The organism is Streptomyces mauvecolor, from assembly GCF_039532965.1.
Lineage (GTDB): Bacteria > Actinomycetota > Actinomycetes > Streptomycetales > Streptomycetaceae > Streptomyces > Streptomyces violascens.
The window spans coordinates 114,713-156,540 of the sequence record NZ_BAAASQ010000030.1 but is presented as its reverse complement, the minus strand read 5'-3'; the positions used below and the strand labels follow the sequence as shown (position 1 = coordinate 156,540).

27 protein-coding genes and 1 pseudogene are annotated in these 41,828 nt (G+C 71.4%); 8 read left to right on the top strand and 20 right to left on the bottom strand.

Annotated features, from left to right (window positions below):
• Window positions 1–15: 15 nt before the first annotated feature.
• Genes ABD346_RS32560 through ABD346_RS32550 form a run of 3 tightly spaced genes read right to left on the bottom strand, consistent with a single transcriptional unit; the run spans window position 16 to window position 3,988 of the window.
• Complete coding sequence (locus ABD346_RS32560; protein WP_344379813.1) at window positions 16–2,115, bottom strand: dipeptide ABC transporter ATP-binding protein; 2,100 nt, start codon at window positions 2,113–2,115, stop codon at window positions 16–18.
• Window positions 2,112–3,008, bottom strand: a complete 897-nt coding sequence (locus ABD346_RS32555; protein WP_344379811.1) for an ABC transporter permease — start codon at window positions 3,006–3,008, stop codon at window positions 2,112–2,114. Before ABD346_RS32555 ends, ABD346_RS32560 begins: the two co-directional genes overlap by 4 nt.
• The gene (locus tag ABD346_RS32550) at window positions 3,005–3,988 is read right to left on the bottom strand and encodes an ABC transporter permease (protein WP_344379809.1); all 984 of its coding nucleotides are present in this window, start codon (window positions 3,986–3,988) and stop codon (window positions 3,005–3,007) included. The genes ABD346_RS32555 and ABD346_RS32550 overlap by 4 nt, the downstream gene beginning before the upstream one ends.
• Before the next feature lie 127 nt (window positions 3,989–4,115).
• Here ABD346_RS32550 and ABD346_RS32545 point away from each other — a divergent pair, with 127 nt between their 5' ends.
• On the top strand, window positions 4,116–5,813 hold the full coding sequence (locus ABD346_RS32545; RefSeq protein ID WP_344379808.1) for an ABC transporter family substrate-binding protein: 1,698 nt from the start codon (window positions 4,116–4,118) through the stop codon (window positions 5,811–5,813).
• A gap of 66 nt (window positions 5,814–5,879) precedes the next feature.
• Here the strand turns inward: ABD346_RS32545 and ABD346_RS32540 are convergent, their stop codons facing one another.
• The 6 genes from ABD346_RS32540 to ABD346_RS32515 form a co-directional block, all read right to left on the bottom strand.
• Window positions 5,880–7,079: an IS701 family transposase gene (locus ABD346_RS32540; protein ID WP_344379806.1), complete on the bottom strand. Its 1,200-nt coding sequence runs from the start codon at window positions 7,077–7,079 to the stop codon at window positions 5,880–5,882.
• A gap of 60 nt (window positions 7,080–7,139) precedes the next feature.
• The gene (locus tag ABD346_RS32535) at window positions 7,140–9,299 is read right to left on the bottom strand and encodes an AGE family epimerase/isomerase (RefSeq protein ID WP_344379804.1); all 2,160 of its coding nucleotides are present in this window, start codon (window positions 9,297–9,299) and stop codon (window positions 7,140–7,142) included.
• Window positions 9,296–11,401 carry a glycogen debranching protein GlgX gene (gene glgX, locus ABD346_RS32530; RefSeq protein ID WP_344379802.1) on the bottom strand — a complete coding sequence of 702 codons (2,106 nt, stop codon included), beginning with the start codon at window positions 11,399–11,401 and terminating at the stop codon, window positions 9,296–9,298. The genes ABD346_RS32535 and glgX overlap by 4 nt, the downstream gene beginning before the upstream one ends.
• 50 nt (window positions 11,402–11,451) lie before the next feature.
• Window positions 11,452–12,186, bottom strand: coding sequence for an SDR family oxidoreductase (locus tag ABD346_RS32525; RefSeq protein ID WP_344379800.1), 735 nt, complete (start codon window positions 12,184–12,186; stop codon window positions 11,452–11,454).
• Between the two features lie 64 nt (window positions 12,187–12,250).
• On the bottom strand, window positions 12,251–13,591 hold the full coding sequence (locus tag ABD346_RS32520; RefSeq protein WP_344379799.1) for a sugar phosphate nucleotidyltransferase: 1,341 nt from the start codon (window positions 13,589–13,591) through the stop codon (window positions 12,251–12,253).
• A 199-nt stretch (window positions 13,592–13,790) separates the two neighbouring features.
• Window positions 13,791–14,918 (bottom strand): polyprenyl synthetase family protein, encoded by a 1,128-nt coding sequence (locus ABD346_RS32515; RefSeq protein WP_344379797.1) that lies wholly within the window; start codon window positions 14,916–14,918, stop codon window positions 13,791–13,793.
• 279 nt (window positions 14,919–15,197) lie between these two features.
• On the opposite strand from ABD346_RS32515, the gene qcrB reads away from it, so the two are divergent.
• Window positions 15,198–16,841, top strand: a complete 1,644-nt coding sequence (qcrB, locus tag ABD346_RS32510; RefSeq protein WP_344379795.1) for a cytochrome bc1 complex cytochrome b subunit — start codon at window positions 15,198–15,200, stop codon at window positions 16,839–16,841.
• A 33-nt stretch (window positions 16,842–16,874) separates the two neighbouring features.
• Here qcrB and ABD346_RS32505 read toward each other — a convergent pair whose 3' ends face one another.
• Complete coding sequence (locus ABD346_RS32505) at window positions 16,875–18,134, bottom strand: ROK family transcriptional regulator (RefSeq protein WP_344379793.1); 1,260 nt, start codon at window positions 18,132–18,134, stop codon at window positions 16,875–16,877.
• 517 nt (window positions 18,135–18,651) lie between these two features.
• Between ABD346_RS32505 and ABD346_RS32500 the strand changes: the two genes are divergently transcribed.
• Together ABD346_RS32500 and ABD346_RS32495 are read left to right on the top strand one after the other, a co-directional pair.
• Window positions 18,652–19,323 carry a DUF6445 family protein gene (locus ABD346_RS32500; protein WP_344379791.1) on the top strand — a complete coding sequence of 224 codons (672 nt, stop codon included), beginning with the start codon at window positions 18,652–18,654 and terminating at the stop codon, window positions 19,321–19,323.
• Window positions 19,324–19,521: 198 nt separating this feature from the next.
• Window positions 19,522–21,585, top strand: a complete 2,064-nt coding sequence (locus ABD346_RS32495; protein ID WP_344379789.1) for a phosphocholine-specific phospholipase C — start codon at window positions 19,522–19,524, stop codon at window positions 21,583–21,585.
• 72 nt (window positions 21,586–21,657) lie between these two features.
• Here the strand turns inward: ABD346_RS32495 and metG are convergent, their stop codons facing one another.
• The 8 genes and pseudogenes from metG to ABD346_RS32455 form a co-directional block, all read right to left on the bottom strand.
• Complete coding sequence (gene metG, locus ABD346_RS32490) at window positions 21,658–23,382, bottom strand: methionine--tRNA ligase (RefSeq protein ID WP_344379787.1); 1,725 nt, start codon at window positions 23,380–23,382, stop codon at window positions 21,658–21,660.
• A 225-nt stretch (window positions 23,383–23,607) separates the two neighbouring features.
• Window positions 23,608–24,516: pseudogene (locus ABD346_RS32485) on the bottom strand (NAD(P)-dependent oxidoreductase); the annotation flags it as partial.
• Between the two features lie 127 nt (window positions 24,517–24,643).
• Window positions 24,644–25,414: a hypothetical protein gene (locus tag ABD346_RS32480; protein ID WP_344379785.1), complete on the bottom strand. Its 771-nt coding sequence runs from the start codon at window positions 25,412–25,414 to the stop codon at window positions 24,644–24,646.
• Between the two features lie 35 nt (window positions 25,415–25,449).
• Window positions 25,450–26,733 (bottom strand): VWA domain-containing protein, encoded by a 1,284-nt coding sequence (locus ABD346_RS32475; RefSeq protein ID WP_344379783.1) that lies wholly within the window; start codon window positions 26,731–26,733, stop codon window positions 25,450–25,452.
• Between the two features lie 94 nt (window positions 26,734–26,827).
• Entirely contained in the window at window positions 26,828–28,252 is a 1,425-nt protein-coding gene (locus ABD346_RS32470) for an FAD-dependent oxidoreductase (protein WP_344379781.1), read from the bottom strand.
• Window positions 28,236–29,438 carry an MAB_1171c family putative transporter gene (locus ABD346_RS32465; RefSeq protein WP_344379779.1) on the bottom strand — a complete coding sequence of 401 codons (1,203 nt, stop codon included), beginning with the start codon at window positions 29,436–29,438 and terminating at the stop codon, window positions 28,236–28,238. The genes ABD346_RS32470 and ABD346_RS32465 overlap by 17 nt, the downstream gene beginning before the upstream one ends.
• Before the next feature lie 3 nt (window positions 29,439–29,441).
• The gene (locus tag ABD346_RS32460) at window positions 29,442–29,972 is read right to left on the bottom strand and encodes a toxin-antitoxin system, toxin component (protein WP_344379828.1); all 531 of its coding nucleotides are present in this window, start codon (window positions 29,970–29,972) and stop codon (window positions 29,442–29,444) included.
• 228 nt (window positions 29,973–30,200) lie between these two features.
• Window positions 30,201–30,866, bottom strand: a complete 666-nt coding sequence (locus tag ABD346_RS32455) for a helix-turn-helix domain-containing protein (protein WP_344379777.1) — start codon at window positions 30,864–30,866, stop codon at window positions 30,201–30,203.
• A gap of 263 nt (window positions 30,867–31,129) precedes the next feature.
• On the opposite strand from ABD346_RS32455, the gene ABD346_RS32450 reads away from it, so the two are divergent.
• Both ABD346_RS32450 and ABD346_RS32445 read left to right on the top strand, forming a co-directional pair.
• Entirely contained in the window at window positions 31,130–31,906 is a 777-nt protein-coding gene (locus tag ABD346_RS32450; protein WP_344379775.1) for an MmyB family transcriptional regulator, read from the top strand.
• 98 nt (window positions 31,907–32,004) lie between these two features.
• Complete coding sequence (locus ABD346_RS32445; protein ID WP_344379773.1) at window positions 32,005–34,146, top strand: tetratricopeptide repeat protein; 2,142 nt, start codon at window positions 32,005–32,007, stop codon at window positions 34,144–34,146.
• 13 nt (window positions 34,147–34,159) lie between these two features.
• Here ABD346_RS32445 and ABD346_RS32440 read toward each other — a convergent pair whose 3' ends face one another.
• Window positions 34,160–34,753, bottom strand: coding sequence for a TetR/AcrR family transcriptional regulator (locus ABD346_RS32440; protein WP_344379772.1), 594 nt, complete (start codon window positions 34,751–34,753; stop codon window positions 34,160–34,162).
• A 251-nt stretch (window positions 34,754–35,004) separates the two neighbouring features.
• On the opposite strand from ABD346_RS32440, the gene ABD346_RS32435 reads away from it, so the two are divergent.
• Window positions 35,005–35,973: an alpha/beta hydrolase family protein gene (locus tag ABD346_RS32435; protein WP_344379770.1), complete on the top strand. Its 969-nt coding sequence runs from the start codon at window positions 35,005–35,007 to the stop codon at window positions 35,971–35,973.
• Window positions 35,974–35,986: 13 nt separating this feature from the next.
• On the opposite strand, the gene ABD346_RS32430 is transcribed toward ABD346_RS32435, so the two are convergent.
• Window positions 35,987–37,318, bottom strand: coding sequence for a hypothetical protein (locus tag ABD346_RS32430; protein WP_344379768.1), 1,332 nt, complete (start codon window positions 37,316–37,318; stop codon window positions 35,987–35,989).
• Window positions 37,319–37,972: 654 nt separating this feature from the next.
• Here ABD346_RS32430 and ABD346_RS32425 point away from each other — a divergent pair.
• Window positions 37,973–41,596, top strand: a complete 3,624-nt coding sequence (locus ABD346_RS32425) for an AfsR/SARP family transcriptional regulator (RefSeq protein ID WP_344379826.1) — start codon at window positions 37,973–37,975, stop codon at window positions 41,594–41,596.
• The last annotated feature ends 232 nt before the right edge of the window (window positions 41,597–41,828 follow it).

Genomic DNA, 41,828 nt, shown 5'->3' with positions numbered 1-41,828 from the left:
GAACCAAACGCTCAGTCAGCGCACCGGGGGGTGTTCCTCCGGCTCCGGTCGGAGCCGGCCGGGCACCCCCTTCGCGTCGTACGGGAAATGACAGGCCGAGGTGTGTTCCCCCAGCGGGTCCGCACCCGTCGTCGCCGGGGTCTCGCGCTCGCACAGCCGCCGCTCCTCGCCGAGGGCGTCGTACACCGGGCAGCGGCCACGGAAGCGGCAGCCCGTCGAGCGTTCCCCGGCGCCCGGGGGTTCGCCGGGCAGCGCGATCCTGGCGCGGGCCCGCTCCGCCGCCGGGTCGGGCAGCGGCACGGCGGACAGCAGGGCGCGCGTATAGGGGTGGCGCGGACTCCCGAACACCTCGTTGACCGGGCCGCTCTCCACGGTCCGGCCCCCGTACATCACCACCACCCGGTCGGCGATCTGCCGCACCACCGCCAGGTCGTGCGTGACGAACAGGCAGGCCGGGCCCCGCTCGTCGTGCAGCCGCCGCAGCAGATCGAGGATGCCCGCCTGCACGGACACGTCGAGCGCGGAGACCGGCTCGTCCAGGAGCAGCAGTTCGGGGCGTACGGCGAGGGCCCTGGCGAGCGCGATGCGCTGGCGCTGGCCACCGGAGAACTGGTGCGGGCGGCGCTCCGCGTCCGCGATGTCGAGGCCGACCCGGCGCAGGAGTTCGGGCACCCGAGCCGCGATGGTCTCCTTCGGGGCGTGCTGGGCGCGCAGCGGCTCGGCGACGATGTCGGCCACCCGCATCCTCGGGTCCAGGCTGGCCATCGGGTCCTGCACCAGGATCTGCACCGAACCCCGCAGCCGGCGGACATCGGCACGGCTCAGCGCGGACGTGTCGTACCCGGCGATCTCTACGGTCCCGGACTCGGGGGCGCCCAGCGCGATGATCTCCATCAGGGTGCTGGTCTTGCCGGACCCCGACTCGCCGACCAGCGCCACCGTCTCGCCCCGGCGGACCTCCAGGTCCACCCGTTCCAGCGCGAGCCGGACCTCCGCCGGCCTCCTGCGCAGCCGGAAGCCCGAACCGCCGGGCAGCGGGAACGACTTGGTGAGGCCCGCGACACGCAGCAGGGGCGCGCCGCCCGGGGCAGTGCGGCGCAACGGGGCAGAGGCGGGGAAGAGATCGGCGGCGGCCCGCCCCGCGAGGGCGTCCGGGCGGACGCATGCCGCCAAGTGGCCCTCGGATCCTGCCAGTTCGGGCTCCTCGGTATGGCAGACCTCCGCCGTGAGCGGGCAGCGCGGTGCGAACGAACAGCCGGGCCCGGCGCTGCCCGGCGCGGGCGGGCCGCCCGGTACCGGAGTCAGCGGCACGGCCGCGTCGAGTCGCGGCACCGACCCGATCAGGCCCAGCGTGTACGGCATGCGGGGCCGCGCGAACAGGGCGTCCACCGGCGCTGTTTCGACGATCCGGCCCGCATACATGACGGCTACCCGGTCGGCGGCGCCCGCGATCACCCCCAGGTCGTGGCTGACCAGGAGCAGAGCCGCGCCGGTGGCCCGGCGGGCGTTCTCCAGGGCGTCCAGAACCTGCGCCTGGACCGTGGCGTCGAGCGCGCTGGTGGGCTCGTCGGCCACGATGACGTCGGGGTCGTTGGCGATCGCCATGGCGATCATGGCGCGCTGGCGCAGTCCGCCGGAAAGCTCATGGGGGTACGAGCGCGCGACACGGGACGGATCCGGGACACCCACGCTCTCCAGGAGCTCCCGAGCGCGGATGCGCGCCAACTCCCTTTCAGGGCGGGGACATTGATGGATGCGGAGAGCCTCGGCGATCTGGTCGCCGATGTGCTGGGCCGGGTTGAACGCGGCCAGTGGATCCTGGAACACCATCGCGATCCGGCGCCCGCGCAGCCGGGCGAGATCGCGCACCGGCAGGCCGACCAGCTCGGTGCCGAGCAGCCGCACCGAGCCGGTCACCCGCGCACCCGGCGGAAGCAGCCCGAGCAGTGCGAGCGCGGTCGCGGTCTTGCCGGCCCCGGACTCGCCGACCAGGCCGAGGACTTCGCCGCGCCGCAGCGAGAACCCCACCCCGCGCACGACCGGCAGCGGCGTACGGGACGAGCCCGCGTACGACACGTGCAGGTTCTCGACGTCGAGCACCGTGGCGGCCGTCATCGCAGGGCCCGGGCCCGGTCGGACCCGAGGTCGAGAACGTCCCGCAGCGCGTCGCCCACCAGGTGCACGGCCAGGACGAAGAGCAGCAGCAGGCCGGCCGGGAAGAAGAACATCCACGGGCAGGTCAGCGCCACATCGCTGCCGGACGCTATGAGCGTGCCCAGGGACACGTCCGGCGGCTGCACCCCGAACCCGAAGTAGGACAGCCCCGTCTCGCTGATCACGGCGGCGGCGACCGCCACGGTCGCGTCCGTGATCAGGAACGACGCCAGGTGCGGCAGGACGTGCCGCACGATGATCCGGAACGGCCCGACGCCCATGTGGTGCGCGGCGGCGACGAAGGGCCGCTCCCGCAGCGAGAGCGTCATGATCCGTACCGCCCGTGCCGTGATCATCCAGCCGAGCGCGGCCAGGAGCCCCGCGAACGCCGGCCAGCCGAGCCCGCGCAGCCGCGGCGCGAGCAGCACCAGGAGCAGAAACCCCGGGATCACCAGCATCAGGTCGACCACGAACATGAGCACCCGGTCCACCCAGCCGCCGAAGTACCCCGCGCAGGTCCCGAAGGCCGCGCCGAGGGCCGTACTGGCCAGGGCCACCAGGGCTCCGACGAGCAGCGACTTCTGCAGCCCGCGCACCGTCTGCGCGAACACGTCCTGGCCGATCCGGCTGGTGCCCATCCAGTGCTGGGCGCTCGGGGCGCTGCGCAGGGCTGTGTAGTCGATGTCGGTGTAGCTCCAGTTGGTCAGGTACGGGCCCGCGTACGCGAGAAGGAACAGGCCCGCGATCAGCGCGAGGCCGGTCAGGGCCGTGGGGGAGCGGAGCAGGGCCCGCCCGGTCGTGGCGCCGCGCCCGTGCAGCACGATCGCCTCCGTGTTCACCGCGTCCGTACTCATCGCGTGCGCACTCTCGGGTCGAGCACCGCATGCAGCACGTCCGCGACGAAGCCGGCGAGCAGCACGGTCACCGCCGCGAACAGATTGACCGCGACCACCGAGTTGATGTCGCCCTTCTGCGCCGAGTCCATGAACCAGCTGCCCATGCCGGGCCAGCCGAAGATCTCCTCGGTGAACACGGCCCCCGTGAACAGGGTCAGGAAGCCGAACGAGAAGAACGTGGTTAGCGGGATCAGCGACGTGCGGAGCCCGTGCCGCAGCAGGGCCCGGCCCGGTGTGAGCCCCTTGGCCTGCGCGGTCCGCAGATGGTCGGAGCCGAGCACGTCGAGCGTGGCGCCGCGCTGATAGCGGCTGTACGAGGCGACCGCGCCGAGCGCGACTGTGGCGGCGGGGAGCGCGAGATGGACGGCCCGGTCCAAGAGGCGGGTGGCGAGCGGGCCGGTGAGGCCGGGGGTGCGCTCGCCGGTGTAGCGGATCACCGTGTGGCCCGCGCTCTGGTTGAACCACAGGGCGCCCTCCTTGAAGAGCAGCGCAAGCACGAACGTGGGCACCGACAGGACCAGGAACGAGAACGCGGTCAGCGCCCGGTCGGGCAGGCGGTGGCGGCGGATCGCGGCCCAGAGCCCGGCGAGCACGCCGAGCCCGGTACCGACCAGCGTGCCGACGAGCAGCAGCCGGGTGGACACGCCGATGCGGCGGCCGAACTCCGCGTCCACCGAGCCCCCGTCGACCGTGCGGCCCAGATCGCCGTGGACGGCCCGCCACGACCAGTGCCCGAAGCGCTCCAGGACCGGTGTCCGGTCGTCGGTGCCGAGCAGCGCGAGCTCGTGGTCGACCGTGGCGGCCGACGGGCGCGGCTGGCGGTCCTCGAAGTAGGCGCGCGGACTGAGCGCGGCGGAGGAGATGACGTACGACAGGAAGACCGAGAACAGAAGCAGGAGCGCGCCGTGGGCGAGGCGCTTGGACAGGCGGCCGACCAAGAGTGTCTCCTCAAGAAGGCGGGCTGCGTGGACAGTTCACCGGTCTGACATGCCGCAATGTTAAGGTCCCAGCGGTAAATCGCAGATCAGTTCGGCTAATTGACGCATCGTCAGAACGGAGGCTGGGGTGGCTCGGTTACGGGGTGCGCGGGCATGGGCGGCGCTGGTTGCGGCGGCACTGGCGCTCGCGGGCTGTACGACCTCGGCGGCGCCACAGCACGGCGCGTCCCCCCGTACCGTGAAGGCCCCCGCCTACGGGACCGAGGACATCGGCCGCCGGCCTCCGCAGAGCCTCCGTCAGGGCGGCACCCTCACCCTCGCGACTTCCCAGTGGATCACGCAGTACAACGTGAACCAGGCCGCCGGGACGATCGGGGAGGCCGCTGAGATCGACAGCCTGGTCGAGCCCAAGCTGTTCCGCCGCGACGCCAAGGGCGTCCCGCACGCCAACCCCGACTACCTGCTCTCCGCGTCCGTCACCGCGACCTCGCCGCAGACGGTCACCTACCGGCTCAACCCGCACGCCCGGTGGTCCGACGGAAAGCCGCTCGGCGTCGCCGACTTCGAGGCCGAGTGGAAGGCCCTCGGCCGGGGCGACGACCGCTATCTGGTGGCCGATCCGTCCGGCTACGACCAGATATCCGAAGTGCGCCAGGGCGGCGACCCGAGCGAGGTGCAGGTCGTCTTCCGCTCTCCGTACGCCGACTGGCAGCGCCTGTTCGACCCGCTCTTCCCGGCGTCCGCGACCAGCACGCCGGAGCAGTTCAACAACGGCTGGTCCGGGCGGATCCCGGTCACCGCGGGCCCGTTCAGGATCGCCTCGATGGACCGTACGACCCAGTCCGTCACGGCCGTGCCCGACCCCGCCTGGTGGGGCACCAGACCCCGCCTGGACAAGGTGGTCTTCCGCGCGCTGCTGCCGGCCGCCGCGCTCCAGGCCTACCTCAACGGCGAGATCGACGCCGTGAACGCGGCCACGGCCGAGGCGTACCAACAGCTCAAGTCGGCCCGCGACAGCACGGTGCGCACGGGTTCGGCCTGGGACGAGGTGCATGTCAGCCTCAACGGCGCGGGCGGCCCGCTCCAGGACGTCGACGTACGCCACGCCCTCCAGCAGGCCGTCGACCGGCAGGCGCTGGCGAACGTCGCGGCCGAGGGGCTGCCCGTCGGGGTGCCCCTGCTCGGCAACCACATCTTCATGACCAACCAGCCCGGATACGCCGACAACTCGGGCGAGTTGGGCAGGTTCGACCCCCAGGCCGCGCAGGCGCTCCTCGACAAGGCGGGGTGGAAGTCGCCCGGCCAGGGCAAGCCGCGCGTCAAGGGCGGTCAGACCCTCAAGCTGCGGTTCGTGATCGCGGAGTCCACCAACCGGCTCGGCCTCGATCTCGCCCAGCTGCTCCAGCAGATGCTCGCCCAGGTCGGCATCGGGGTGGAGATCCAGAAGGTGCCGGCCGACGACTACGGGCCGAAATACCTGGACGTCGGCAACTTCGACCTGGCGATCTTCCGCTTCACCGACCTCACCTACCCCAGCCAGTCGCAGGCCGTCTACCGTATGCCGCGCGGCGCCCAGAGCTTCCAGAACTACGGCCGGATCTCGGACGCCACGCTGGACAGCCTCCTCAAGCAGGCCTCCGGCACCCTCGACCCGGTGCGCGCCGCCCAGCTGTACAACCAGGCCGACGCGGAGATCTGGAAGCTCGGCCACGACGTCGAGCTCTACCAGCGCCCCCAGATGATGGCGGTCCGCAAGGGCCTCGCCAACTACGGGATCCCGGGCCTCGGCGACATCGACTTCGCCGCGGTGGGCTGGACCACATAGCCGATGACCGTCCGCCGGGCCCCAAATGGGCGCTGCGGACGGCCAGTTGACTCACAGCTCAGAACATCAGGCGCCCTGTCCGCTCAGCCATTCCTCCTCGGTGTGCCTGCTCAGCGCGTCGAAGGCGAGCGCCGCCGACGCGAGCGTGACGTGATGGTGCCAGCCGCGGAACGAGCGCCCCTCGAAGTCGCCGAGACCGAAGTCCTCCTGCAGCCTGCGTAACCCGTCCGCGGACAGGCTCCGCAGCTGCGCCAGCGGAATCGCCTCGGCGAGCCGGCGGGCCGGCAGATTGGTCAGCCAGTAGGAGCGCGGCGCGGGCCGGCCGTACGGCCAGTCCGTGACCAGGTGCCGGAGCCGCTGCCGGTGCACCGCGTGCTGCGGCCCGTCCGAGCAGAGCAGCGCCGGAGCGGACAGGAACTGCGAGCGCCGCATCCGCTCCGTCGTACGGTCGTGCCAGGCGATCGGGGTGCGCTCGTCCCGCCGCGCCACGTGCTCGGCGAGCTCCGTCACCGTGCCCCGCGTCGCGGGCGATGCGGCATGCGGGCGCGGCAGGGTGACGCCGGTGCTGGGCGACACCTCGATCAAGTAGCCGTGGCCGCGCGCCTCCAGACCCCGAAGGAGCGGTTCCACATCGCTCTCGGAGCGCCAGTCGGCGAGCACCGGCTGCGGCTCCAGGAACCACTCCTCGGTCATCTCGTCGAGGGCCTCCAGGACGTAGCTCCAGCGCGGCCGGCAGTGCTCCTCGTCGGGCAGATGGGCCTGGCCGCGCAGCCGCTCGTCCCGGTCCCAGCGCTGGGGGAGCAGCAGCCGCCAGTTCACCGGCAGGCCGCCGCCCGTCCCCACCAGTGAAGTGGCGTACGCCAGCTGGCAGTTGACGGTGCGCTGCTGCGACGGGGCGTACTGGCGGGCCACGCCGACCGAGCGGTCGCCGTTCTTCGCGAACACCACCTCGTCGACGGCCCACGCCTCGGTGCGGAACACCTCGCCCGCCCGCTCGGCGATCCGCCGGCGGACCGGCCCCGAGTCCCACGGGCTCTGGTGGACGAACTGCTGGAGCTGCTGCACGGCCCGGTGCCCGAGAACGTGCTCGGAGATCCTGGTGGGCGTCTTGCGGCCCGGCACGTCGAGCAGCCCACGCAGATACACCTCGCCCCAGCGCCGCTGGTCGGAGCGCGTCAGCGCGACGAACAGGTCCTGGCAGTAGCCGGTGAAGTCCGCCGTGGCAGGAGCCCTGCGGGCGTCGGAGAGTTGGAGGATGGAAGACACGGTGCCCCCGGGAGTGTCCGAATCGATCGGTGTGCGCTGGAGCCCAGCGGACGAGAGAGGTCATTCATGGGCGCACTCGTCACCGCCCTCGAGCAGGAAGGCATCGGTGGAGAGCAGGGCGTCGGCGACGTCGGGCAGCGTGCACCCCACGATGACGAAGTCCGCGTCGAGACCGGCCTTGGTGCGCTGGAAGAGGAGCTCGTTGATGGCGGGCCGGCACATCTCGGTGACCTGGCACAGGTGGAACTCCACCCGTTGCGGCTCCGCGGCCATGACCTCGCCCAGAATGCGGCGGAACTTCTCCAGCTCGGCCGCGTCGATGACCCCGTCGCAGCGTACGTGCGCGGTGTCGCCGTCGAACTCGGTGCGCATCCGCAGCCGCATCTGCGCCGGCTCCAGCTCGACGCGCACCCGCACCGGCTCGTCCCCCTCGGGCAGCCGGACGGTCAGCTCCTTGTTGTCGAAGCGGTGGTACGGCTCGCCGTCCACCCACACCCGGGTCAGCTCCACCGAACCCGCCGGCAGCAGATCGGGCGCGACCCGCAGCGTGCGGTCCGGCAGATCCGACGGGCGCGGCCGGAAGTGAAGCGTGAGCGGGTCGTTGCTGATCAGGAGGCCGGTGTAGACGGCCGCGAGATAGCAGAGCTCCAGTGCGTGGTAGCCGGCCATGGCGTGGCTGCCCTTGAGCCGCTCGGTGCCGAGCAGATACGGGATGCCGTTGGCCAGGACGTTGAAGTAGACGCCGCCGTCGTCGTAGTCGAGGAAGAAGGCGTTGTAGAACGAGGCGGCCTCGCGTGCGAGACGCAGCTGCTCGGGGTCGCCCGAGGTGCCGGCCAGGATGAGATAGGCGAGGATCGCCTGCTCCTGCTGCCACCACGCCTTGCGGTCGTGCCACACCATGCGGTGGATGCCGCTGTCCGGGTCGGGCCGCCGCTCGACCACGTCGTACCAGCCGCCGCGCAGCTGGTCGCTGCCCACCGCCGGCATGATCTCGCCGATCCGGTCGGCGGTCGTGCCGTACTCCGCCTTGTCGTGCAGCGCCTTGATCCGGGTCAGGTTCCAGGCGATCTTCAGGTTGTGGCCGACCACGGCCCGGTCCTGCTGCCAGCCCCAGGTGCGGTCGGGGCTCCAGTCGGCGTGGAAGCGCTCCTGCACGAACGGGCTGGTCTCCTCGTCGGGGAAGCGCTCGACGATGGTGTCCGCCGTCTCTTCGAGCAGCGCCGCGAAGTCCTCGCGGCCGGTGGCGAGATAGGCGTTGATCAGGTACGCGGGGGCGTGGTCGCCGACCGAGTTCCAGTTCTTGCGGGACCGGTTGCGGCCGAGCGAGTCCGCGTTCGGGTCGAGCGTGATCGGGTCCAGGTGCGAGAAGAACCCGCCGAGGCTCCGGTCCCTGAAGTACCGCTCGAACAGGGCGACCGTGCCGTCGATGTCGTTCAGGATCCGCGGGTCACCGGTGATGCGGTACGTCTGGGTGGGCCCGGCAAGCGCGTAGATCTGCTCGTACATCGGGATGGCGTCGAAGTCGTCGCCGAACTCCGAGGCGAACACCTTGCGCTGGCCCGTCCGGGTCACGTCGATGCCGTGGTACCAGTAGATGATCCCGTCCTGCGCGTCGGTCACCCGCATGTGCTCGCGCAGATACTCGGTGCCGCTCTCGGCGGCCTGCAGGAAGCGGTCCTCGCCGGTCAGCAGGTACGCGGTGGACAGGCCGTACACGAGCCGCGAGATGGTGTCCGTCTCCTGGCGCACGTCCGCGCCGTCGAAGTCGGGCAGATGGGTGCCGCTGAGGGTCAGATGGGTGCGGAAGTTGCGCCAGTCGTACGTGCCGTCGGGGAAGTGCCCGCGCAGATAGAAGTCGGCGACGGCGGCGGCCTGCTGGACCCACCACGCCGGGTGCTCGAAGACGTAGGAACCGCGGCTCTCCTCGGGGAAGGTGATCTCCTTCGCCTCGAACCGCTCACCGCCCTCCCACTGGTAGGTGATTCCGTACGCGAACAGGTAACGGCCCTCGGCGAGCATGTCCTGGGTGCTCGCGGTGGTGTCGCGGTAGTCGTCGCCGAGGTTGCGCACGATGCGCGAGGAGACATTGCGGGGCAGATGGACGGTGAATTCCCGGTCGTCGGAGGTGCGCAGACCGAAACGGTGCTGGGTGGGGCTGTAGTACGTGACATAGCCCGCCAGGGTGTCGGAGAACGTACGGCGTTCGGCAGATCCACTCATCGAGAGGTGCCCTTCTCGTCAGGCAGGGCCGCCAGCAGCACGACGCTGCGGCCGTGGGCGTGGAAGGTGTGGTCGTCGATCAGCTCCTCTTGTCCGGCGGGGAGGATGTCGTACGGACCGGGGCGCGCGGTGTCGAGCACGCGGTGCCAGCGGCGGCCGCGGATCCGGGGCAGCTCGAAGTCCAGGCCCAGGTGGTACATGTTGAGGATCAGATGCAGGTCGGGATCCTGGTTGAAGCCGCCGAGCGTGCAGGCCAGGACCCGGGCGTGGGTGTCCTCCCAGCCGGGCTGCTCCAGTTTGGTGCCGTGCCAGGTGACATCGGACAGCAGACGGGAGTTGAGGTGTCCGTTGTAGAAGCGGGGTTCACGGAAGGTGCGGTAGCGCCTGCGGAGTTCGATCAGTCGTCGGGTGAAGTTCCAGGTCTCCTGCTCCTTCTCGGCCTGGTCCCAGTCGAGCCATGACGTCGGGTTGTCCTGGCAGTAGGCGTTGTTGTTGCCTCCCTGGCTGTTGCGGAACTCATCTCCTGCGAGCAGCATCGGCACGCCCCGGCTGAGCATCAGGACGGCGAGCAGGTTCTTCATCTGCCGCACCCGCAGCCGCTCGACCTCGGGGTCGTCGGTGGGGCCCTCGACACCGCAGTTCCAGCTGAAGTTCTCGCCGGCCCCGTCGGCCCCGGCCTCGCCGTTGGCGTAGTTGTGCTTCTCGTCGTAGCTGACCAGGTCGTTGAGTGTGAACCCGTCGTGACAGGTGATGAAGTTGATGCTGTTGGTGGGCAGTTCCTGCTGCGGTCCGAACAGGTCCTCGGAGCCGCCGATGCGGGCGGCGACGTCCCCCACGAGCCCGGCGTCACCGCGGACAAAACGGCGCACGTCGTCCCGGAAGGGGCCGTTCCACTGGGCCCAGCGCTTCCCGGGGAACCGGCCCACCTGGTAGAGGCCGCCGCCGTCCCACGGCTCCGCGATGATCTTCGTCTCGGCCAGCACCTGCGACAGCTCGATCGCCCACAGCACCGGCGGCACCGCCATCTCGTACCCGAGCGCGCCCCGCGACAGCTCGGAGGCGAGGTCGAAGCGGAACCCGTCCACATGGTGCTCGCGCACCCAGTACTCCAGGGACTCCAGGATGAACTTGGTGACCATCGGGTGGTTGGCGTTGACCGCGTTCCCGCAGCCCGTGAAGTCCATGTAGTGACTGCGGTCCTGCGGCCACAGGTGGTAGTACGCCTCGTTGGCCTGGCCGCGGAAGCTGATCGTCGGGCCGTACTCGTTGCCCTCGCTGGTGTGGTTGAAGACGACATCGAGAATGACCTCGATGCCCGCCTTGTGGAACGCCTTGACCATGTCGCGGAACTCGGCGATGTGGCCCGCGAGATGGGGCTCGGAACAGTAGCCGGTGTGCGGGGCGAAGAAGCCGTACGGGTCATAGCCCCAGTAGTTGCGCAGCTCGCTGCCGTCGGGGCCGGTGCGCAGCACCTGCGTCTCGTCGAAGTCGAAGACGGGGAGCAGCTCCACCGCGGTGATCCCCAGCTCCTTCAGGTGCGGGATCTTCTCCGTCAGGGCGGAGAACGTGCCGGGGTTCGCGGCGTGCGAGGTCGGTGAAGCCGTCGCGCCGCGCACATGCAGCTCGTAGATGATCGTCTCCGACATGGGGGTGCGCAGCGGCTCGTCGCCCTCCCAGTCGTAGTCGTCGAGGTCGACGACCAGGCTGCGCATGGAGTGCGCCACGTTGTCGTCGAGTCCGATGGCGTGGGTGCGCTTCCAGCGGCTGTTGATATTGGCGCGGGCGTACGGGTCGAGCAGCACCTTGCGGTGGTCGAAGCGGGCGCCCGACCTGCTGGTGTCGTGCGGCCCGTCCATCCGGTACGCGTAGACCTGCCCGGCGCCGAGCCCCCGGACATGGCAGTGCCAGAAGTGGAAGCTGCGGTGGCGGTCGGGGTGGAGCTGGATGGTCCGGGAGGGCTCGGGGTCGTCGCAGCGGTCGAAAAGCAGCAGGTCCACACGTGTGGCGTGCTCGGAGAAGACGGAGAAGTTCACCCCGTCGGCGTCGACAGTGGTCCCCAGCGGCTGCGGCCGTCCAGCGGTGATCTGCGGCGCCTCGGTCACGGGTGCCTCCCTGGTCTGATGAGTCTGATGACTCGACGTCAAGCGGATGGTCAAGCAATGGCCCGGTCGGCGACCGGATCGGATAACTGGCGGCCGCCGGCCTCGTAGGCCGGCTCGTCGGAGCGGAGCCGGGCGAAGAGCGGCTCCCATGCGGCGGGCGCGCTGCCGGGCTCGCTGCGCATTTCGAAGGTGACCCCGCGCGCGGAGGGGCAGTACAGGGCCTGGACGCAGGCCTCGGCTACGTCCCGGCGCGAGACGTAGCCGTCCCTGCGGTCGCCCTGTTCGAGGGTGATGCGCGAGTCGCCGTCCAGATCGGTCAGCCAGCTCGGCCGCACCACCGTGTAGGGCAGGCCCGACACCCGCACCGCGTCCTCGCCGGCGAGCCGCCAGTCCAGCATCCGGCCGTACGCGTTCATCGGGTGGTCCCTGCGCGTCACATAGCGCTGGCTGACCAGCACGAACTGCGGGAGCACCGCCCCGCCGCGGGCCGCGGCCAGAGCGTTGCGGACCCCGGTGTGCAGGGTCGACTCGGGGCTGTCGGGGCCCGCCGGATCGGTCCCCGGCTCGACGGTGTAGACGATCGCGGAGCAGCCGCGCAGCGGAATGCGCAGCGTCTCCGGTTCGCGTACGTCACCGAGGAAGAACTGGGCCTCCTCGGGCAGTTCCCGGCCGCGCTCGGTGCTGCGGCCGACGACCCGTACCGCCTCGCCGCGGTCCAGGAGCCGTTGCGTCACGAGCCGGCCTACCCGGCCGGTACCGCCTATCACTGCGATCGGACTGTTCACGGAAGTCTCCTGAAAGAGCGTCATATCCGTTGATCGGTCAGGGAGTTGGGACCCGGGCATCGGGTCAGACCCATTGCAGGATGTCGTCCGAGCTGGTGAGCTGCGTTCCCGCGGGCAGCCCCGAGACGGCGGGCACGCGCAGCCTCGGGTAGACGCTGACCCCCGACAGGCGGGTCCCGGGCCACAGGTGGGCGCCGTCGCCGAGTGCCGAGTGGTCGTCCAGGCGGACCGGGCTGCGCCGCTCGGAGTGCACATGCGCCATCGGCCCGATGTAGGAGTCGCTGATCTGCGCGTACGCCCCGACCACCGCGGCGTCTCCCAGCGCGGAGCGGTTCAGATGGACGCCCTCGTGCACATCGACGCCGTCGCCGATGTCGGTGTACTGGAGGTGGACACCGGCCCCGATCTCGGCATGGCGGCCGATGCGCACCCCGGGCCCGATGACGACGCTGCCGTCCGCGATCTTCTGGGCGAGGGTGGTTCCGGTGACGTTGTCCTTGGTGCGCAGGCTGGACTCGTGGATCCAGTACCGCGGCTCCGTGCTGAGCGGGCTTTCCATCGCCCGGTTCATCTGCGGGTACTGGCCGGTCAACACCTCGCCAAGGGTGTCGAGATAGTCCCCGATGCTGCCGAGGTCGCCGAGCCGGTCGATGGGCTCGACGGCGACCGGCAGGTCGTGGCCGACCAGCCAGGGCAGCAAGTCACCGCCCCAGTCGAGGCGTTGCTGGGCGAGCCGGATCAACTCCGGGTTGCGGGCGGCCAGTCGGAGCCTTCCGCAGTCGATCAGATACATGCCCGCGCTGGTGGCGATGGTGCGGGCCTTCGGGGTGGCGAGCGCCTCGGGGAAGAGGTGCTCGATGAGTTCGAGCCGGGGCTTCTCGACGAAGCCGGAGATGAGCCCCTGGTCGGTGGTGCGCATGACGCCGTACTTGTTGGCGGTCTCCTGCGGGGTGCGGGTGACGGCCGCGACCGTGACCAGGGCATCCGTCGCGGTGTGGGTGGTGAGCAGCCGGTCGAGCGAGAAGTCGAACAGCGAGTCGACCGGCATGACGAGCGCGGGCCCGGTGAGGTCCCACTGCTCCAGGTTGTGCAAAGTGGCGGCGCCCGAGCCGACGTTGTACTGGTCGAAACGGGACCGCGAGTAGTTGATCTCGACGCCGTACCGCTCGCCGTGACCGAGTACGAGTTTGATCTGGCTCCGGTTCTCCATGCCCTGGGCCACCACGTAGAAGCGGCGGATGCCCTGTTCGCGGCAGGCCTCGACGATCCACTCGATGAGTGGCCGGCCGGCGAACGGTATGAGCGCCTTGCTGCGGATGTAGTCGGCGGACTGCAGGGTGATGGGCTTCGCCCGTTCCCCCCTGCCGCCCGCCAGGATGATTCCGGCGGTGTTGTCGTCCCCCATAGTGTCCTGCCTCCTCGGCTGACTCTGCGACCCAACAAATTCAACATTGGCAGTCATCTTGAGTCAAGTAACAAGTAAACATGGCTGGTTGGGGTGGGTAAGGAGGCGTCTTACCGCCCCCGGAGGCCGGTGCGGAGGGGGCACAAGTGAGGGCTGTGACGGATGGTCACAGCCCTCGACCGGATTCGGCCCCGATGGCTCAGCCCGGCCGGTGCCCGGCGGTGTTCGTCGCCGCGCCCGCCTTCGGGCCCGTCCCTGCACCCTGCTCCGCGGCCGTCGACGCGGCCGTCCCCGCGCGGGTTTCCGCGCCTGGAATCGCGGCCAGCGCCCGGGTCACGAACTCGGCGAGCAGATCGCGCCCTTCGCCGTGCGGCAGTCCGTCGAGCGCGGCGACCGCCGCGTGCGCGTGCCGGCCGGCCAGTGCGAGCGACGCGTCGATCGCCCCCGACGTCCGCAGGATCATGGTCAGCGCGGCCAGCGCCTCGACCGGATCCGTACGCCCCGCAAGGCAGTCCTCGATCCGCCGGCGCCTCGACCCGCCGCCGTCGCGATGGGCGAGGATGACCGGCAGCACCGGTCGTCCGTTGCGGACGTCGCTCGTCGGCGCCTTGCCCGCGCTCTGCGCATCACCGGTGTAGGCCAGCAGATCGTCGTGCACCTGGAACGCGACGCCCAGATGGTTCGCGTACGAGACCAGCGAGGCGAGCGCGGCCGGGCCGCCCCCGCCCAGGATCCCGCCGACCTCGCACGCCGCGCGGAACAGCGCCGCCGTCTTCAGGCGGACCATCTCCAGATACGGGCCCACCTCGAACACCCGCCGCCCGGTGAGCCGTGCCTCCAGGCTCTGGCCCCGGCACAGATCCATTCCGGCACGCGAGATCGCGGCGACCGCGGTCACCACCCGGTCGGCCGGAACACCCCGCTCGTGGCACTCGGCGAGGCACTCGAAGAGCGAGAAGAAGAGCAGGTCGCCCGCGACGATGGCCTCGTCGACCCCGTACTTGTGGTGGGCCGCCGGACGGCCGCGGCGCACCGCGTCCGCGTCGATGATGTCGTCGTGGATCAGGCTGCCGACATGGCCGGACTCCGCCGCGACCGCCGCGGGAAGCACGCTCGTCGGGTCGCCGCCGACCGCCTGCGTACTCGCGAGCAGCAGGCAGGGCCGGAACAGCTTCCCGGCCGGCAGGAGTGAGTGCCGGCACACCTCGTCGAGGCCGCCCGCCCCGGCCGGCCAGCGCGCGTCGAGTTCACGTACCACCACATCGCGCAGCCGGAAACCCGCCTCGAACGCTTCCGGTGCCGTGCGAGACGCTTCGATTTCGGTCATGTGCCGAGTCCCGTCTGTCGAGCGAGCCCCTCAAAGACTGCGGTACGGCATTCTCGCGGACGACCACTGAAATCAGCGGGAATGGCCGCCAGGACGCCACATGCGGCGGCCGGGGCCGGGCACCACCGCACGACACGAACGCACCACCCCCGGTGAGCGTGCCGCGCCCCACCCGAAAGCGGCCATCATCTGATCATCGATCACATGCCTTTACCACAGGCCCTGTTGGCTGCGTCGGGGCGCCGTGCCTACCCTGGTATCCGCCTGAGGGGGAGACGCATGAGCGGACGCATCGAAGGCACCCGGACCGACGGACGGCCGCCCGAGCCCGGCAAGGGCGAGCGGCTCGCGGACTGGGCGGACGGCCGGCTCGGCATCCACACGCTGGCCAGGGCCAACATACGCAAGATCTTCCCGGACCACTGGTCGTTCATGTTCGGCGAGATCTGCCTCTACAGCTTCCTCATCCTCATCCTGACCGGCATCTGGCTGACCCTGTTCTTCGAGCCGAGCGGCGTCGAAGTCGTCTACCACGGCTCGTACGTGCCGCTGAACGGCATCCGTATGACGCGGGCCTACGAATCCGCCGTGAACATCAGCCTCGACGTGCGCGGGGGACTGCTCATCCGGCAGATCCACCACTGGGCGGCCATCGTCTTCGTCGCCGGACTCATGGTGCACATGATGCGGGTGTTCTTCACCGGCGCGTTCCGCAAGCCGCGCGAGGTGAACTGGCTGTTCGGCTGGACGATCCTGATGCTGGCGCTGCTCACCGGGCTCACCGGCTACTCGCTCCCCGACGACATGCTCTCCGGCACCGGCATCCGCTTCGCCCAGGGCGCGATCCTGTCCATCCCCGTGATCGGAACGTACCTCTCGTTCTTCCTCTTCGGCGGCGAGTTCCCCGGCCACGACATCATTTCGCGGCTCTACCCGATCCACGTCCTGCTGCTGCCCGGCATCATGCTCGGCCTGGTCGTGGTCCATCTGATCCTGGTCTTCCACCACAAGCACACCCAGTTCGCCGGGCCCGGCAGGACCGAGAAGAACGTGGTGGGAGCTCCCTTCCTGCCCGTCTACATGGCCAAGGCGGGCGGCTTCTTCTTCCTGGTGTTCGGGGTGCTCGCGGTGATGGGCGCGGTCGCCACCATCAACCCGCTGTGGGCGATCGGCCCCTACCGGCCCGACCTCGTGTCCACCGGGGCCCAGCCCGACTTCTACCTCGGCTTCTCCGAGGGGCTGATCCGGGTGATGCCCGGCTGGGAGATCAACGCCTGGGGCCACACCCTCCAGCTCGGCGTCTTCATCCCCTTCATGCTCTTCCCGCTGATCATGACGGCGATCGCCGTCTACCCCTTCATCGAGGCGTGGATCACCGGCGACAGACGCGAGCACCACATCGCCGACCGGCCCCGGAACGCACCCGTCCGCACGGGCCTCGGCGTCGCCTGGCTGACGCTGTACGGGGTGCTGCTCATCGGCGGCGGCAACGACCTGTGGGCCACCCACTTCCATGTGTCGATCAACGCGATCACCTGGTTCGTACGCATCGGGGTCTTCGTGGGCCCCGCCGTCGCCTTCGTCGTCGCCAAGCGGTTCTGCCAGGGCCTCCAGCGCCGCGACCGCGAAAAGGCCCTGCACGGCCGCGAGTCGGGCATCGTCAAGCGCCTGCCGCACGGAGAGTACGTGGAGGTCCACACCCCGCTCACCCAGGCCGAGCTGTACACCCTGACCGCCCATGAACAGCCCCGACCCTACGAGCTCGGCCCGACGGTCGACGCGAACGGTGTCGTACGCACACCACGCCGCTCCGACCGCCTGCGCGCCCGTCTGGCCAAGGCGATGTACGGCCCCGGCAGCCAGATCCCGAAACCGACGGCCGAGGAGTACCGGGAACTCAACCGCGGGGACGGGCATCACTGAGGCGTCGCCGGGCCGCTCCCCGCGCGAGGTCTCCTACCCGTAGGCCAGCGGATCCGCGAGGACCCTGCGAACGACTCGGGCCGCCGCGCCCCGGGCCGCGTCCCCCGCGAGTGACGAGGCGCGCAGCCGGCCGTTCTCCGGGGCCCAGAGGCCCGACACGGTTCGGCGGGTCAGCTCGTGCTCGGCGGCGGGGGCGAGCCAGGGCATCAGGGTGCGGTAGATGCCGCCGAGGACGACCGCGTCCGGGTCGAAGAGATTGACCGCGCCGGACAGGACGATGCCCAGGGTGCGGCCCGCGTCGGCGAGCGCGCCGAGAGCGCGCTCATCGCCGGCCCGGGCCCGGCGTTCGAGCTCGGTGACGCCCGGTATCCCGGCGTTCTCGTCCAGGCCCGCCGACCGCAGCAGCGCCAGCTGGCCCGCGTACTGTTCGAGGCAGCCCCGCGAACCGCAGCGGCATTCCGGGCCGTCCGGGTCCACCACCACATGCCCGATCTCGCCGGCGAAGCCGTGCGCGCCGCGCAGCAGTTCACCGCCGACGACCAGCGCCCCGCCGACGCCGATCTCCCCGGTGAGGTAGAGGAAGTGGTCCACGCGCCTGTCCGGACCGCCGAACCACAGCTCGGCCAGCGCCGCGAGATTGGCCTCGTTGTCCGAACCGACAGGCAGGGAAGGCGAGTTGGGGCGCAGGAGCAGCAGGGCCCTGCTGAACATCTCCTCGGCCTCGACCTGGTTCCAGCCCAGGTTGGGGGCCTGGCGCACCGCACCCTGCGAGACCAGGCCGGGCAGCGCCAGCTCCACGCCGACCGGGTGGAGCCCCTGCTCGGCCGCCGAGTCCAGCGCGCGGGCCGCGAACCGGGCCGCCCGGGCCAGCACGCCGGCCGCCGGTTCGCTCCGGTTGTCGAGGTGCTCGGTCAGGCGCACCCGGTCGGTCCCGGCGAGGTCCACCACGCACACCGACACATAGTCGACGTTGACCTCGACCCCGGCCCCGGCGGCACCGGTGCGGGCCGGGGTCAGCATGGTGCCCGGCCGCCCGGCCTGCCCGCTGAACGACTTGCCCGACTCGGTGAGGAACCCGGCCCGGATCAGCTGATCGGCGAGCGAGGACACGGCCGCCCTGGTCAGGCCGGTGCGGGCGGCGGCCCCCGCCCGGCTGAGAGCGCTCTCGTCGTGCACGGCCCGCAGCACCAGGCTGAGGTTGTGCCGACGCACCGTGTCCTTGTCCGCCTTGGGTGCGAGCGGCGGGGCGGGATGACTGGGGGGAGTCGTCGAGTGGTCGTCCATATCGTCCATGAGCCTAATCCCCGTGCCGGTTCCCGGGGCGTGGCCGTCCGCGCCGCGTGCGGCCGGCCGGTGAGAGCGCTCTCGGGTGTGCGCGTACGGAGGACGGCGCAGACGGCGGTACCGGCCGAGGGCGCTCTCACCGGCCCGCGCGACGCGGACGGGCGCCCCCGCCGGCCGACGGGCGGCGAGGTCCCTGCCCCGACCGGCCGGCGACGATGAGCTCGGTCGCCGACCCGGCGCGCGCGTTCCCCCGCCGGCCGTGCCCATCGGTCGAACGGCGGCCGTTCTCAGCGGCCGCACGCCGGTCACTTCCCATCGGCCGATCGACACCCACCTGACGAAATACCGAGGGATCCGTTACCCGATCATTGCTCTTCCTTGCCCTCCCCTTTCTTTGTCGGCATTCACCCACCGGACAATTGCGAGCCAGTGCCCGATTTCCCGGCCCGGTCAATTCCACGGTATTGGCGAAAGGTTGACCCATTCGGAGGAGAGTCGCAGGTGACCCGCCAGTATGGTCGGCCGCATGCCCCCCAACCGTCCGGTGCTCCCGGTTCTTCCCTATCGCAAGCCCAAACTCGGCCGGGACTACTGGGTGTTGGACGATGTGCTGCCCAACATCGACGAGGTCAGGGCGCGTTGTGTCGCCAAGGACGACTGGGTCGAGGGATATCCGCACAAGCCCGAGTCCTGGCCCGGACTGCGCACCATGCCCGGCCTCGCGCCCGCCGAGCTCGCCCGGGTGGAGCGCCTGGTCAAGCAGCACACGGGCGCCAAGGAGCTGTGGCAGGCCACCGCCCCCGGCGGTGCCACCCTCAATCACAATTGCATTCAGGTCGTCGGCGCCGGCGAGAGCGAGCCGCGCCCGCACACCGATTCGCGGGCGCTGTGCCGCTATGCCGCGGTGCTCTACCTCAGTCCACGGGCGCCCAAGGACTGCGGCACCAGCTTCTTCCGGCAGAGCCTGCCGGGCGGCGTCCTGGGCGGGAACATGGTCACCGCGCCGCACAACAACCTCGTGGAAGCGCTCGGTACGCGCTTCGTGCCGCCGGACTCCTTCACCGAGGACGTGCGGGTCGCGCACCGCTACAACCGGCTGCTGCTCTACACCGCCAACACCATGCACAGCGCCACCGGCTACTGCGGCAGCACCATCGAAGACAAGCGGATGACCGCGGTCTTCTTCTGGATGGCATAGGCGTGGGCAGGGGCACGGCGTAGGCCGCCGCCACAGGAAATCCACAAATATGTGGTGTGGCACGCCGGATGGGGTGCTTGTTCGTTTGCCGTACCGCGGAACGTCACAGTGACGACATGGGGGCTTCCGTAGCCCTGGGTGTTCTTGGTACACCCCTCTCGCCCCCCTGTTCCCTCACGCTTGCAGAGGCCCCCACTCATGGCTGAACTCAACCGGCGCCGGTTCATGCAGCTCGCGGGCGGCACCGCCGCCTTCGCCGCGCTGTCCCAGAGCATCGCGCGGGCCGCGTCCATCCCGGCCGCGGGCAGCACCGGCACCATCCAGGACGTCGAGCACATCGTCGTCCTGATGCAGGAGAACCGTTCCTTCGACCACTACTTCGGTTCCCTGAAGGGCGTCCGCGGCTTCGGTGACCCGCGGCCCGTCACGCTGCCCAGCGGCAAGTCGGTGTTCCACCAGGTCGGCGGCGGCAAGGAGGTGCTGCCCTTCCGGCCCAAGGCGGACAAGCTCGGCCTGCAGTTCATCCAGGACCTGAACCACGACTGGACCGGCAGCCACAAGGCGTTCAACAACGGCAAGTACGACCAGTGGGTCCCCGCCAAGACGTCCACGACGATGGCGTACCTCACGCGTGAGGACATCCCGTTCCACTACGCGCTCGCCGACACCTTCACCATCTGCGACGCGTACCACTGCTCGTTCATCGGCTCCACCGACCCGAACCGCTACTACATGTGGACGGGCTACACAGGCAACGACAACACCGGTGGCGGCCCCGTCCTGGGCAACGACGAGAAGGGGTATGGCTGGACCACATACCCCGAGCGCCTGGAGCAGGCGGGCGTCTCCTGGAAGATCTACCAGGACACCGGCGACGGCCTGGACGCGAACGGCGGCTGGGGCTGGATCAGCGACGCCTACCGGGGCAATTACGGCGACAACTCGCTGCTCTACTTCAACAACTACCGCAACGCCAAGCCCGGCGACCCCCTGTACGACAAGGCGCGTACCGGCACCAACGCCAAGAACGGCGACGGCTTCTTCGACATCCTGAAGGCCGACGTCAAGGCCGGCACCCTGCCCAAGGTCTCCTGGATCGCCGCCCCCGAAGCGTTCACCGAGCACCCCAACTGGCCCGCGAACTACGGAGCCTGGTACATCTCGCAGGTCCTGGACGCGCTCACCTCGAACCCCGCGGTGTGGGCCAAGACGGCGCTGTTCATCACGTACGACGAGAACGACGGCTTCTTCGACCACGTGATCCCGCCCTTCGTGCCCTCCGGCGCCTCCCAGGGCCTGTCCACGGTCGCGACCGCCCCCGACTACTTCCCGGGCAACATCAGCTACGCGGCCGGTCCGTACGGGCTCGGCCAGCGGGTGCCGATGCTCGTCGTGTCGCCCTGGAGCACGGGCGGCTACACCTGCTCCGAGACGTTCGACCACACCTCGATCATCCGGTTCATGGAGCGCCGCTTCGGCGTGCACGAGCCGAACATCTCGCCCTGGCGGCGCGCGATCTGCGGCGACCTGACCTCGGCGTTCGACTTCAGCCGCACCAACTCCTCGGCCCCGTCGCTGCCTTCGACGACCGCGTACATCCCGCCGGACCACAACAGGCACCCCGACTTCGTGCCGGTCCCGCCCGCCACCGGCACGCTCCCCAAGCAGGAGGCCGGCTCCCGGCCCACCCGCCCGCTGCCGTACGCACCCTTCGTGGACGGGTCGGCGAACGTGAGCACCGGCAAGTACTCGCTCACCTTCGGCGGCGGCGCTTCGGCCGGCGCGCAGTTCCTCGTGACGTCCGCGAACCGTACGGACGGACCGTGGACCTACACCACGGAGGCGGGCAAGACGATCGCCGACGCCTGGAACACGGCCTACTCCAGTGGGGCCACCAATCTCAGCGTGTTCGGGCCCAACGGCTTCCTGCGGACGTTCCGGAGCCCCGGCAAGACCGCAGGACCCGAGATCACCGCCCGCCACAACGCGGGCACCGGCAACCTCGACCTGACCATGACCAACGCGGGCAGGACCACGGTCCACCTCAAGGTCGCGAACGCGAGCGTCTACGGCGGGGCGACCCAGACCTTCACCGTGGCCACGGGCGCCACCGTCACGTTCACGGTCGACCTGCGCGGCAGCAAGAGCTGGTACGACGTGTCCGTGACATCGGACGCCGACGCCACGTTCCTGCGCCGGTTCGCCGGCCACGTGGAGACCGGCGCGTCGGGCGTGAGCGACCCGGCGCTTCTCACGGCCTGACCGTACAGACGGCTGTGGGGCTCTGCCCGACCGGACAGGGCCCCACAGCCGTATCAAGGATCAAAGATCGGATCAGACCTCGTCCGCGCCGCCGAAGCGCTCGCGGTAGGACTCCAGGTCCTCCTCCGTGATCTTCGCGAAGAGCACCGGCGGCACCGTGAAGGCCGTACCGGCCGGAACCGTGTCCAGGCCCCTGGCCTGCTCCGGCGTCACCCAGGTGGCAACATCGTCGGTCAGCGCGAACGCGGAGCGCATGGCCTTGGCCGAGGACGGGATGAACGGCTCGGACACCACCGAGTACAGGTGGATCAGGTTCATCGCCGTACGCAGCGTGAGCGCGGCCGCCTCCGGATCGGTCTTGATCTCCAGCCAGGGGGCCTTCTCCTCCAGGTAGGAGTTGCCGGCCGACCACAGGGCGCGCAGCGAAGCGGCCGCCTTGCGGAACTGGAGCGCCTCCATGTGGCCCTCGTACTCGGCGAGCAGCCCGGCGATCTCCTCGCCCAGCTTCCCCTCGGCGGCCCCGGCCTCGGCGCCCGCCGGGACGTCGTCGCCGAAGCGCTTGCGCGAGAAGGACAGGACCCGGTTCACGAAGTTGCCGAGCGTGTCCGCGAGGTCCTTGTTGACCGTCGCGGTGAAGTGCTCCCAGGTGAACGACGTGTCGTCGGACTCCGGGGCGTTCGCCATCATGAAGTAGCGCCAGTAGTCGGCGGGCAGGATCTCCAGGGCGTCGTGCGTGAAGACGCCGCGGCGCTGCGAGGTGGAGAACTTGCCGCCGTAGTAGTTGAGCCAGTTGAAGGCCTTGACGTAGTCGACCTTCTTCCACGGCTCGCGCACACCCAGCTCGGTCGCCGGGAACATCACCGTGTGGAAGGGGACGTTGTCCTTGCCCATGAACTCGGTGTAGCGGACGTCGGCCGCGCCCTCGGGCTCGTACCACCAGGACTTCCAGTCGCGGTTCGCCGGGTCGAGGTCGGCCCACTCCTTGGTCGCGCCGATGTACTCGATCGGGGCGTCGAACCAGACGTAGAAGACCTTGCCCTCCGCGGCCAGCTCCGGCCACGTGTCGGCCGGGACCGGCACGCCCCACTCCAGGTCACGGGTGATCGAGCGGTCGTGCAGCCCCTCGGTCAGCCACTTGCGGGCGATCGACGACGCGAGCTGCGGCCACTCGCCGCCGACCCGGTCGATCCACTCCTCGACCTCGCCCTGGAGCTTGGACTGGAGCAGGAAGAGGTGCCGGGTCTCACGGACCTCCAGGTCGCTGCTGCCGCTGATCGCGGAGCGGGCCTCCAGGAGGTCGGTCGGGTCCAGGACGCGGGTGCAGTTCTCGCACTGGTCGCCGCGCGCCTTGTCGTAGCCGCAGTGCGGGCAGGTGCCGACGATGTAGCGGTCCGGCAGGAAGCGGTCGTCGGCGATCGAGAAGACCTGGCGGATCGCCCGCTCCTCGATGAACCCGTTCTCCTTCAGCTTCCGCGCGAAGTGCTGCGTGATCTCCACGTTCTGCTGCGAGGAGCTGCGGCCGAAGTAGTCGAAGGCCAGGTGGAAGCCGTCGTAGATCGCCTTCTGGGTGTCGTGCGACTGCGCGCAGAACTCGGCGACCGAGAGCCCGGCCTCCTTGGCGGCCAGCTCGGCCGGGGTGCCGTGCTCGTCGGTGGCGCAGATGTACAGGACGTCGTGGCCGCGCTGGCGCAGGTAGCGGGAGTAGACGTCCGCGGGGAGCATCGACCCGACCATGTTGCCCAGGTGCTTGATTCCGTTGATGTACGGCAGCGCGCTGGTGATCAGGTGTCGAGACATCCTCGGATGCTCCTTATGTTCGTGCGTGCGGCACCGCGGCGCGGCCGCGGCGAACCCAGGTAGGGAGGCCCACCCGGAGGCTCACACCAGGTGACACCCCCGCCCGATGGGCAGAGCCATGCTATCGAACCGCCCGGACGCTTCTCGCCCGAGTTTGCGGCCCCGGCCCGCCCCGGGCCTGACCGTCCGTCGCGGCCCGTCACGGACGGTCATCGCCCGCTTCGGTCACTGCTTGGTGCGGCCCGCGAAGTACGTCGCGACCATGTCCTGGTCGCCGTGCCCGGCCGCCTCGGCCCGGGCGAACCGCTCGGCCGACGCCTCCGTCAAGTCGAGCCGCACGCCCGCCTGTTGGGCCGCTTCCAGGATCAGCCGGGTGTCCTTGAGGGCGGTGGAGACGGCGAAGCTGGGCTTCAGGTCGCCGGTGAGGAGGGCGGCGGACTTGGTGTGCAGATAGGCGGTGTCCAGCGGGCCGCCCGCGATCGCGTCCAGGAAGAGGCGGGGGTCCACCTGGAGCCCCTCGGCGAGGCCGAGGCATTCCGCGACGGCGCCGACCAGATTGATCACCCAGGTATTGGCGACCAGTTTCAGGCGCGAGGCCCCGCCCGGCTCGTGGCTCACCCAGACGGTCCGCTGCCCGATCGCGTCGAGGACGGGCGCGAGGCGCTCGCGGGACTCGGCCGGCCCGGAGACGAAGACGGTCAGTCTGCCTTCCTCGGCGGGCCCCCGCGTGCCCAGGACGGGGGCGTCGCAGTACACCACCCCCAACTCCGCTGCCCGGCCGGCCAGTTCGAGCGTCGCGTCCGGTCCGACGGTGGAGGTCTGGAGCCACAGCTGCCCGGGGCGCAGGCCCGGGGCCGCGGCGTCGAGGGTGGCGGACACGGAGGGGCCGTCGTTCAGCGCGGTCAGGACGACGTCGGCGCCGCGCACCGCCTCGGCGGCGTCCGCGTGCACACCGGCCCCGTCGTCGGCCAGCGCCTCGGCCTTGGCCCGGGTCCGGTTCCAGACCCGTACGGACAGCCCGGCCCGCAGCAGACTGCGGGCCATGCCGGACCCCATGATCCCGGTGCCGAGTACGGCGACGGTGGGCGTGCTCGAAGGTGAGGACACGGTGAACTCCTTCGCGGAGGGTGGCGCTCGGTCGCGTGCCCTCCGAGTCTCGTACGGATGGGGCCGCCGAAGGGTGTACGGCGCCGCCGGAAATGAGACCGGCCCGCCGTCCCGGGGCGGGACGGCGGGCCGGAGCCGGTGCCTCAGCGGGCGATCACACCCCCGGCGGCACCCGCGAAGGCCGGCCGCGGCCGCGGGTCAGGCTGTAGCCGGCGACGCCCGCGAGCGCGGCGAGCAGGCCGCCCGCGCCGGTCCACAGCCAGCGGTCGGTCCACCAGCCCGACGCCCAGCCGCCGTCCGGCTCGACCGCCGACCTCGCGCCGAGCGGGGTGGCCAGCCTGCCGTCCACGGCGTGCGCGCCGCCGGTGTCCAGGACGGTCGGCTCGACCTCTGTCTTGAACGGCAGGCCCCGGTCGGTCTCGGGCAGCGAGACCGCCGTCAGGCGGACGTAGTAGCTGCCCGGCAGCGGATCGTTCGACCACGTGTCGGCCCAGGCGACCGTCGGCCGCAGGGTGCAGGACAGCTCGACGGTGGCCGCGTCCTGCGCCGCCGAGCGGGACTGGGTGCCGTACATGCAGGGCTGGCGGCGGCGCAGCCCGTCGTACACGTCGATGCGCCAGGTGGAGGCGCCGTGCCGGGAGGCCGTGTCCGGCAGCGTGACCTTGGCCGTGACGGTCGGGCGCTGCCCGGCGTCGGCGGGGAACATCCAGTACAGGTAGTCGCCGGTCGACCCGGATGCGGTCGCCTTCTGGCCCTGCCGCACGGCGACCGCGGTACGGAAGGCGGTGCCGGCCTCGGTCGGCGCGGCATCGCTCTTCGACGCGGAGGGGCTCGGCGAGGGCGTGTCGGCGAGCGCCGATCCGGCCCCGCCGAGGACCGCCGCGCCGGCCAGTGCGGCGATCGCCACCTTCCGTACGGTACGCATCAGTTGGCCCCCAAGGTGAGAGATGGTGTCGGGCATCAGTTGGTCCGCCAGACCGCGATGCGCCAGCGCGAGATCCAGCCCCACACCAGACCCGCGACGAGACCGGCCAGCGCGAGCGCGCCGAGCAGCCACCAGCCCCGGCCGAGGCCGAAGGCGGCGACGTCCGAGGCATGGTCGGGGCCGTCCACCACGTCGATGGCGAGCTCGACCGGCAGACCCGGGTCGGTCTTGACGCCGGGGGGCGCGGAGAAGGAGTTGGAGACCTGGAGGCACACGGTCTCGGGCGTCTTGTCGTCCGAGTCGTCCGCGGGGGCCTTGGGGTAGCGGAGCCCCGTGGAGATCAGGTCCGTACGCCCGTCGCCCGCCTCCGAACCGCGGACGATCTCACGGCCGTGCGCGGTCACCGCCCGCAGCAGGACGCCGTAGTCGGGGTTGGTCTGGCGGTCCACGCCGATACTGGCGGAGGCCCGCAGCTCCTGGCCGGGCTTCACGTCCACCTTGTACGAGCGGTGCTCGGAGAACTTCTCGCGGTCCGTGTACAGGCCGGGCTTGAGCTGAGGGGCGTTCTCACAGCTCGCGGTGCCGTTGGTGGCGACGGGCACGGCGACCGGGTCGGCCGCCCGGTCCACCAACTGCTTGACCTTGCCCGAGAGTTGATCGGTGTGCTGCACCGAGGTGTAGGTGCCGCCGGTGGCCTCCGCGATGCAGGTGAGCTGCTCGCGGGTCTTGGCGTCCGGGATCAGGCCGAGCGTGTCGATGGTGAGGTGGATGCCCTGGGCCGCGATGTCGCGGGCCACCTCGCACGGGTCGAGCGGCTGGCAGGTGTCCTCGCCGTCGGTGATGAGCACGATCCGGCGGGTGGCGTCGCCGCCCTTGAGGTCCTCGGCCGCGCCTTGGAGCGCCGGGCCGATGGGCGTCCAGCCGGTGGGTGCGAGGGTGGCGACGGCGGTCTTGGCCTCGGTGCGGTTCAGCGGGCCGACCGGGTAGAGCGCGCGGGTGTCCTTGCAGCCCACCTTGCGGTCCTCGCCGGGGTAGTTGGCCCCCAGGGTGCGTATCCCGAGCTGGACCTCCTGCGGGACCGCGTCGAGGACCTCGTTGAACGCCTGCTTGGCGGCGGCCATCCGCGACTTGCCGTCGATGTCGGCGGTCCGCATGGACCCGGACACGTCGAGGACCAGGTCGACCTTGGGTGCGGCCTGCTCGGACTGCCCGTCGGGCGCCGCGGCGGCGGAGGCCGTGCCCGCGGCCGGAAGGATGCCGGTGGCGAAGGTGGCGACCAGCGCGCACACTCCGGCCGCCAGCCGTTTTCTGGTGATCATCGCCGGATCTTATGGAAGCATCGATACGGGTCCCAAATCGTGCGGGACCGATCCCCTCAAATCCCTGGATCCGGCGACGGATTGATGTGTTCGGTCACGGAGTGCTCTGCGGGCGCTGGGCGACAGCGAGTTCACGCTCCGTCAGCGGAGGGGTCGTCAGTTTGGGCAGGGCGGGGCCGCGCAGGACGGCGAGCACGACCTCGGGGCGGACCAGCGCGGTGAGCGGGGACGAGAGCGTGATCACCTCGAAGAAAGCCTTGGTGACGAGCGGCCGTCCGGTCGCGGTGAGCAGCAGCCGGTCCACGTACCGGCGCAGTACCTTCGCGCCGAGTCCGGGCTGCCGGCCCACCGCTCCCGGGTAGAGGATGTCCTGCCCGGTGGCCAGGTCCCAGGCGACCGAGACCGGACGGGCCACCGCCCGCTGCACCCGGCGGGCGAGCCCGGCGCAGGCGAGCCCGTGGACGGACACGTTGTCGCGCAGCGCGACCGCGCCCTGGGCCGCGACCGAAAGCCCGTGCCCGTAGACCGGGTTGTACGTGGCAACGGCGTCGCCCAGCGCGACGAAGCCCTCCGGCCACTGCTTGACCCGCTCGAAGAAGATCCGGCGGTTGACGGTGCTGCGGGTCACGACGACGTCCGAGAGCGGCTCCGCCTCGGCGATCAGTTCCCCGACGACGGGGTGGCGGACCGAGCGGGCGAACTTCTCGAACTCCTCGGCGTCGCCGGTCGGCTGGCCGCCCCGGGTGCCCGAGAGGGTGACCAGCCAGCGTCCGCCCTCGATGGGCACGATCGTCGTGGTGCGGCCCGGCACCGGTTCGCGGGCGTCCGACTGCACATTGACCAGCGGATAGTCCCCGCTGCCCGCGGGGGCGCGGAAGACACGGCTCGCGTAGGCGAGGCCGGAGTCGACCTCCTCCTCGTGCGGCGCGGGCACACCGAGCGCGCCGAGCCACACCGGGGCCCGCGAACCGCGTCCCGAGGCGTCCACGACCAGGTCGGCGTCCAGGACGGATTCCGCGCCCCCGGCGGTGCGCACCCTGACCCCGGTGACCCGGGCCGAACTCCCCTCCAGGCCCAGCAGTTCGGTGCGCTCCAGGACGGTGACACCCGGCCGGGCGACGACCTGCTCGCGCACCACCCAGTCCAGCAGATCACGGCTGCACGCGATCATGAACTGCATCTCCGGCCAGCGGCGCAGCCAGCCCTGTGACTGCATGGACACGAGGCCCGTGGGCAGCGGGATGCGGCGGGCGCCGGCCGCCAGCCAGCGGTCGGTGAGCCCTGGCAGGAGGTCCTCCATCGCCCGGGCGCCGCCCGACCACACCACGTGGACGTGACGGGCCTGGGGGAGTCCCTTGCGCGGCTCGGGACCGGCCGGCAGCACGTCCCGCTCGACGACGGTGATCACGTCGGCGTGCTCGTGCAGCGCCGCGGCGGCCAGCATTCCGGCCATCCCCCCGCCGATGACAACGGCTCTGCGGGGGCCCGTACCCCGGCGGAAGCTAACGGGTTCGCTCATGGGAATCGCTCTCTGACCTGGTCGCGGCGCGCCTTCGGGCTGCCGCGACGACGGGTGACTGACGCAGGACGACGGACATCCGCACCAGATCGCGCGGCCCTTCGGGCGGCGTCGAGCCGGATGCCTCGGCGGAATTGACGATCTTGCCGAGGGGGTCGGCGGCCCGGGCCCGTACCGCTTCCGTCACCATCATCGCGTCGGCCTCGGCGTGCGCGAGCAGCGGGTCCGATCCTGCCGCGAGCGCCGCCTCGTAGGCCGCGGCGCGCACCTTGGCGTCGAAGTAGGGGTACAGGCCCAGCATGCCGTCGTGGATGTCCGACTCGCGCTGCGTCACACGGAGTTCGGCCGAGGACCACCAGGAGATGTGGACCGGCCGGTGGTGCCGGGGCGCCCCGGCGTGCAGTACGTGCCACAGCGGCCCCAGCTGCCGGTAGGTCGCCCAGGTGCTCCAACTGTCCGCGAACCGCTGGCAGGCCAGCGGCAGACAGAAGCCGACCGCACTGATCTGGGCACCCCAGGAGGCCAGCGTCGGGGCCACGTCCGAACTGAGGTAGTCCAGGTCGTGCCCGCCCCAGCGGGCGAACACCGCGCTGAACTTGGCTACGAGGTAGGCCAGATTGAACAGATAGCCGAACACGATGATCAGCAGCCCGGCCCGCAGCCAGCCGTGCACCTGGAGCGCCCAGCGCCAGCACATCACGTTCATCGAGACACCCGCGACGGTGAGCGCCACGAGGTAGAGCACGATCATTTCCCGGATGTACGGAGTGTTGGCGTAGTACGTGTCCAGGTCCCGCAGCCGCTCCACCGGAGTCTTCCCCAGCGCGAACAGCACGATGAGCGCGACGACTTCGATGCTGTACGCGGTGATCCACCGGCGCGAGATCCGCCGGGTCTGTTCCGGGGGTCCGCCGCGCCAGTTGACGATGAGGATCAGACAGGAGGCGCTGAACGCGCTGAGCAGCGAATAGACCAGGGGCGCCGAGAAGTTGCGGATGCCGGTCATCCGGTTGACCGCGGCGATGGTCGGCGGTGCGGCGAAGAAGAAGACGAGGCCGGCCATGGCGAGCAGCGCGCACACGGCGCGCAGCAGCGGATCACGCCAGGCCCGTACCAGCGAGGGGACCTTGAAGGCGAGCGCGGCCCCCATCGCGGCGGCCGGTATGTAGTAGTCCTGGCTCTGCACGCCTCAGCCCTGCGGCCCGCGGTACCCCAGCGTGGCCTCGATGCGGCCGGCCAGCATGTCGCGGCGCACCGGTCCGCGCATGCCGGAACCGGTCAGCCAGGGGCGGCACTTGCTGCCGAGGAGCAGCCCGAAGCTCTCGGCGTCGGTCTCCTCGGACAGGTGGGAGCGGGTGCGAGCGGCCACTTTGCGGACAGCGGCGCCGAGGTCGCCCTCCGCGGACAGCAGACGGGCCGCGACCGTCCCGCCGTCGACGTGGTGGCTCCCGTGCCCCGCGTTCATGTGCCACAACTCGTGGCCCAGAATGACCAGTTGGTGGTCCGGGGCGGTCCGCTCCTCCACCACCACCAGATCCCGGTCCGCCATGTCGAGCCAGAGCCCGCTCGCGGTGCCCGCCGGGAAGGCCGCCATGCGGAACTCGACGGGGCGGCCGCGGCGCTTGCTCATGCCCTCGCACAGGGCGGCGTACAGAGCGGTCGGCTCCGCCGGGGCGGGGATCGTGATTCCCGCGACCAGCTCGCCGCACAGCCGGCGCATCTCCTTGCCTATGCCCACCGTTCTCCCCGCCAGCCGTTCATGGAGCAGCACTTCGTCGAGCAGCCCGTCTCTGTGCAGCCTGCCGAGCCGTACGCGATTGATCCAGTCAACATTGAGCCGGAGTTCGTTGAACTTGGCATCACATGACGGCCTGAAATGAATGGACGGCGTCGTCCGGGCAGGCCGAAGGGTACGGCAGGGTGCTGCCGCCGCGTGGTGCGGATCACGTCAGGACTCCGACCGCTTGACGCTCTCCAGGAGCATGTCGAGCCACTCGGTGACCTTGTCGTGGTGCTTGTCCGTGGGCAGTTGGGCGGCCCGCCAGGCGATGCCGCGTACCCCGTGGTCCTGGAGCAGGCGCTCCAGCGCGTCGCCGCCCGGCGCCCCGGCGAGCGCTCCCTCGCGTTCGCGGCCCGCGAGTTGCTGGAGCAGCTCCTGCTCGGTGCGCAGCAGTGCGCCGCCGAGCGCGTCGGTGTCGTCGGCCGTCAGGAACCCCGCGTGGACGCCGAAGAAGCGCTGGATCGCGTCACAGTGCTCCATCGTCGGCCGCCGGTCGCCGTTGATCAGCGCGCCCGCCTGCTGGCGGGACATGCCCGCGCCGTCGGCGATCTCCTGCTGGGTGTACGGGCGGCCGTTGGGTTTGCGCCGGGTGCTGCGCAGCAGGCTGAACCGCTGCAGGAAGCGTGCCTGCAGATCGGGTTCGCCGGCCGGCTGCCCGTCGAGGAGCGCGCCCACGACGTCGGCCGGAACGCCCGAGGCCTCGGAGAGCCGGTGGACGTCAAACACGTCCGCCTGGCTCGTACCGAGCTTTCCGGCGAGCTCGGCCACACGGGCGACGACGGCCGCGAGGGGGCCCGTGGCCGCCGGTCCCGGAACCAAGAAGCCGTCCGTCACCAGTAGTTCTCCTAGATCATGCGAGGTCGGTGGGCACAACAGTGGATGCTCCGGAGGTTAGCGGGTCCCGGCAACAACAACCAGAACTTGCCACAGTTGTGGCGCAATCAATGCTTCGGGGGGCCGGAATGCCACGATGCTTGACATCATTGTGTCGGCGGTATCAGGATCGCCACGCGGTGTGAAGATCGCCCTCCGAGCCCCGGGCGGGCCCGAAGGCCGGCCGCCGCACTCGCGGGCCAGCAAGAGGAGTCGCGTACTCGATGGCGGAAGAATCGGTGGCGAAGGATTCGGTGACCAAGGTTGTGGCAGCGCACGCTCCGGTGGTGGGGCGCCCGTTCGCCCTGGTCCAGGAGCGGCCCGGACAGCAGACGGCCGCGGGGGAGCGTGCCGCCGACAACACGACGACCGCGAGAACGGGCGCCCCGGTGGCCCGGGCGCTCCCGGACGACCCGGAGCTCAGGGCCTATGTCGACGACTACTTCGCGATGACGGACGCCCTGCCCTTCCCGTCCGTGGTCCTCGACCCGGGCTGGGGTGTGGCACACGCGAACCCCGCGTACGACGCGCTCTTCGGCGGCATCGGGCCGCACCCCACCGCCATGCCCGGCCACAACTTCCTGCGCTTCGTGCTCTTCCACCCGGACGCGGCCAGCGTCCTCGCCGAGCACGAGACGGCCTGGTGCCTGCCGATGCTGGCCCAGTTCGCCGAGGCGTACGCCGACGACGAGAGCGCTCCCGGCCTGCGCGACATCCGCCAGGAGATCGCCGACGACCCGATCATGGACGCGGCTTTCCGGCTCGGCCTGCCGCACTGGGTCCGGGCGGTCGGCGACGCGGCGGTGCACCACGACGGAGCGGTACGCCACGTGCGCCACCCCGATCCGGAGCGCGGCCGCACCAGCTGCCGCGTGGTCAGCGAATCCCCGCGCACCCTGCGCGAGTTCGGGTTCCGTCGGCTGACCCTGGTGCTCCGCGAGACCGAGCCCGCCGTCACCCGGCGCGGCCGCGCCCACCTCAGCGTGGTGCCGACCCGCTAGGTTTCGGCCAATCCCGGGCGAACTCGGCCTGCCGCAAAGGATGTTGCTTGCTAGCGTGACCGCGGCGGGTCAAGGGGCGGGCGCATCGGGGGCGGGACATGCTGGAGCTCACATCGACGGCGGCGATCGCCGCCGTACTCGGCTCGGTCGGCACGGCCGTCGCGAACGAAGCGGGCAAGGCGGCCTGGGAGAGCGCCGGCGGCCTTGTCCGCCGCATCGTCGGCCGCGAGGTCAGGGCCCCGCGCGGCCGCGACGAACTCGACAGCGTCGCCCAGCAGGTGCACGACGCCCTGCGCCACAACCCTGCCCTCGCCCAGGCCTGGACGGCGTTCGCCCGCAGCGCCCCACGCCCCGGCGGGCCGAACCGGGTGCCCGCTCTGCACGCCTCCACCCGCTTCTTCACCGACCGCGACAGCGAGCGCAAGGCCCTGAGCGCGGAGGCCTTCCGCAAGGCGGACGGCCGGCCCCGGGTCGCCGTACTGCACGGCCCGCAGGGCATCGGCACCAGCGCCCTCGCCATCCACTGGGCCTGCACCCAGCTGGGCCGCTTCCCCGACGGACAGCTGTACGCCGACCTGCGCGGCACCGGCTCCACGCCCGGAGCCGACCCGGCGGCCGTACTGCGCCTGCTGCTCCAGCAGTTCGGCATCCCGGCGGCCGAGATCCCGCCCCGCCCGGACGACCGCCAGGCACTGCTGCGGGCCTGCACGGCGGACCGCCGACTGCTGATCGTCCTCGACCACGCCCGGTCCGCCGCGCAGATCCTTCCCGTACTCACCTCCGAGCCCGGCGTGTTCGTCGTCGTGGCGGCCCGCCACCCGCTGCCCGGCCTCGACGCGGGGGGGATTCCGGTCGGGCCGCTCGCCGACAAGGACGCGCGGCGGCTGCTCACCCAGGTCGCCAAGGCCGGGAACGTACCGCTGGACCGGGCCGCCGTGCCCGCCGTCCTCGCCCGCTGCGAGGGCTCGCCCTTCGCGCTGCGCGCCGCCGTGGCCCGCCTCATCGCGAGGCACTGGCGGCAGGACGCGGCCCCGGGCGGCGACGCGGCCCGCACGGCCGTCGCCGACGGCATCCGCGACCTCGGCCCGGACGCGGCGCGCGCCCTGCGGCTGCTCGCCCAGCGCGACTGGCCCGCCATCGGCGTGCCGATGGCCGCTGCCACGCTGGTGGTGGACGAGCCGACCGCCGAGCGCGTCCTGGGCGAACTCGCCGACAGCCACCTCCTGGAGAGCGCGACCAACGGAACGTACACGGCCCCTGGCACGTACTCGATGCGGCCGCTGACACGGGAGTACGCCGCGACGCAGGCGCTGCGCGAGGACGGAATCGAGGCGGCGGAAGAGGCGGTGCGGCGCGCGGTGCGCTGGTGTGTCGCCTTCGCGGAACCGGCGAGCAAAGCGGCTCTGCGCGCGGGCTGGCGCCTCGGCGATCCGGAGCCGCCGGCCCAGGACGGCGTGCGGTACGCGGATGCCGGCGAGGCGCTCAGCGCGCTGCGCGACCAGCTCGGCAACCTCCTCCAAGCGGTGGTCACCGCAGAGGAGTTGAGGGATGCCGACGCCGTCTTCCGCCTGAACCAGGCCCTGTGGCCGGTGCAGCTGAAGATGGGCTGCCACGACGAACTGCTCCCCGCCCTGCGCGCCGGCGTCCGGGCCACCGAGGCCCACGACCCGGGCTCCCGCGAGGCCGCCCGCATGCACACCCTGCTCGGCCTGAACCTCACGGAACTCGATCGAGGGGCCGAAGCACAGAGCGCCTTCACCACGGCCGCCCGCATCGAAGAGGCTGCCGGACACACCCGGGGCCATGCCACCGCCGTCGAATCCCTCGGACTGCTGCGCCTGCGCGAATGGCGCTACCGGGAGGCGTACGACTGCTTCGAGGCGGCGGACCGCATCCTCGACGGCGTGACGGCCGACGGCGAGGGAAGCGCGGATCTCCCGCGCGCCCGCGCCCTGTTGGAGTGCCACCGGGGCCGGGCTCTGCGCGGCCTCGGCCGATGGGCGGAGGCGGAGGCCCGCCTTCAGAGCGCTCTCACCTTCTTCCGCGGCACCCACGAGGCGTACAACACGGCCCGTACGCTCACGGACCTGGCCGAGACCTTCGAGGAGAGCGGCCGTGCGGCGGACGCGCTGCCCCTGATCGACGAGGCGATTGCGGCGCTGGCGAACGAACAGGCCCACTACCCGCTGGTCCGGCTGCGGGCGGCTCGTGTGCGGTGCGAGGGCTCGGCGGGGGAGTGAGGGGGCACAACCCCTAGGGCCGGGGCTGCTCAAGCCCCCGAAGGAGCAGTTCGACCAGTCGGCGGGGGTCGTAGCGCGGGTCGCTGTCGCGGCCGATGCAGAGGTTGCCGATGCCGCGCATCAGCTCGTACGCCTGCGTGCCCGGCCTGATCTCCCCGGAGCCGACCGCGGCGTCGAGCATCTCCGCGCAGACGGGCACCAAGCGGTCGAGGAAGTACGCGTGCAGCGCGTCGAAGCCGCTGCTGTCCGACTGCATCGCCTTGGCAAGCCCGTGCTTGGTGACCAGGAAGTCGACGAAGAGGTCGACCCACTGGCGAAGGGCCGCCAGCGGGGACCCGCCGTCGGTCAGGAGGCTCGGGCCGGCCTCGGCGCACGCCTCGACCTGATGGCGGTAGACGGCCACGACCAGGTCCGCCCGGGTCGGGAAGTGGCGGTAGATCGTCCCCATCCCGACGCCGGCCCGGGCCGCGATCTCACGGATCGGCGCGTCGACGCCGGAGGTCACGAACACGGCCGCGGCGGCATCGAGGAGCGTCTGCTGATTGCGCAGCGCGTCGGCCCGCTTGCTCCGGGCCGCACCCTCCCCGGCGGGACTTGTCCTGGGCACGCGCACTCCTTCCGACGACCGTTGACTAAACGGAACAGCGCTCCGTATATTAAACGGAACGACGTTCCGCTTGCAGCCTAGCTCAAGCCGGACGCGCCCGACTGCCCTCCTCGGTGCCGCGACCCCTGTGGAGCGGCCGTCAGGCAGGGGCCGTCGAGGTAGGTCGAAGCCACATTGCAGGACACATCGCTGGAACATCCCGGGCACATCTCAGCCACACAGCAGCAGGACATCGAAGGGGCACGCACACCATGAGCGAACCGACATCGACGTACGCAGCCCACACCTCCACCCCGCCGTCCTCCCCCGTCCTCTCGGTCGCACCGGTGGTGCTGCCGGCTCCCGGCCGGCCCGTGGACCTGGAGGTGCGGGTCTCCGCTCCGGTCACCGGAACCGGCCTGCCCGTCATCCTCCTCTCCCACGGCCAGGGCCACTCGAACCACCTCTCCTCCCTGAACGGCTACGCCCCCCTCGTCGACTACTGGGCGGCACACGGCTTCGCGGTCATCCAGCCCACCCATCTGAGTTCGACGACGCTGAGCCTGGACCCCACCACCCCCGGGGCGCCGATGTACTGGCGGTCGCGGGCCGAGGACATGACGCGCATCCTCGACGGACTCGACGCCATCGAGGCCGCCGTCCCACAGCTCGCCGGGCGCCTCGACCGCGGCAGGGTCGCCGTCGCCGGCCACTCGATGGGCGGCCACACCGCCGGCCTGCTCCTCGGCGCGAGGCTCACCGATCCGGACGACGGTACGGAGGTGAACCTGGCCGACCCCCGGATCCGGGCGGGCGTACTGCTCGCCGCGCCCGGCAGGGGAGGCGACGCCCTCACCGGCCACGTGGCCGAGAACTTCGCCTTCCTGCGGACCCCGGACTTCTCCCGGATGACGACCCCCACGCTGGTGGTGGCCGGTGACAAGGATGCCTCCGCCCATCTGACGGTGAACGGCCCCGACTGGCACACCGACCCGTACGCCCTCGCCCCGGCCCCCAAGTCCCTGCTCACGCTGTTCGACGCGGAGCACGGCCTCGGCGGCATCTCCGGCTACGACGTCGCCGAGACGACGGACGAGAACCCGGAGCGGGTCGCCGCGGTCCAGCACCTGACGTGGGCCTACCTCCGCTCCGAGCTCTATCCGGGGGACCCGGCCTGGGAGTTGGCGCAGGACGCGCTTGTGGCGAAGGGTGATCCGCTGGGGCGGGTCGAGTCCAAGTAGCGTTCCCCGGCCGTCACCTCGTGACCGTCACCCGGTGCACAGTGTGGCCCGTCCGGACGGTCAAGCCCTCCTCGATCGCCTGCTCAAGGGTGCCACCCGCCGTCAGCCAGGCGTGCAGGGCCGAGGCCGCGGCCGCCGGATCGAGGCCGGTGGGGGCGCCGGTGAGGCGGACGGGCGGGCCGGAACGCGTACGTACGGTGCATGCGCCCGGTGCGGTGACGTAGGCGGCCAGGGCGCTGTGCGGGTGGCGGGCGAGGGCCTCGGCCGTCCACTGCTCCGGTGACCCGAAGCGGAGGTCGTCCAGTGCTCCGTGCCGGAACACCACGTCCGCCAGGGCGAGTTGGTCCGCGTCGCGGGTGTCCTCGTGGACGGCCAGGTGGGCGTGGCCCTCGCCGTCCGGCTCGTACCAGGGGTCGGCGTACCGGGACATGTGGATCTCGGCTGGGTCCGTCGCCACCCGGGTGAGGATGCGCAACGGGACGGTGGGGAGCCGGAGTTGGAGCGGGGGCGTGCGGAGGCGTTCGAGGAGTGCGGGGCGCCGCTGCTCGGGGATGTTGATCAGGCGGTAGAAGAGGGTACGCAGCAGAGCCGCCGACTTGCCGGGGGACGAGGTGGTGAGGGTGGCCGGGCCGGGGAGCGGGTGGTGTTTCGCCATCAGGTCGTTCAGTTGCGTGGCCAGTGGCAGGTGCGGGTCCAGCCGGGGTGCCTGTCGCACGAATTCGGCCACGGGGGAGTGCGGGTCCAGGCCTTCCGTGGAGGCCGCTCCGAGCAGAACGGGAGTGCCGAGGGCCGCCGCGTAGTAGCTCACCGAGCCCTGGTCGCCGATCACCGCATCCGCCGCGAGCAGCGCCTGGCGCCAGTCGTGCAGGGGGTCGACGAGTACGAGGCCGCCGCGCCGGGCCCGGTCGAGCCAGGCCCGCACCTGGCCGGGGCCGTGCCCGTGCCAGATGTTGGGGTGCAGCACGGCGGCGACCCGGTACTCGTCGGCGGGCAGCTCGGCGGTGAGCCGGGGCAACAGGGAAGGGAGTACGTCGTCCCCGCCTCCGTCGCCGAACAGTGAATCGGGGTTCCATGTCGAGTTCAGCAGAACCAGACGCTGGCCCCGGCGCACCCCGAACGCCTTCTGGAAGCGCTCCCGGTAGGGGCGTTCGGCCAGCATCCGGTCGAAGCAGGGGTCCCCCGCGAGTTCGGCGGTGGGCACGGCCTCGGGGCACGCGGCGCGCAGGCGGTCCAGTTGCTCGGGGTGCGAGAGGACCATGGCATCCGCGACCGGTATGCCTTCGTGCAGCAGCCACTCGGGGGAGAGACCGAAGACGGGAGGGGGCGGGTTCCCGGGCGTCCGCACGTGGTTCGAGGCCGACGTCGAGGCCGAGATCGCATTGGAGGCTGTGGCCTCGGNGGCCTCGGGCGAACGGTGTCCGGTGTCCGGTGTCCGGTGTCCGGTGTCCGGTGTCCGGTGTCCGGTGTCGCGAGCGTCTTATTGTAGCCAACGCCGTGCGAAAGGAGAGCCAACTTCCCTGAAATGCGGTGGAGTTGACCGCCCAGGCTCGCCGTGATCGCCAGGTCGACCTTGGTTTCGAGAGCCTGCTCCCACGGCAGTACCGGCAGCCCGGTCTCGGCGAGCAGGGTTTCCACGCCGTCCTCGAACGCCGAGGAACCCGTGCAGGTGGCCAGGAGCTGTATCCGGAGGTCGTCGTGGAACAGCGGCAGCACGTCGAGCAGCCGGGTCGCCGATGTCACGTTGTGCACCACGAACAGCACGCGTCGGCACCGGCCGCGGGTCGCCCAGCGGGCGGCGTCGTCCCCGACCGGCACCCGTATGCGCCGTCCGCGGGACCCGTTCACCGCGCCACCCCCCAGCTCCACGTCCGCCATCCCCTCGTTGTGGTCCGGCCACGATAGCCAAGGGGCCGGGCCGCACCCCCGCGGGTAGCGGCCGTGTGGCGAGAACCGGGTGCCGGGTCGATCCGGGGCGGCCGCCGGGGAGAATGGGCGGGTGATGCTCCGCTACCGCGTACTCGGACCGACGCAGGCCCTGCGCCCTGACGGCAGTGAAGCGCGGCTCGGGGGAACCCGCCTGAGAGCGCTCCTCGCCGCGCTCGCCGCGGGCGCCGGGCGTGCGGTGCCCCAGTCCGTGCTGATCGCGCAGGTCTGGGGCGAAGGGGATGCGCCGCCCGCCGACGAGGTCGCGGCGGTGCAGGCCCTGGTGGGACGGTTGCGGCGGGTGCTCGGGCCGGACGCGGTGGAATCCGTGCCGGGCGGCTATCGGCTGGCCGCCCACGCCGACGAGATCGACCTCTTCCGCTTCGAACGTCTCGTGGCGGAGGGCGCGAGCGCGCTGGCAGCCAAGGACGCGGAGCGTGCGGCCGGACTCCTGGACGACGCGCTCACGCTGTGGCACGGCCCCGCGCTGGCCGACCTCCCGGAGCGGGAGGGCGACCCGCTGGTGGTACGGGTCGAAAGGCGCCGGGCCGATGCCCGCCGCAACCGGCTGGCGGCGGAGGTCGAACTGGGCCGCGCCGAGAGCGCTCTCGGCGAGGTGACCGCGCTCGCGTCCGCCGCCCCGCTCGACGAACCCCTCCAGGCCCTTCACATCCGGGCGCTGCGGGCTGCCGGCCGCCCGGCCGAGGCGCTGGCCGCCTACGAATCAGTACGGGAAGCGCTCTCGGAACGCCTCGGCACGAACCCGGGGCCGGAGCTGCGGTCCTTGCACGCCGAACTGCTCAACCCTGCGCGTGCCGAGGAGGGTGCTGGTGCGGGCGCGCCACACTCCGGGTCGGCCGATATGGCCTCGGCCCACAAGGGCCTCCGCGCCATGTCGTCGCACCACGGGGGCTCCCGCGATATGGCTTCACCCCACACGGGCTCCCACGACATGGCGCCGAACCACATGGGCTCATCGCACACGGGCCCACTGCACATGGCCTCACCCCACACAGGCTCGTCCCACACGGCCTCGTCCCACCTCGCTTCGCAGGACATGGCGTCCTCGCACACGGACTCGGCCCACATGGATTCACCGCGAGCCGATCCCGAACCCTCGCCGCTCCGCCCACCCGGCAACCTCCGTGCTCGCCTCACCTCCTTCGTCGGGCGGGAGCCCGATGTCCGTGCCCTGCACGACGATCTGCGGCAGGCGCGCCTGATCACGCTCACCGGGCCCGGCGGCGCGGGCAAGACGCGCCTCGCGGTGGAGGCGGCCGATGCCGTGGCGGGGGAGTGGGGCGATGGGGTGTGGCTGGTCGAGCTTGCGCCCGTACGGGATGCGGTGAGCCTGGCCGAGGCCGTGCTCACCGCGTTGGGTGCCCGGGAGACGCGGCTTGTCGGCCCGGCCGAGACGACGCCCAGGGACCCGCTCGCGCAACTGCTGGCCCACTGCGGACGCCTCCGCGCGCTCATCGTGCTCGACAACTGCGAGCAAGTCGTGGAAGCGGCAGCCGAGTTGGTGCAGGAGCTGCTCACCGCATGCCCGGACGTCACTGTCCTCGCCACCAGCCGGGAGCCGCTCGGTGTGCCGGGCGAGCGGGTGGCGGCCATCGGGCCGCTGCCGCACGAGAGCGCTCTCCGGCTGTTCGGGCAGCGCGGGGCCGCGGCCCGGCCGGGCTTCCGTACCGATGGCGATCCGGACGCGGTCACGGAGATCTGCCGACGCCTGGACGGGCTGCCGCTCGCCCTCGAACTCGCCGCTGCGCGGCTGCGGTTGTTCACGCCGCGCCAGATCGCGGACCGGCTCGACGACCGGTTCCGGCTGCTCAACACCGGAGCCCGGACCAGCAGGACCCTTCAGCCGAGACAGCAGACCCTGCGCGCGGTGGTCGACTGGTCCTGGGATCTGCTCGACGCCCCGGAGCGGGCCGTCCTGCGCCGCCTCGCCGTCTTCGCGGGCGGCTTCGCCCTGCCCGAAGCGGAAGCCGTCTGCGCGGATCCGGAGGAGGCGGGGCCCGAGAAGCCGAGCCAGTGGAATCCGGGCCCCGAGAAGCAAAGCCCGAGGAAGCCGGGCCCCGGGATGGGCGCTGCCGACGTCCTGGACCTTCTCGGCTCCCTCGTCGACAAGTCGCTGGTCACCGCCGCGCCCGCCGGTGACGCCGGAACGATGCGGTACCGCCTGCTGGAGACCGTCGCCGAGTACGCCGCCCAGCGGCTCGACGAGGCCGGTGAGCGGGCGGAGGCCGAGCTGCGCCATCTCGTCACGTACCGCGAACTCGTCCGCGTGGGCGAGGCAGCGCTGCGAGGCCCGCGCCAGCACGAGGTCATCGAGGGCCTCGAAGCCGAGCACGACAACGTAAGAGCCGCCCTGCGTACGGCAGTTGGGCGAGGACGTGAACAGGACGGGCTGTGCCTCGTCCTCGCCATGGCCTGGTTCTGGCAGCTGCGGGGGCATCAGGCGGACGCGCGGAGCTGGTCCGGGGCGGTGGCCGGGCTCGGTCCGGATCCCTTCGCCGAGCCCGTGCGGCCCGCCGTCCCCCTCGCTGGCCGCTGCACGGACAGCCCGCCGCCCTGGTCCGAGGAACAGCTGTGGGAAGCCCGGCGCGGGGTGCGCCTGATGATGTTCGCGGCCAGTGGTGGCGGCGACACGGAGCTGAACAGCCCCGAGACCTTGGCGTATCTGCGCCGGATCGTCCGGGTGTACGGGCCCGGCCTTCCGCAGAACAGCCGCCAGCCCGGCTCGGTCTGGTACTTCGCCCGGCTCCTCACCGGCGAGTTCACCGGGTTCGACCGGGTCGTCGACGAGATGGTCGCCGACGCCCGGCAGCACGGCGACCCCTGGGACCTCGCCTTCGCTCTCCTGCTCCGCGCGAAACTGCTCGACGGCAGCGACGCCGAGGATGCCCTCGCTCTCTTCGAGGGCGCCGGCGACCCGTGGGGGATCGCCGAATCCCTCTCCGCGCGCGGCGAGTCCTACGAGCGCGAAGGCCGGTACGAGGAGGCCGCCAAGGACTTCGAGCGGGCCCTGGAGAGCGTCACGCAGATGGGCGCGCATGCCCAAGTGTCCGTGTTCAAGGGCAAGTTGGCGTCGGCCCGCCTTGAGGTGGCTCACACCCCGGCCGAGCGCGAGGCGGCGGAACGGCTGCTCTCGGAAGCCGTCGAGGAGTCACGGCAGTCCCCCGAGGAGGGCCTCGGAACCGCCCGGATGCTCCTCGCCCAGCACTTCGGCCGCACCGGCCGAACCGGCGCGGCCCGACAACAACTCCAGCTGATGGAAGCCGAGTTCACCCCAGTGACACCCGACCTCTTCCGCGGTCTCGTCGCCGGGATGCACGGCTGGCTCGACTGTCTGGACGGCGAGTACGCCGATGCCCAGGACCGGATCCAGGACGCGGTACGCCATCTGGAGAGCCAGGCCTATCTGGTCGCCCCCAATCTGATCCTCAGTCAATTCCTCTCCGCCGCCTGGTCGAAGGCCGAACTGGGAGCCGCTGCGGACGGGGCCAGGCTGCTCGGTGCGTACGACCGCAACTCGACCGGACGCGACAGCTTCGGGTTCCGCCCGCTGCCCGCCGAGCCCGAGACCCGGCGCCAGGCGGAGGCCGCACTGCGCGCGGCGCTCGACCCGGCGGCGTACGACCGCGCCTACGCGGAAGGAGCGGACCTGGACGTGCGGCGGGCCGCCACCCTGGTCTGACCCGCGCCGAGTCGGTGCGGCGCGGTGACCTGGTCCCGCCGCCCCGGCCCGATGCGCCCCCGACCTGGTGCTGACTGCTCCATCCGGCTATTCCTCCGTGTCCCCGGCATGCGTCTCACGCCCGGGCTCCGGCCGTCGGGGCGGGCGCCCGCGGAACGTCGACATCCCGGCCGCAGGACCGGTTCCAAGGCCGGTCCGGCAGGGCCCCGGGTGGGGCGCGAGGGGCGCGCGT

Excerpts from the sequence above, each read along its gene's own strand:
- ABD346_RS32560 (WP_344379813.1), bottom strand. The coding sequence starts at position 2,115 with ATGACGGCCGCCACGGTGCTCGACGTCGAGAACCTGCACGTGTCGTAC.
- ABD346_RS32555 (WP_344379811.1), bottom strand. The coding sequence starts at position 3,008 with ATGAGTACGGACGCGGTGAACACGGAGGCGATCGTGCTGCACGGGCGC.
- ABD346_RS32535 (WP_344379804.1), bottom strand. The coding sequence starts at position 9,299 with ATGAGTGGATCTGCCGAACGCCGTACGTTCTCCGACACCCTGGCGGGC.
- ABD346_RS32520 (WP_344379799.1), bottom strand. The coding sequence starts at position 13,591 with ATGGGGGACGACAACACCGCCGGAATCATCCTGGCGGGCGGCAGGGGG.
- ABD346_RS32515 (WP_344379797.1), bottom strand. The coding sequence starts at position 14,918 with ATGACCGAAATCGAAGCGTCTCGCACGGCACCGGAAGCGTTCGAGGCG.
- qcrB (WP_344379795.1), top strand. The coding sequence starts at position 15,198 with ATGAGCGGACGCATCGAAGGCACCCGGACCGACGGACGGCCGCCCGAG.
- ABD346_RS32505 (WP_344379793.1), bottom strand. The coding sequence starts at position 18,134 with ATGGACGATATGGACGACCACTCGACGACTCCCCCCAGTCATCCCGCC.
- ABD346_RS32500 (WP_344379791.1), top strand. The coding sequence starts at position 18,652 with ATGCCCCCCAACCGTCCGGTGCTCCCGGTTCTTCCCTATCGCAAGCCC.
- ABD346_RS32495 (WP_344379789.1), top strand. The coding sequence starts at position 19,522 with ATGGCTGAACTCAACCGGCGCCGGTTCATGCAGCTCGCGGGCGGCACC.
- metG (WP_344379787.1), bottom strand. The coding sequence starts at position 23,382 with ATGTCTCGACACCTGATCACCAGCGCGCTGCCGTACATCAACGGAATC.
- ABD346_RS32480 (WP_344379785.1), bottom strand. The coding sequence starts at position 25,414 with ATGCGTACCGTACGGAAGGTGGCGATCGCCGCACTGGCCGGCGCGGCG.
- ABD346_RS32475 (WP_344379783.1), bottom strand. The coding sequence starts at position 26,733 with ATGATCACCAGAAAACGGCTGGCGGCCGGAGTGTGCGCGCTGGTCGCC.
- ABD346_RS32470 (WP_344379781.1), bottom strand. The coding sequence starts at position 28,252 with ATGAGCGAACCCGTTAGCTTCCGCCGGGGTACGGGCCCCCGCAGAGCC.
- ABD346_RS32460 (WP_344379828.1), bottom strand. The coding sequence starts at position 29,972 with ATGCGCCGGCTGTGCGGCGAGCTGGTCGCGGGAATCACGATCCCCGCC.
- ABD346_RS32450 (WP_344379775.1), top strand. The coding sequence starts at position 31,130 with ATGGCGGAAGAATCGGTGGCGAAGGATTCGGTGACCAAGGTTGTGGCA.
- ABD346_RS32445 (WP_344379773.1), top strand. The coding sequence starts at position 32,005 with ATGCTGGAGCTCACATCGACGGCGGCGATCGCCGCCGTACTCGGCTCG.
- ABD346_RS32435 (WP_344379770.1), top strand. The coding sequence starts at position 35,005 with ATGAGCGAACCGACATCGACGTACGCAGCCCACACCTCCACCCCGCCG.
- ABD346_RS32425 (WP_344379826.1), top strand. The coding sequence starts at position 37,973 with ATGCTCCGCTACCGCGTACTCGGACCGACGCAGGCCCTGCGCCCTGAC.